Origin of the sequence: Roseovarius tolerans (genome assembly GCF_028885395.1) — a bacterium.
In the GTDB taxonomy this organism is placed as follows: domain Bacteria; phylum Pseudomonadota; class Alphaproteobacteria; order Rhodobacterales; family Rhodobacteraceae; genus Roseovarius; species Roseovarius tolerans.
The window spans coordinates 1797865-1854957 of the sequence record NZ_CP118494.1 but is presented as its reverse complement, the minus strand read 5'-3'; the positions used below and the strand labels follow the sequence as shown (position 1 = coordinate 1854957).

At 64.6% G+C, this 57093-nt stretch carries 51 protein-coding genes, 1 tRNA gene, 1 other RNA gene and 1 pseudogene (2 of these 54 cut by a window edge); 17 read left to right on the top strand and 37 right to left on the bottom strand.

The features are described 5' to 3' along the window. Positions 1-186, bottom strand: partial view of a metallophosphoesterase family protein gene (locus PVU19_RS09160; protein WP_050663279.1) — the 5' end (the start) only. 633 nt of this gene lie to the left of the window's left edge; 186 of the gene's 819 nt are visible here — the first part of the coding sequence; its start codon is at positions 184-186; its stop codon lies beyond the left edge, outside the window. Between the two features lie 70 nt (positions 187-256). Between PVU19_RS09160 and PVU19_RS09155 the strand changes: the two genes are divergently transcribed. Further along, positions 257-1567 carry an HlyC/CorC family transporter gene (locus PVU19_RS09155; RefSeq protein WP_050663280.1) on the top strand — a complete coding sequence of 437 codons (1311 nt, stop codon included), beginning with the start codon at positions 257-259 and terminating at the stop codon, positions 1565-1567. Between the two features lie 11 nt (positions 1568-1578). Here PVU19_RS09155 and PVU19_RS09150 read toward each other — a convergent pair whose 3' ends face one another. The 9 genes from PVU19_RS09150 to PVU19_RS09110 form a co-directional block, all read right to left on the bottom strand. Continuing rightward, the gene (locus PVU19_RS09150) at positions 1579-2739 is read right to left on the bottom strand and encodes an alpha-hydroxy acid oxidase (RefSeq protein WP_050663298.1); all 1161 of its coding nucleotides are present in this window, start codon (positions 2737-2739) and stop codon (positions 1579-1581) included. After that, positions 2726-3130, bottom strand: coding sequence for a universal stress protein (locus PVU19_RS09145; protein ID WP_050663281.1), 405 nt, complete (start codon positions 3128-3130; stop codon positions 2726-2728). The genes PVU19_RS09150 and PVU19_RS09145 overlap by 14 nt, the downstream gene beginning before the upstream one ends. A gap of 30 nt (positions 3131-3160) precedes the next feature. Then, entirely contained in the window at positions 3161-4141 is a 981-nt protein-coding gene (locus PVU19_RS09140) for a zinc-dependent alcohol dehydrogenase (RefSeq protein ID WP_050663282.1), read from the bottom strand. Continuing rightward, on the bottom strand, positions 4138-4893 hold the full coding sequence (locus tag PVU19_RS09135) for an SDR family NAD(P)-dependent oxidoreductase (protein ID WP_050663283.1): 756 nt from the start codon (positions 4891-4893) through the stop codon (positions 4138-4140). Before PVU19_RS09135 ends, PVU19_RS09140 begins: the two co-directional genes overlap by 4 nt. Beyond that, positions 4886-6193, bottom strand: coding sequence for a histidinol dehydrogenase (gene hisD, locus PVU19_RS09130; RefSeq protein ID WP_050663284.1), 1308 nt, complete (start codon positions 6191-6193; stop codon positions 4886-4888). Before hisD ends, PVU19_RS09135 begins: the two co-directional genes overlap by 8 nt. A gap of 12 nt (positions 6194-6205) precedes the next feature. Further along, positions 6206-7534 (bottom strand): TRAP transporter large permease, encoded by a 1329-nt coding sequence (locus PVU19_RS09125; RefSeq protein WP_050663285.1) that lies wholly within the window; start codon positions 7532-7534, stop codon positions 6206-6208. A gap of 9 nt (positions 7535-7543) precedes the next feature. Next, positions 7544-8056 (bottom strand): TRAP transporter small permease, encoded by a 513-nt coding sequence (locus PVU19_RS09120; RefSeq protein WP_050663286.1) that lies wholly within the window; start codon positions 8054-8056, stop codon positions 7544-7546. Positions 8057-8159: 103 nt separating this feature from the next. After that, positions 8160-9311: a TRAP transporter substrate-binding protein gene (locus tag PVU19_RS09115; protein WP_152911656.1), complete on the bottom strand. Its 1152-nt coding sequence runs from the start codon at positions 9309-9311 to the stop codon at positions 8160-8162. 18 nt (positions 9312-9329) lie between these two features. Then, positions 9330-9515 (bottom strand): hypothetical protein, encoded by a 186-nt coding sequence (locus PVU19_RS09110; RefSeq protein ID WP_050663287.1) that lies wholly within the window; start codon positions 9513-9515, stop codon positions 9330-9332. 149 nt (positions 9516-9664) lie between these two features. Here PVU19_RS09110 and PVU19_RS09105 point away from each other — a divergent pair, with 149 nt between their 5' ends. Further along, complete coding sequence (locus tag PVU19_RS09105; protein ID WP_050663288.1) at positions 9665-10696, top strand: LacI family DNA-binding transcriptional regulator; 1032 nt, start codon at positions 9665-9667, stop codon at positions 10694-10696. 259 nt (positions 10697-10955) lie between these two features. Here the strand turns inward: PVU19_RS09105 and PVU19_RS09100 are convergent, their stop codons facing one another. The 3 genes from PVU19_RS09100 to PVU19_RS09090 are packed head-to-tail and all read right to left on the bottom strand — an operon-like array spanning position 10956 to position 16177. Next, positions 10956-12191, bottom strand: coding sequence for an FAD-binding domain-containing protein (locus PVU19_RS09100; protein WP_050663289.1), 1236 nt, complete (start codon positions 12189-12191; stop codon positions 10956-10958). 50 nt (positions 12192-12241) lie between these two features. Continuing rightward, positions 12242-14605 (bottom strand): YbcC family protein, encoded by a 2364-nt coding sequence (locus tag PVU19_RS09095; protein ID WP_050663290.1) that lies wholly within the window; start codon positions 14603-14605, stop codon positions 12242-12244. 15 nt (positions 14606-14620) lie between these two features. Further along, positions 14621-16177 carry a proton-conducting transporter transmembrane domain-containing protein gene (locus PVU19_RS09090; protein ID WP_050663291.1) on the bottom strand — a complete coding sequence of 519 codons (1557 nt, stop codon included), beginning with the start codon at positions 16175-16177 and terminating at the stop codon, positions 14621-14623. A 99-nt stretch (positions 16178-16276) separates the two neighbouring features. Here PVU19_RS09090 and PVU19_RS09085 point away from each other — a divergent pair, with 99 nt between their 5' ends. Then, complete coding sequence (locus PVU19_RS09085; protein ID WP_050663292.1) at positions 16277-17146, top strand: LysR family transcriptional regulator; 870 nt, start codon at positions 16277-16279, stop codon at positions 17144-17146. Between the two features lie 45 nt (positions 17147-17191). On the opposite strand, the gene PVU19_RS09080 is transcribed toward PVU19_RS09085, so the two are convergent. Further along, on the bottom strand, positions 17192-18982 hold the full coding sequence (locus PVU19_RS09080) for a 5'-nucleotidase C-terminal domain-containing protein (protein ID WP_235575855.1): 1791 nt from the start codon (positions 18980-18982) through the stop codon (positions 17192-17194). Positions 18983-19333: 351 nt separating this feature from the next. Here PVU19_RS09080 and PVU19_RS09075 point away from each other — a divergent pair. Together PVU19_RS09075 and PVU19_RS09070 are read left to right on the top strand one after the other, a co-directional pair. Continuing rightward, positions 19334-20437 (top strand): annotated as a pseudogene (locus PVU19_RS09075) (type I secretion system permease/ATPase); the annotation flags it as partial. Further along, a complete protein-coding gene (locus PVU19_RS09070; protein WP_050663293.1) occupies positions 20434-21744 on the top strand; it encodes an HlyD family type I secretion periplasmic adaptor subunit in 1311 nt (436 codons plus the stop codon). The pseudogene PVU19_RS09075 and the gene PVU19_RS09070, both read left to right, overlap by 4 nt. Positions 21745-21977: 233 nt before the next feature. On the opposite strand, the gene PVU19_RS09065 is transcribed toward PVU19_RS09070, so the two are convergent. Next, a tRNA-Ser gene (locus PVU19_RS09065) sits at positions 21978-22067 on the bottom strand. A gap of 215 nt (positions 22068-22282) precedes the next feature. On the opposite strand from PVU19_RS09065, the gene PVU19_RS09060 reads away from it, so the two are divergent. Beyond that, entirely contained in the window at positions 22283-23353 is a 1071-nt protein-coding gene (locus PVU19_RS09060) for an AI-2E family transporter (protein WP_050663300.1), read from the top strand. 139 nt (positions 23354-23492) lie between these two features. Here the strand turns inward: PVU19_RS09060 and PVU19_RS09055 are convergent, their stop codons facing one another. The 18 genes from PVU19_RS09055 to PVU19_RS08970 all read right to left on the bottom strand — a co-directional run bounded on the left by PVU19_RS09055 (position 23493) and on the right by PVU19_RS08970 (position 42957). Next, on the bottom strand, positions 23493-24212 hold the full coding sequence (locus PVU19_RS09055; protein ID WP_050663294.1) for an alanyl-tRNA editing protein: 720 nt from the start codon (positions 24210-24212) through the stop codon (positions 23493-23495). Next, the gene (locus tag PVU19_RS09050; protein WP_050663295.1) at positions 24209-26659 is read right to left on the bottom strand and encodes a DUF3772 domain-containing protein; all 2451 of its coding nucleotides are present in this window, start codon (positions 26657-26659) and stop codon (positions 24209-24211) included. The genes PVU19_RS09055 and PVU19_RS09050 overlap by 4 nt, the downstream gene beginning before the upstream one ends. Further along, positions 26656-27687: a cysteine synthase A gene (locus PVU19_RS09045; protein ID WP_050663296.1), complete on the bottom strand. Its 1032-nt coding sequence runs from the start codon at positions 27685-27687 to the stop codon at positions 26656-26658. The genes PVU19_RS09050 and PVU19_RS09045 overlap by 4 nt, the downstream gene beginning before the upstream one ends. A gap of 58 nt (positions 27688-27745) precedes the next feature. Beyond that, entirely contained in the window at positions 27746-28828 is a 1083-nt protein-coding gene (locus PVU19_RS09040) for an NUDIX domain-containing protein (RefSeq protein WP_274789916.1), read from the bottom strand. 26 nt (positions 28829-28854) lie between these two features. Further along, on the bottom strand, positions 28855-29313 hold the full coding sequence (locus tag PVU19_RS09035; protein ID WP_050662396.1) for a TrgA family protein: 459 nt from the start codon (positions 29311-29313) through the stop codon (positions 28855-28857). Then, positions 29314-30519: an SAM-dependent methyltransferase gene (locus tag PVU19_RS09030; RefSeq protein ID WP_050662397.1), complete on the bottom strand. Its 1206-nt coding sequence runs from the start codon at positions 30517-30519 to the stop codon at positions 29314-29316. An 84-nt stretch (positions 30520-30603) separates the two neighbouring features. Beyond that, entirely contained in the window at positions 30604-32025 is a 1422-nt protein-coding gene (locus PVU19_RS09025; RefSeq protein WP_050662398.1) for a cryptochrome/photolyase family protein, read from the bottom strand. 48 nt (positions 32026-32073) lie between these two features. Further along, positions 32074-33294: an aminotransferase class V-fold PLP-dependent enzyme gene (locus tag PVU19_RS09020; RefSeq protein WP_050662451.1), complete on the bottom strand. Its 1221-nt coding sequence runs from the start codon at positions 33292-33294 to the stop codon at positions 32074-32076. Between the two features lie 100 nt (positions 33295-33394). After that, the gene (locus PVU19_RS09015; RefSeq protein ID WP_050662399.1) at positions 33395-35098 is read right to left on the bottom strand and encodes a BCCT family transporter; all 1704 of its coding nucleotides are present in this window, start codon (positions 35096-35098) and stop codon (positions 33395-33397) included. A 289-nt stretch (positions 35099-35387) separates the two neighbouring features. Further along, entirely contained in the window at positions 35388-35615 is a 228-nt protein-coding gene (locus PVU19_RS09010; protein WP_050662400.1) for a ribbon-helix-helix domain-containing protein, read from the bottom strand. An 82-nt stretch (positions 35616-35697) separates the two neighbouring features. After that, entirely contained in the window at positions 35698-35880 is a 183-nt protein-coding gene (locus PVU19_RS09005) for a DUF4169 family protein (protein ID WP_050662401.1), read from the bottom strand. Beyond that, positions 35877-37268, bottom strand: coding sequence for a class II fumarate hydratase (fumC, locus tag PVU19_RS09000; protein WP_050662402.1), 1392 nt, complete (start codon positions 37266-37268; stop codon positions 35877-35879). The genes PVU19_RS09005 and fumC overlap by 4 nt, the downstream gene beginning before the upstream one ends. Before the next feature lie 101 nt (positions 37269-37369). After that, positions 37370-37825 (bottom strand): SspB family protein, encoded by a 456-nt coding sequence (locus PVU19_RS08995; protein WP_050662403.1) that lies wholly within the window; start codon positions 37823-37825, stop codon positions 37370-37372. 73 nt (positions 37826-37898) lie between these two features. Further along, positions 37899-39146 (bottom strand): chromate efflux transporter, encoded by a 1248-nt coding sequence (chrA, locus tag PVU19_RS08990; protein WP_050662404.1) that lies wholly within the window; start codon positions 39144-39146, stop codon positions 37899-37901. Positions 39147-39222: 76 nt separating this feature from the next. Next, positions 39223-39577, bottom strand: a transfer-messenger RNA (tmRNA) gene (gene ssrA, locus PVU19_RS08985). Further along, complete coding sequence (locus PVU19_RS08980; RefSeq protein WP_050662405.1) at positions 39578-40939, bottom strand: cytochrome P450; 1362 nt, start codon at positions 40937-40939, stop codon at positions 39578-39580. Continuing rightward, on the bottom strand, positions 40936-42150 hold the full coding sequence (locus PVU19_RS08975; protein WP_050662406.1) for a hypothetical protein: 1215 nt from the start codon (positions 42148-42150) through the stop codon (positions 40936-40938). Before PVU19_RS08975 ends, PVU19_RS08980 begins: the two co-directional genes overlap by 4 nt. Before the next feature lie 54 nt (positions 42151-42204). Further along, the gene (locus PVU19_RS08970; protein WP_050662407.1) at positions 42205-42957 is read right to left on the bottom strand and encodes a cytochrome c biogenesis CcdA family protein; all 753 of its coding nucleotides are present in this window, start codon (positions 42955-42957) and stop codon (positions 42205-42207) included. A 94-nt stretch (positions 42958-43051) separates the two neighbouring features. On the opposite strand from PVU19_RS08970, the gene PVU19_RS08965 reads away from it, so the two are divergent. After that, entirely contained in the window at positions 43052-43282 is a 231-nt protein-coding gene (locus tag PVU19_RS08965; RefSeq protein ID WP_050662408.1) for a sulfurtransferase TusA family protein, read from the top strand. A gap of 92 nt (positions 43283-43374) precedes the next feature. Here PVU19_RS08965 and PVU19_RS08960 read toward each other — a convergent pair whose 3' ends face one another. Beyond that, positions 43375-46074: an Rne/Rng family ribonuclease gene (locus tag PVU19_RS08960; RefSeq protein WP_050662452.1), complete on the bottom strand. Its 2700-nt coding sequence runs from the start codon at positions 46072-46074 to the stop codon at positions 43375-43377. Between the two features lie 539 nt (positions 46075-46613). Between PVU19_RS08960 and PVU19_RS08955 the strand changes: the two genes are divergently transcribed. Together PVU19_RS08955 and PVU19_RS08950 are read left to right on the top strand one after the other, a co-directional pair. Then, complete coding sequence (locus PVU19_RS08955) at positions 46614-47777, top strand: alpha-hydroxy acid oxidase (RefSeq protein WP_050662409.1); 1164 nt, start codon at positions 46614-46616, stop codon at positions 47775-47777. A 161-nt stretch (positions 47778-47938) separates the two neighbouring features. Further along, positions 47939-48589: a 50S ribosomal protein L25/general stress protein Ctc gene (locus PVU19_RS08950; protein WP_050662410.1), complete on the top strand. Its 651-nt coding sequence runs from the start codon at positions 47939-47941 to the stop codon at positions 48587-48589. Between the two features lie 73 nt (positions 48590-48662). Here PVU19_RS08950 and PVU19_RS08945 read toward each other — a convergent pair whose 3' ends face one another. Next, positions 48663-49343: an FkbM family methyltransferase gene (locus tag PVU19_RS08945; RefSeq protein WP_050662411.1), complete on the bottom strand. Its 681-nt coding sequence runs from the start codon at positions 49341-49343 to the stop codon at positions 48663-48665. Between the two features lie 75 nt (positions 49344-49418). Between PVU19_RS08945 and pth the strand changes: the two genes are divergently transcribed. After that, the gene (gene pth / locus PVU19_RS08940; RefSeq protein ID WP_050662412.1) at positions 49419-50099 is read left to right on the top strand and encodes an aminoacyl-tRNA hydrolase; all 681 of its coding nucleotides are present in this window, start codon (positions 49419-49421) and stop codon (positions 50097-50099) included. A gap of 18 nt (positions 50100-50117) precedes the next feature. Here pth and tgt read toward each other — a convergent pair whose 3' ends face one another. After that, positions 50118-51248 (bottom strand): tRNA guanosine(34) transglycosylase Tgt, encoded by a 1131-nt coding sequence (tgt, locus tag PVU19_RS08935; protein ID WP_050662413.1) that lies wholly within the window; start codon positions 51246-51248, stop codon positions 50118-50120. 67 nt (positions 51249-51315) lie between these two features. Between tgt and rimK the strand changes: the two genes are divergently transcribed. The 4 genes from rimK to tpiA all read left to right on the top strand — a co-directional run bounded on the left by rimK (position 51316) and on the right by tpiA (position 54375). Then, complete coding sequence (gene rimK, locus PVU19_RS08930; RefSeq protein ID WP_050662414.1) at positions 51316-52734, top strand: 30S ribosomal protein S6--L-glutamate ligase; 1419 nt, start codon at positions 51316-51318, stop codon at positions 52732-52734. 84 nt (positions 52735-52818) lie between these two features. Beyond that, the gene (locus PVU19_RS08925; RefSeq protein WP_050662415.1) at positions 52819-53181 is read left to right on the top strand and encodes an SUF system Fe-S cluster assembly protein; all 363 of its coding nucleotides are present in this window, start codon (positions 52819-52821) and stop codon (positions 53179-53181) included. A gap of 29 nt (positions 53182-53210) precedes the next feature. Continuing rightward, positions 53211-53561, top strand: coding sequence for a HesB/IscA family protein (locus tag PVU19_RS08920; RefSeq protein ID WP_050662416.1), 351 nt, complete (start codon positions 53211-53213; stop codon positions 53559-53561). Positions 53562-53613: 52 nt separating this feature from the next. Beyond that, on the top strand, positions 53614-54375 hold the full coding sequence (tpiA, locus tag PVU19_RS08915; RefSeq protein ID WP_050662417.1) for a triose-phosphate isomerase: 762 nt from the start codon (positions 53614-53616) through the stop codon (positions 54373-54375). 2 nt (positions 54376-54377) lie between these two features. On the opposite strand, the gene PVU19_RS08910 is transcribed toward tpiA, so the two are convergent. After that, positions 54378-54839 carry an Lrp/AsnC family transcriptional regulator gene (locus PVU19_RS08910; protein ID WP_050662418.1) on the bottom strand — a complete coding sequence of 154 codons (462 nt, stop codon included), beginning with the start codon at positions 54837-54839 and terminating at the stop codon, positions 54378-54380. 146 nt (positions 54840-54985) lie between these two features. Between PVU19_RS08910 and cobA the strand changes: the two genes are divergently transcribed. The 3 genes in view from cobA to PVU19_RS08895 are tightly spaced (at most 27 nt apart) and all read left to right on the top strand, a layout consistent with a single transcriptional unit that may run on beyond the window. Further along, entirely contained in the window at positions 54986-55756 is a 771-nt protein-coding gene (cobA, locus tag PVU19_RS08905) for a uroporphyrinogen-III C-methyltransferase (RefSeq protein WP_050662419.1), read from the top strand. Between the two features lies 1 nt (position 55757). Continuing rightward, positions 55758-56069 (top strand): DUF2849 domain-containing protein, encoded by a 312-nt coding sequence (locus tag PVU19_RS08900; protein WP_050662420.1) that lies wholly within the window; start codon positions 55758-55760, stop codon positions 56067-56069. Between the two features lie 27 nt (positions 56070-56096). Beyond that, positions 56097-57093, top strand: the 5' portion of a protein-coding gene (locus PVU19_RS08895) for a nitrite/sulfite reductase (RefSeq protein ID WP_050662421.1). The gene runs 674 nt beyond the window's last position; 997 of the gene's 1671 nt are visible here — the first part of the coding sequence; the start codon lies at positions 56097-56099; the stop codon falls past the right edge of the window.

The window sequence follows — 57093 nt, the reverse complement described above, 5'->3', positions numbered from 1 at the left end:
GGCGGCCACCGTCTCCGCAGGCTGCGCGCAATAGGCCACGATATCTCCGGTGCAGATCATCCGCTCCGGCGCAATACCGCGCCGCTCTGCCTCGACCATCACCGCCTGCGTGGCCTGCAGATTCGAATATGGCCCACCAAAAATCAACAGCGGGCCGTCCAATTCGCCCAAATCCCGCACCTGCATTGCGCCTGCTCCCTTGATTGCGGGCCGATCAGCCCCCATAACCCGGTCAAGCATAAGGAATATCACGCAAATGGAAGCGACGCATCCCGTTCTCGACCTGACCTTCTGGATCACGGCAGGGTCCATCCTCTGCCTGCTGGTCCTGTCGGGGTTTTTCTCGGGCAGTGAGACGGCACTGACCGCTGCCTCACGCGGCAAGCTGCGTGCGCAGGCCGAAAAGGGCTCTCGCGGGGCGGATACCGCGCTCAAGATCACCGAGGACAACGAACGCCTGATCGGCTCGGTGCTTCTGGGCAACAACCTCGTCAACATCCTCGCCGCATCGCTCGCCACGGCGCTCTTCACCCGGCTTTTCGGGGAAAGCGGCGTGGCGCTGGCGACGTTGGTGATGACGCTGCTTGTGCTGATCTTCGCCGAGGTTCTGCCCAAGACCTACGCCATCACCAATGCCGAGGTTGCCGCCTCGCGCACCGCACCGATCATCGTCTGGGTGGTCAAGGTGTTCTCGCCCGTCGTCTCGGCGGTGCGCTGGCTCGTGCGGCTGATCCTGCGCGGCTTTGGCGTGCAGACCGACCCCGACAGCCATATCCTCGCGGTACGCGATGAAATCGCGGGCGCGCTCTATCTCGGGCAATCCGAGGGCGTGGTCGAGAAAGAAGACCGCGACCGTATCCTCGGTGCGCTCGACCTGGGCGAGCGCGCGGTCGAGGAAATCATGCTTCACCGTTCGCGGATCGAGATGATCAATGCCGAGGCCGATCCCGAAGCGATCCTCGATCAATGTCTCAAGAGCAACCACACCCGCCTGCCGCTCTATCGCGACGATCCCGACAACATCGTCGGCGTGGTCCATGCCAAGGATCTCTTGCGCGCGATGCACAGCCTCGTCACCTCGTCCGAGGAAGGCGCCGCCGAGGCGCTGCGCGCCTTCGACGTCCAGAGCATCGCGCGCGAGCCCTATTTCGTGCCCGAGACCACCACGCTTGACGATCAGATGCGGCAATTCCTGCGCATGCGCAGCCATTTCGCGCTGGTGGTGGATGAATACGGCACGCTGCAAGGTCTGATCACGCTGGAGGATATTCTGGAGGAGATCGTCGGCGAAATCACCGATGAATTCGATCCTGATGCCGAACATCCCATCCGCAAGACCGAGGACAACCAGTTCCTGATCGACGGGGCGATGACGATCCGCGACCTCAACCGCGCGACCGACTGGACCCTGCCGGACGATGCCGCGAATACCGTGGCGGGGCTGGTGATCCACGAGGCGCAGATGATCCCGGCGATTGATCAGACCTTCATCTTTCACGGCTTCCGCTTTCAGGTGGTGGCGCGCAAGGACAACCGGATCACCAAGCTGAAGATCCGCAAGCTCTGAGCGTATTTGCGTCACGCGCCCCGCGCGCTGGAGCGGACGGGTACTGGCGCAATTGGTACCCCCTCCGAGAGCGAACAGCGCCCGGTTTGCGCCATCGCCGCGCTCAACTCGGTGCTCAGCACGTCCCACAGACGCTGAAGCCCCTCCTCTCCCGCCGCCGCTATGGCGAATTGCAGGATGCGGCCCAGAAAGGTGAAATCAGCCCCCTGGCTCAGCGCCTTGAGTACATCCTCGCCCGAGCGCAGCCCGCTGTCGTAGAAAACCGCCATCTCCGGTCCGACCGCGGCGCGGATGCGCGCCAGCGCCTCGATGGGCGGCGGCGCGCTCTCCAGTTGTCGCGCCCCGTGGCTGGACACCTGAATAGCATCGACCCCCGAGGCCGCCAGCCGCACGGCATCCTCGACATCCAATACTCCCTTGACCACCAGCTTGCCCGGCCACATCTCGCGCAGCCGTGCCAGAGTATCCCAGGTTGCGCGCGCGCGGCTTTCGGTGCGATCAAACGCATAGCCTGGCATCTGGAAATTCGCCATCTCCGGGCGGCCATGCAAAAGCGTGCGCAGCGACCAAGTGGGATGCAGCGCGAAATCGAGAAATTGCCGAGGGCCGAGTCGAAACGGCATCGTGAACCCATGGCGCAATTCGCGCGGGCGGCGGCCCAGTTCCGGCACGTCCACGGTGAGGATCAGCACCTCGTACCCCGCATCGCGCGCCCGCTCGGCCAGACGAAACGTGCCGCTGCCATCGCCGCTGAAATAGAGCTGAAACCACGCCTGCCCCTCGGCCACTTCAATAAGTTTTTCCAATGGGGTAGAGGCCACTGTTGACACGCCCAAAGGCACCTTTTCGCGCGCTGCCAAACGCGCCAGCATCAGATCAGAACCGGGGCCAGACAGGTTGCACATCCCCATCGGTGCAATGCCAAACGGCCGCCCGGCCTGCCCGGCAAACAGGGGCACACTCAGGTCACGCACGCTGACATCGCGGAGGATGCGCGGGATCAGCGGGATCGCGTCCAATGCCGCGCGATTACGCGCCGCGCCTGTCTCGCGCCCCGCCGCGCCGTCAATATAATCAAATACCATCCACGGCAGGCGGCGGCGGGCCAGACGGCGCGCATCCTCGGCGCTGTGGATATGCGCGGCGCGTCCCACAGGATCAGCGCGCCACATGCACCGCGCAAGGCGCATGCCGCACGACCCGCGCGGCGGTGGAGCCGAGAAAGTAATCCCGCAGCCCCGGCTTGTGCGAGCCGATGACGATGCAATCGGCCTTTATCTCGGTGGAATAGTCCACGATGGTCCGATAGCTGTGGCCCTTCTTGAGCACCGGCTTGACCTCCGGATGCTCGGCCAGTTTTTCAGCCATGCGCGTGCGCGCCATCTCGAACCCGGCGCGCACCATCTCTTCGTCGAGATAGGCCCCGACCGCGCCGCTCGGCGTCTCGTAGACATGCAGCGCGACGATCTCGCCGCCGTCGTGTAGCAGCGCACGGGCGATTTCCAGCGTTTCCGGCGAAAGCCCGTGATCAAGCGCCATCGGGACAAGAATACGTTTATACATGCTGTCAGCTCCTTTTGCAGATGCCCCGCGCTATCCGGCGGGGTCGAGAACGATCTTGGGCGCGGCCACCCGGCCCGCGCGCAGGTCGGCAAAGGCGGTGGCCCCCTCCGACAACCCGCGCGCCTCGGTCCAATCGAGGGGGCCAAGCCGCCCGTCGAAGATCGCCTGCGCGGTGTCGCGGAAATCGTGCGCCGTATAGGTATAGGTGCCGATGAAGGTGATCTCCTGCAAGGTCATGCGCCGGATATCGAGCCCGTCCGCATCCTCGCCCAGCCCGACATGCGCGATCACGCCGCCCGGTGCCGCACAGGCCGAGGCGATGGCACGGGTTGCGGCATAGCCCACGGCGTCGATCACCAGACCGAACTGCCCTGCCGCCTCTTCCACCACATGCAGCCCGCAGCGCTCGGCCAGATACGCCCGCCGCGCCGGGTTCGGCTCGGACAGGGTGACATCCTCCACCCCCTGCGCCGCCAGCGCCAGCGCCGCCGCCAGACCGATGGCCCCACCGCCGATCACCAATGCCGCCCCCGGCACGCCCTGCTTGCGCGCCTCGACCGCCAGCCGCACCGCGTGCCAGCTCACCGCCAGCGGTTCGGCCAGCGCGGCCTTGGCCAGCGCCACATCGGAGGGCACCGACACAAGGTTGCGCACGGGCATCGCGACATATTCGGCGAACGCCCCTTCGCGCGGCGGCATCGAGATGATCTGCCGCGCCGCGCACAGGTTTTCGCGCCCCGCGCGGCAGGCCTCGCAGGCCCCACAGGTCACCAGCGGATTGATCGTCACCCGCTCGCCTTCGCGCGGTCCGCCCACGATCACTCCCGCCGGCTCATGCCCGAGGATAAGCGGCGCAGGGCGGCGCGCGTCATGGCCCAGATAGGCGTGCATGTCCGACCCGCAAATGCCCACGGCCAAGACCCGGACCAACTCCTCGCCCGCGCGCGGTTCGGCATCCGGCACCTCGCGCAGCAAGAGGGTTTCGGGGCCTTCATAGATCAACGCCTTCATTTCGCGGTGAACCCTCCATCGACCATCAGAACCTGCCCGGTCACATAACGCGACGCCTCGGAGCACAGGAACAGAAGCGGGCCGTCCATGTCCGACAGATCGCCATTGCGCCCGATGCAGGTCTGCGCCGCATTGCGCGCCGCGCGGTCCGCGTCGCCAAAGACCGCCTGCGTCAGTTCAGTGGGGAAAAAGCCCGGCCCTATGGCGTTTGCGGTAATCCCGTCACGCGACCATGCCTCGGCCATGGCGCGGGTCAGCTGCGCGATACCCGCCTTGCTCGCCCCATAGGCAATTCCACCGGGAAAGGCGCGCGTGGTCTGGAGCGAGGCGAAATTGACCACCCGCCCCCAGCCATCGGCGCGCATGCCAGGCACCAGCGCCTGCGTGAGAAAGAACGGCGCCGTGAGGTTGAGCGCGAGCGTGGCGTCCCAGCCTTCGGGCGTCACCTCATCAGCGGCCTGCCGTGTGTTCACCCCCGCCGCATGCACCACGATCTGCGGCGCACCAAAGGACGCGCGGATCGCCGCCACCGTCTCGGGTAGCGCGTCGCGGTCGGCCACATCGGCCACGACATAGGCCGCATGGTCACCCACCTCAGCCGCCCAGTCCCGCAAAGCCGCCTCGCGCCGCGCCACACCGACGACGCGGGCACCCGCGCGGGCCAGCACCAGCGCCGCGTGCCGCCCCAGACCGGAACTCGCCCCGGTGACGCAGGCTATCCGGCCCTTCACGCTGAAGAGGTCGTCAGCCATTGGCGGTCAGATCGAAGGTCTCATCGGGGAAATACTTGGCCAGCCGCACATCTGCGGCGCGGGCATGTCCCTCCATACCCTCAAGGCGAGAGATGCGCGCCGTCGCCTCGGCGATGGATTTCGCACCCTCGCGCGTGGCTCGCTGCCAGGTGACGATCTTCATGTACTTATGCACGCTCAGCCCGCCGGTATAGCGCGCCGCGCCAGAGGTGGGCAGCACATGATTGGTGCCCGCCGCCTTGTCGCCATAGGCCACCGTCGTTTCCTCACCCAGAAACAGCGAGCCATAACAGGTCAGCCGACCCAACCACCAATCGAGATCAGCCGCCTGCACCGTCAGGTGCTCGGGGGCGTATGCGTCGGAGGTCGCCGCCATCTCCTCGCGGTCGGCACAGAGGATCACCTCGGCATAATCGCGCCACGCGGCGGCGGCGTTCTCGGCATTCACCTCCGGCAGATCGGCGATCAGGCCGGGCACGCGCGCCATCACGTCCTCGGCCAGCGCGCGATCATCGGTCACCAGCCAGACGGGCGAGTTGTAGCCATGCTCGGCCTGGCTCACCAAATCCGTCGCCACGATATGCGGATCGGCACTGCTATCGGCCAGGATGAGGCTGTCAGTTGGCCCTGCGATCATGTCGATCCCAACCCGGCCAAAGAGAATGCGCTTGGCCTCGGCCACGAACTGATTGCCGGGACCGACGAGGATATTGGCGCGTGGCAGGCCGAAAAGGCCAAAGGTCATCGCCGCCACCCCCTGCACCCCGCCCATGGCAAGAATCTGATCCGCCCCGCAGATATGCGCGGCATAGACGATCGCCGGGTTCACGCCCACATCCGGGCGCGGCGGTGAACAGGCGGTGATATGGCGACAGCCCGCAACCTTGGCGGTGGTCACCGTCATAATGGCGCTCGCGATATGGCTATAGCGCCCGCCCGGCACGTAGCAGCCCGCCGCATCCACCGGGATCGCCTTTTGCCCCGCGATCATGCCCGGCACGACCTCATGTTCGACATTGGCGACGGTGGATTTCTGCATCTCGGCAAAGCGGCGCACGTTGTCATGGGCAAAGCGGATATCGGCCTTGAGCTTTTCGGGGACCAAGGCACAGGCGGCCTCGATCTCGGCTGACGTCAGCAGGACATTGCCCTCGTATCTGTCGAACTTGGCGGCATATTCCAGCGCCGCCGTGTCACCGCCCGCCTCGATATCGTTGAGGATGGCGATGACCGTGTCATGCACGTCGCCCGCGTTCGAGGTCGAGGTGAGGCTAGCTTTCTTGAGGTATTCCAGAGCCATGTCGCAGAGGTCCTATTTGTAGATGTCAGGCAGAAGCGTGGTTGAGACGGCGGGCACATAGGCGATCAGCAGAACGACCACGAACATGCCCAGAACGAAGGGCACCGCACGCCACGCGATCCGCAGGATCGACTCGCCGGTGATGCCCGAGACGACGAAAAGGTTGAGCCCCAGAGGCGGCGTGATGAACCCCACGCCGAGCGCGGTGATCATCATGATGCAGAACTGGATCTCGTTCATGCCGATATTGTCGGCGAGCGGTTTCAGGATCGGCGCGAGGATCACGATATTAGGCGTGGTTTCCATGACACAGCCCGCCGCGACCAGGATGCCGATCATCAAGAGGATCAGCAGCCACGGCTCATCGGTCAGGCCGGTGACGGCGGTGACAAAGCCCTGCGGCACGCCCATGATCGCCAGCGCCTCGGCCAAAGGGGCCGAAAAGGCGATGATCGGCAGGATCACCCCGTTGACCTTGGCCGAACTCACCAGCATCGCCGGGAAATCCGCAAGGCTCAGCGTGCGCAGGATGAACCCCATGAGGATCGTCACCACGACCGCCGTCGCGCCCGCCTCGGTGGGCGTGAGCCGCCCCGAGAAAATGCCATAAAAGATGATCCCCGGCACGATGAACGCATACCACCCCGAGGCGAGCGCCCGCCCCAGATTGCCGAGCCATTCGCCAAAGGACAGCCTGCCGCCGCCCTCGTAATCGTAGATCCGGTTGACGATGATATTGGTCACCAGGATCGACACGAGGATCGCAAGCCCGGGAATGAGCGCCGCCATGAACAGCGTCGACGCGGAAATACCCAGCACAAGACCAATGATGATATAGGCGATCGAGGGCGGAATGAGGATGCCGGTGCAGGCCCCCGCCGCCACCAGCGCGCAGGCATAGGGGCGCGGATAGCCCGATTCCACCAGCCGGTCGATGGTCATCCGCCCGACCGCCGCCGCCCCCGCAGCATCCGAGCCAGAAATCGCGGCGAACATCCCGCAGACCAGCACTGTGGCCGAGCCGAATCCCCCCTTGGCAAAGCAGGTGAGCGCCTCGGCCACATCGAGAAACTTGCGGCTGAGCCCGGTGCGCACCAGAACGTCACCGGTCAGGATGAAGAGCGGCACGGCCGTCAGCGCAAAGGCGTCGATGCCGGTGAACAGGCTCTCGCCCACTAGGCTGAGCGGCAGATCGCCCGACATCACCAGCATGATGATCGCCGCCGACCCGATGGCGGCCCAGACCGGCACTGCCAGCGCGATCAAGCCGATGAAGATCAGAACTGGAAGGTAGAAATCCCACCCCAGTTCGACGGTTTGCTGCGTGGCACCCCAAAGCATCGCGCGCCCTCAATCAAAGAGTTTGTCGCCCTCGAAGACGGGCGTACCGTCCCGGAGCGATTTGAAATCCCGCAGCAGAGACTGCACGAGACGAAAGAGCATTAGCGAAAACCCCACCGGCACGGCCATCAGGAACCACACCTTGGAGATGCGCAGCCCATCGGTGACCGAGCCGAACTTGGCCGAGACATGCACCGTCTCCAATGACCAGTAGAGCGCCACCACCGCCACCGCGACCATCACCAGATCGCCGAAGATATAAAGCAGCGCCTTGAGCCGTGGCCCGAGGTAATGCATCATCACGTCGATCCGGATATGCGCGCGTTCCTTGACCGCTGCGGCGGCCCCGATCCAGGCCAGATAGATGAAGGAGTAGCGCACGATCTCTTCGCCCCAGATCGAGGAATAGGCAAAGATCTCGCGCCGGAGCACCTCGATCGCCATCGTGGCGACGAGCATCACGTAGAACACAAGCAGCAGCCAGCGTTCGGCGTCCCGGTCGATACGGCGCAATACAGACATGGGGGCATCCCTTCTCTTGGGTCAGAGCACCGGTGCCGTGCGATGCGCGGCTGCGGTCCTTGTCCTGACGGAGTGACGGGGGCGCGCGGCCCCCGCGCAGGGCTCAGGCGTCGTGGACGTAGTATTTACCTTGCGTCCCGGCGGCCTCTTCCATCTTGGCGAAAGTTTCCATGGACCCGGCCAGCTCGACCTTGAACTCGTCCCATTCCGAGCGCTGATAGCCGCCCGCGTCCTGCCACTCGGCCAGTTGATCGTCGCTCAGCGAATGGAACTGCACCCCCGCCTTGACCAGTTCGGCCATGGCATAGGCGCGCGCCGACGGCACCTTGGCGAGGTTTTGATGCGCGGTCATCTCAGAGCCCCACATGATCCCCTCCTGCACGTCGCCGGGCATCGAGTTGAACCATTCAAGGTTGCACGAATAGACTTGGCTGTCAGGCACCGCCTGCGTGAACGTCACATGGCTGAGGATGTCCTTGAAGCCAAAGACAAAGAGCGCGCCAACCGACGGATCGAGCGCATCGGCCACGCCCTGCTTGATCGCCGAGGGGGTCTCGCCCCACGCCACGGGCGTCGGGTTCGCCCCGACCATGCGGTAATATTGCTGCAACATCTTGGAGCCGGGCACGCGGAACTTGATCCCCGACATGTCGGCCGGCGTCATCACCGCGTTGCCGCCCTGGCGCACCGCAACGACGCGCGGGTCGATATTGACATAGAACAGCGCCTTGAACCCGGCCGCCTCGACCTTGGGATGCACTTCGGCATTCCAGAAATCGGAGTTGACGAGATTGGTAAAACGTTGGTTGGAGCCGCACAGGTACGGCATATTGATCAGGTCAACCGCGCTTGCGAAGGGCGCGAAATTCGACAGTGAATGCTGTGCGGCCTGAATCGTGCCGCCCTGCACCTTTTGCACAAGACTGCCGCCCGCGCCCAGCTGACCGCCCGGGGCCAGCTTGACATAGACCTTGCCATTGGTGGCATTCTGGACGTTCTCCTTGAGATCCAGCTGCATGATCGGGTAGCTGCGCGATGCGCCCAGCACATAGGCAGTGGCCACGGTCATCACGTGATCTGCGGCCTTCTCGCGTTCGTTTTCCTCACGCGCGGTCTGTGCCACGGCCTCGGTCGACCACAACGTACCCGCCGCCCCTGCGACAAGGGCCGCGGTAAAGCCGCCGGTGCTGGCCAGTTTTAGGAAATTCCGGCGCGTGGCCGACTCGAGTTCCTTGCGTTCGTTATCCAAGATCATCTCCTCCCGTTTTGACGATCAGCCGTCTGACTTGTTCCGCCTGTCGGCTTCTTTTTTCAGGATCGCTACGACGAAAAACGTCGAGGCGGTCAGCAGAACCAGCATCTCTCCGACATCACTCAGCGGCGCGCCCACCCCCGATGCGCCAAGCGCGACATTCGCGGTAAAGGCGGCAAAACACAGGATCGCAAGCACGAGTGCCATGGATGTTCCTCCCGGACGGAATCGGTTCTTGCCTTGATGTAAGCGCTTGCATTACGATATTGCAAGCGCTTTCATTTGATTTTCGCGTGAACCGGGGCTAGAGCCTGTTTGTTCATGAACTCCGGATGAGGACTTTGGAAAAGCCGAACATGGCCCCGATCAGCGCCCCCCGCCCTGCCCCGACACTCGAGGATGTCGCCCGCGCCGCCGAGGTCTCGACGGCCACGGTCTCGCGCTGCCTCAACACGCCCGGCAAGGTCTCCGACGACACCCGCCTGCGCGTGATGGCGGCGGTGGCAGCGCTTGGCTATGCACCGAATTTCGGCGCGCGTGCCATGGTCTCACGGCGCACTCGTACGATCGGCGCGGTGATCCCGACGATGGAGAACGCCATTTTCGCACGCGGGCTTCAGGCTTTTCAGGAAGAGTTGCGCACACTTGGCTATCAGTTGCTCGTCGCCTCGTCGTCCTACCGACAGGACGTCGAAGAGGAACAGATCCGCTCGCTGGTGGCGCGCGGGGCCGACGGGCTCTTGCTGATCGGCCATGACCGCGCGCCGCAGGTGACCGAGTTCCTGCAACAGCGCGGCCTGCCGGTGCTGGTGACATGGGCCTATGATCCGGCGCAGACGGGCGTCTCGGTCGGCTTTGACAATCGCCGCGCAATGCGGACGCTTGCAGAAAAGACCCTCGATCTTGGCCATCGCGACATCGCGGTGATCACGGCCCCGCTGGCCGATAACGACCGCGCCCGCGCACGGGTCGACGGCATCCGCGACGCCATCGCCGCGCGCGGCTTGTCCATCGAAGGGTTGCGGCTGATCGAGACCGATTACGGCATCACGACCGGCGGCGATGCCTTCGCGGCGCTGATGCAGACCAGCCCGCGCCCCACAGTGGTGATGTGCGGCAATGACGTTCTGGCAGTGGGCGCGGTGAAACGTGCCCGCGCTCTCGGCCTGTCGGTGCCGGGGGATGTGTCGATCACGGGCTTTGACGATATAGACATCGCCTCGGTGGTCGAACCCGCGCTGACAACGGTGCATGTGCCGCACCGCGCGATGGGGGCGGCGGCAGCGCGGTGTCTGATCCGGATGATCGAGGAAAACGGGGCCGTCGCACCACAGGAACTGGACGCGCATGTGACGTGGCGCGACTCGCTCGGGCGGCCACCGCGATAGGCGTCGTGTCGCGACGTGTGGAGGTGGCCTGAACCCGACATACGCACCACCCGCGCGAAACGCACCGAAGGTGCCGCGCGATCGCCGGGCCGTCCCGCGGCCTGGCGATTTTATAGGGTGCGCAACGTGTTTAGGTTACAATGACTTGGCTGGCATAAAGTGGGGCTAACAACGGTTGCATCGCCAGTCCCCGGCCCTGCGATCACGCAGCACCTTCTGGCGGGGTGCCATGTCCGCTCCAGGCCATAATCCACCCCGCTCAGAAAAGGCCAACCTCGGATAGAACCCCCGGAATCCGCTTCTTCACCTTGAAGAACCCCGCCGTCGCATGCGGCCAGATCGCGCGATCCCAATCGCGCTGCCATTCCGCCAGCACGATGCCACGCGCCACCTGCCCCGCCTGCGCCTCAATCAGCCAATCGCGCAGCGGACCGACCGGCACATAGGGCGTCACGATCTGCCGGGCCCCGCACCGTTCGGCCCATGTCGCCAGATCCCCCGGCACGCCCGCGCGCATCTCCTCGGCCTGCCAGCCGCCCCGCGCCGCCGTATCCGCAAGCGCCGCCGTCTCGAACCGTGCCACATGCTCCGCCACGGGGCGTACCGAGCGCAGGTGACTGCCAGCAAGCATCGCGACCCCGCGCAGATCGAACCTGTCGGGCGCAAAATCCTCCGGACAACAGTCCTCCTCGGTCAGCAAGAGAACCGATGGCACGCCGGTATCAGGCGCGCGCGGCACCCGCAGCGGCATCACCGGCGGCAACCCCTCGGGCTCCTCACCCTCCAGCCCGGTCACATCCTGCGCCAACTCAATCGGACGCGGCGTGAACCGTCCGTCGGTATAGGTCGCGATATTGCCCGCCCGCGCCACATAGGGCTTGCCGCGCGTGTGCAGCCCCGCCACCCACCGCCAGCCAAGCGTATTGGAGGCCGGATCACCATCAAGCAGATGACGCAGGAAGAAATCCGCACCCAAGCGCCACGGCAGCCCAAAGGTGAATATCCAGATCGAGGCGAACCACATGCGGGCGTGATTGTGCAGATACCCGGTCTCCACCAGTTCCCGCGCCCAGGCGTCGAAACACGCGAGCCCCGTCTCTCCGGCCTCCGCCGAAGCGACCTCCCGGCGCAGGCGGCGGTCGTCCTCCATCCGCTCCAGATCACGGCAAAGCCCATCACGATAGCTCTGCCAGATGCCGGGGCGATGCTCCAGCCAGCCCTTGAAATAGCCGCGCCAGATGACCTCCTGAATGAACTTCTCGGCCCCCGCATGGCCATGCGCGCCAAGCGCCGTGGCAACCGCCTCCCGCTCCAGCACCAAACGGCGCCGCAAATAGGGCGAAAGGGTCGAGACATCGCGATGCGCCCCCGCGCCACGGTCGAAATTGCGCCCCTTGGCATAGCGCCGCCCCATGCGCGGGGCAAAGCCCTGCATGATCTCCAATCCATGCGCGCGTTTCGCATCCTGCACCGCCGGTCCCCCTGCTCTGCCCATCGTCAGGCAGCACAGATGGACCGGTGGCGCAGAATTTCAAACGCGGGGCATCAGTCGGGCAGCACCTCCCACTCCAGACCGGGCCGGTAGCGCGCCGCGATCCGCCCCTCCTCCAGCGCCAGCAGGTGCAGCCAACCATTGTCGAACAGCGCGCGCACCCCGTCGTGACGCCGCAAGACATCCCCGATCGCCTCTGTCGGGGCCTCGATCATCACCGTCAGCCGCAGCGGCTCGTGCCGCAGCGCCGCACCATCATGCACCGCCTGCCACGGCAGACCGGGGCGCAACAGCCCCCCGTTGCCCTGCACCACGCCGATCCCGCCAGTGACATTGTGGATCAGCTTGTTGCCCCCGCCAAACGCCGCCGGGGCCACGCTCGATCCGTAATATTGCAGGCTGATCCAGCTTGCCACGACCACCGGCGCGGTGAGGATCAATTCCAGCGTGCCAAAGCCCGTATCCGCCCGCCAATCATAACTGTGCAGGAAGGTGCGCCCTGCAAGATCCACCCCCGAGGTCACCGCACGCGGGGCCGCGATGAATGACGCACAGCCCGCCAGCCCCCATTCCGGGCGCAGTTCCGCCCAGTCCGAGGACCGCGCCGCCACGGTTCGCGCCACAGCCCCCGGCAGGCTCAGCGCACGCTCACCCCGCGCCAGCGCCCCGGCCCGCGCCAGCCATGCGCCGGCCCTGCTAATGTCATCGGCATGCTCCGGCGCGGCGCTGTCGGGGTAAAGCGTCACGGCGTCGCGCGTGGTGTCATGCAGCCCGGCCATGAAATGCGTGTCCTCGGGTAGGTCGACCCCAAGTGCAGGCAGCCCTGCCCGCGTCTCGGGATCGTTCAGCAACTGCGCCAGCAGCCGCGCCGACACCTCGCCGGTATGCCCGCCGCAGGCCCCACAGTGATAGGCGCTTTCATGCGGATTATTGGTCACCTGCGCGCCATGACCCAGCAAGAGAACCAGCCGCGCATGCCCCGTGGTAAGGCTCATCGCGCGCAGCACCTTGGCCGCTGTCTCGGCCTTTGCCTCAGCATCAAGCGCCGGGTTGAGCCGGGGCGCAGGCCCCTCGGCGGGTGCGGCGCCTTTCAGCCCGAGCGCGTCCTTGACCAGCTTCGCGCCATAGAACGGCCCCGCCGCCTCGACAAAGGCGAAGGACGACACCGCCGCCTGCCGGAACCGGCCCCAGGCGCGGGTCGCCCGGGCGCTGATCCGGGTCGATTGCTCGACCTCGGGCGCGGCGTAGCTCGTCGCCGTCATCGCCGGCTGCAACAGCACCGGAAGATGCGCCTCGACCACGTCCGAGCCATGCGCGCAATGCGCCACCGGCAGGCCGAAGAACCCGGCAAAGCCAATGGTTTCCACGCCGGGATCGAGGCTTTCGAGCGCGCGGCGGAACACCTCGGAGCGCACGTCGATACAGAACGCCGCCTGCAGCGCGGGCCGTCCCGCCACCGGCGCGGGGCTGCGCAGATCGACCGCCAGCCGCCGCTGATAGGCGCGCTCGGCGGCCTCCTGAAGGATCGCGTCGATCACCTGATCGGGCGAGGGCGCGACAGGTGCTTCATGCGCCGCCACCGTCCCGGCCCAGGGCCCGGCCACGCCCGGCACCTGCGCAAAAATCGCCTCTTCCCAGATCAGCCGGATCGCCAGCAGATCGGTCAGCGTGTGATCGCTTTCCCCCTCCGCCTCGGCCTGCCACAAGAGCCACCGGGCATGCTGCGCCCAGCCGGCCATATCCATGTAGAGCCGGTGAAAGGCAGTCTCGGCCGCCGTCTCGGTGATCCCCAGCCGTTCACAGGCGCGCAGGATGGCACGGTCGGCGGTGTCGGGGGCCTCGGTCACATGCGCGCAAAAGCCCGTCAGCCCCGCAATTTCGGGTGTCAGATCATGCATCGCCCATTCGCGCCAGGCGGCAAAGGCCCCACGCCCCGGCGCAGGCGTCCAGAGCGCCTGCCCCCGGTCGAAATGCCCCCCGGCCCAGAGCCCGAAACTGCGCCCGATGATCGACGGCCAGTCGGTGCCGTCCACCCGCGCGGCCAAATCGGCCACGGTGGGCAGCGCCTGCGGTGCCTCACTCGGCCCGGTGATCCGCGCCTTGAGATAGGCCAGGTCGACCGGCTTGACCGGCGATTGACAGGCATAAAGCGCGGCGGCGAGATCGTCCTCGCTCATCGCGCCACGCGCCAGCATAGCGGCATAGTCCGCGCGCGCCCGCGTCAGCCGCACGCCCCCCACCCGCGCCAGCCGGGCCGAGGCCGTGGCCAGATCCTCGCTGACCTGTCCCAGGAACGGATTGACCGCGACCGTGGCCTCCAGCGGAAAGGCCGGTGGCAGGGCAAGCGCCGCCGCCTCTGCCGCACTCAAAAGGTCCGCGACGCGATCCGGGGCGATTTCAGTGTGCTTGAGAAACATGGCTCGGGCTCCTGCTCAGGTCCGGTTGGAGGTGTGGGTGACGCGCAGCCCGCCGATCAGGCGATCCAGTAGCGTGTTGAGGTAGAGGCCGTTGGCCAGATGCACGCGCCAGCCTGCGGTGGCCGGATGATGCGCCCAGAGCGGGAAAAGCGCCTGCGCCACCGCGACAAGGCCGAAGGACATCAGCGCCAGCACGATCAGCGCCCATTCCAGCGCACCGGGCACCGGCGGCGCGGGCAGGTTTGCGCCCCAGAGCGCGCCCGCGATGATCTGGAAGGTGAAATAGGCCAGCGTCGCGGCGACCGAGGCCCGCGCCGTGCGCTTGGTCAGTTCCGCAGGGGCGGCATCGGCCAGACCCTGCGCCACCAGATAGGCCACCCCGAAGATCAGGATCGTGCCAAGCGCCAGCGCCTGTGCTGATTTCGGGCCAATGAGCAAGGCAAAGCCCGCCGCCACCGCGCCGTAGAGCAAGAGCGCCAGGGCAAAGGCCCGCGCCACCGCCTTGAGGTCGGGCACCGCGACCGGGCCGGGCCGCCGGATCTCGGCCACCGCGCGCACCGCCCCGCCCGAGGCCAGAAAGCCATGCGCCTTGTAGAGCGAATGCGCCACGATATGCAGCAGCGCCAGCGGCCACAGACCGAGCCCGCATTGCAGCAGCAAAAAGCCCATCTGCGCCACCGTCGACCACGCCAGCGCGGTCTTGATCGCGCTCTGCGTCAGCATCACCACCGCGCCGAAGATCGCCGTCAGCCCGCCCAGCATCACCAGGGCCGCCATCGCGCCGGGGCTGGCCTGCACCGCCTCGGCCAGCCGGATCAGGATCAGCCCGCCGGAATTGACGATCCCGGCATGCAACAGCGCCGAAACCGGCGTCGGGGCTTCCATCACCTCGGTCAGCCAGCCGTGCAGCGGAAAGGCCGCGGTCTTGAGCGCCGCCGCGATGACCAGCAGCGCCACCGCCCCCTGCCCCGCCAGCGGCAGGCCGGATTGTGCCGCCGTACCGATGCCGCCCAGATCGAGCGTGCCGAAGGCCAGCCAAAAGAGCCCCGCGGCCCCGATCAGCGCCAGATCGCCCGCGCCCCAGACCAGTGTGAACTTTGCCGCCGCCCGCCGCGCCTCGGGCCGCTCAGGATAAAACAGCAGCAGGTGCCGCAGCCCCAGACCGACCGCGCCGAAGGCAAGGATCATCAAGGTCAGCCCGCCCGACAGTACCACCATCAGCACCGCCGCCAAGGTGGCCAGCATCAACGCGTGAAACAGCGCCTCGCGCGGCTCTCCGTCAAGATAGCTGCGCGCATAGCGCATCACGATCCAGCCGACGAAACTCACCAGCAGGCCCATCGTCACGCTGACCGCATCAAGCCGCAGCGACAGCCCCGCCGCCTCGGACCCAAGCGCCAGCGCGCCCGGCCCCGCCACCAGCAAATGCACCAGCACCACGCCCATCAGCACCAGCACCGCCAGCGCCGCCCCTTCCGGCAGGCGCGGGCGGCGCACGGGCCGCATCAGCGTATGGACGGCCACGCCCAGCAACAGGACGGGTGGCAGCAGCAGCAGCGAGAGCAGGGACATGGTGGTTCTCCTTCGAATCCGGTTTCGAGAGGAGATACCTTCGGCGTTCAGTTAAATAAATTACATATTATATCCATATTCATTCTATAAAATAGAACAATGGCATATCTGAACCTGCATCACCTCCGCCTCTTTCGCGCGGTCGCCCATGATGGCACGCTGACCGGCGCGGCCCGCGCGCTCAACCTGTCGCAATCGGCATTGTCCACGCAAATCAAGGCGTTGGAGTCCGCTCTTGCGCAGGACCTCTTTGAACGGCGTGGCCGCCGTCTGATCCTAACCGAGGCCGGGCGCATCGCGCTCGACCATGCCGAATCGATTTTCCGCACCGCCGAGGATCTCAGCGCCACCCTGCGCGAGCGCGGCGGCGGACGGCGGGCCTTGCGCGTCGGCGCGCTCGCCACGCTGTCGCGCAATTTCCAGATGCAGTTCCTGCGCCCGCTGATCGGGCGGCGCGATGTCGAGGTGGTGCTGCGCTCCGGCTCTCAGCCCGAATTGCTGCGTGGGCTGGAATCGATGGCGCTCGACGTGGTGCTGACCAATCTCGCCCCCGCCCGCGACGCCGCCAGCCGCTACCTGATCCAGCGGATCGACGAACAGCCGGTCAGCCTGATCGGCACGCCCGAACGCCTTGGCCCGACACCACGCCCCTTGCCCGCCCTGCTGTCAGAGATGCCGCTCATCCTGCCGACGCCGGAAACGGCGCTGCGCGCAGGCTTTGACGCGCTCATCGCGCGGCTCGGGATCAGCCCGCAGATCGCCGGCGAGGCCGACGACATGGCAATGCTGCGCCTGCTCGTGCGTGAGGATGCAGGGCTCGCCGTAATCCCGCCCATCGTCGTGCGCGACGAGTTGCAAACCGGACGGCTGACCGAGGCCGCGCGCCTCGACGGGATCACCGAGACATTTCTTGCGGTCACGCTGGAACGGCGCTTTCCCAATCCGTTGCTGGTCGACCTGCTCGCCTAGCAACGGCGGCATGCGGACAGTCTGGCCAGCCTGCCCGGCCCATCCTCACCCCATACGACTGCCGGAGTTACTTTCCCGCGCCAGCATGTGAAACGTGTTGAAAGCGGGATGCTTCGACGCGCGGTTCTTCTCACGCCATGTGCCAAAATTCTCCTGAAAATACCGCACCGCGTAGTAATCCGCCGAAAGCCGCCCAAAACCGTCACATTCTGATAGATTGAGAGACTCCGGAAACCGCCCAAGATCATGTCCGTCCACGAATATCGGGACAGATTTTTCCTCGCGGCTCCGTCCGCTCCAGCGAATCCTGGTTCCGTTCGACGCCATGTTCCCCGATAGCCAGATATCATCCACCGACCACAGAACGGCGGGAATGGAAAATACCATGTCGGTGAAGAATGACGGCCTCACCAACACCCCGCCAAAACCCTGCGCGATATCGGCGTCCTTCCACTTGTCGGTATGGTAGGGTCGGAACTTGCCGAGCGACAAAGCCTTCTTCATCTTGTAGCGCAGGTCTTTGCGGGGATAGTGATACCGATACAAGATCGAGTTGATCGACACGCATTCATCGCAAATCGCACGATCGGGGGTGCGACCCGATGCAGTTACGAGATTGTGGACCCAATTCTTGTCGTAGACCCTGTCATCGTCGCAATAGATGATCCGAGTATCACTGTCGGCATATCTCTTCAGCGTCGGCAGTACTTTCGTGGCAGGCCCGAAATCCTCGCACTCATATACATCGAAGTCACTGGGTATCTGTGACCTGTCGAGCGTAACCATGTTGATCGTGTCAGGCGCATCGGCGGTGAAGGCTCCGTCGCGGAAGATCACCATGTCATCGCCGGTTTCGGGGTCGATCACTGCCACGGTCTTGATCCGGTCCCCTGCGACAGCAACCTCCGGCATGTCCGTGGCCGGATCGACCACGTAATCGCCGGTCTCGTCGGTCACCAGTTCCTGCGCGCTGCCCGCTTCGTCAAAGGTGACGCGGAAGCAGCCGATCTGGAAGAAGCGGCCCGGCGTGTTGCCGGCCTCGGTGTCGGTATCGGCCACACCATGCTCGAGCAGCATGAGAAAGCCTTCCTTGCTGACCGAGGCGGTCACCAGACCGTTGTTGAACCGCAGCGAATTCTGCACGTCGAGTTGCGACAGGATACCGTCACCCTCATCGGTGCCCTCGTTGGTCGCCGAACCGATTTCGACGCGGATACCGCCACCGTTCTTGAACGACACCATTACCGCCGCGTCGGCACCGCGCGCGGCATCGAGATTGGCATCCGCCGTCAGGTTGCCAAGATTGCTTTCCTCGGTGCGCACGGTTTCGCGGCGCCCGTCAAGGAACACGTCGTGATTGCCAAAGGCGATAGCATCGGCGGCATCGACGATGGTTTGCACGGCACTGGTCAGATCTTCGACGATATCGGCCTTGAGCGAGCCGTTGATCGCCTCGTCCAGCGTGGCGGCACCGGTCACGTCGAGCACGCCCTGCTCATCGGTGGCGAAGGTGCCCGAGACGGTCTCGTCAATCGATTCGGCGATCAGGTTGCCATCTTCGTCAAACTCCACCACGAGGCGACCCAGATAGCTGTACTCTCCGTCGGTCGAGACGATGGCGACGTCATTGCCACCCGCATCCGTGGTCAGGAACGGATAGCCCTCGGCGGCCTCGTCACCATCGCGCAGGCGGTCCTGCGCGTCGGCCTGAAGCGTGTTCGAGCCACCGGCGATTATGATGTCCACCCCGTTCAGCAACCCGGCCAGTTCCTTTTCCAGGGCGATCTGCTGGAGATGCGAGGTCAGGATGATCTTGTTCGCCCCTGCCGCGACCATTGCGTCGATCTGCGGCTGGATCACGGCGGCAAGGGCCGCCATGTTGTTCGCCCCACCGGTGATCTCGTCGGTGCCGCCAGTGGAAGAAATCGTCTCGATGATCTGCGTGGTGGCCCCCACGATGCCGATCAGCTCGCCGTTTTCCTCGATGATGGTGGCCGGTGCAATCGAAGGTGTGTTCACCAGCGCCGCCAGATCGGCGAGGATGTCGCCGGTCGCACCCGCGGTGATCTCGTCGAGCCGCAGCAGGTCCGCGCTCGCCAGACCCGACAGGTTGCCGTCGCCGGAAAAGTCGATATTGCTTGTCAGATAGGGGAAGGTCGCGCCCAGCCACTCGATCAGCGCGCCATCCTCGGTCACCGAGATCTCGCGGCCTTCGACCGATGGCAGAAAAGCCGCGAGAGCGCGCTGCGCGACCACCTGCACGCCGCCGATCTCGGCGGCAGTTTCACCAGCGCCACAAAGGCCATTCGCCTGCTTCTGCAATCGGCGATGCTGGGCCTAGGCGCGCTGCTGGTGCTGCGCAACGAATTGACACCCGGCGCGATGATCGCAGGCTCGATCCTGCTGGGCCGCGCGCTCGCGCCGCTGGAACAGGTGATCGGCCAATGGGGCGCGGTGCAGCGCGCCAAGCGCGGCTGGGACAATATCGCCAGCCTGCTGGGCGAGGTTCCGCCAGAACAGCCGCGCACCGCCCTGCCCCGCCCCAAGGCGCGGCTTTCGGTCGAAAAGCTGGTCATTGTGCCGCCGGGCGACAGCCAGGCCGCGCTCAAGAATGTCAGTTTCACCATCACCCCCGGTCAGGCGCTTGGTGTGATCGGGCCCTCGGGGGCCGGGAAATCCACCCTCGCCCGCGCCCTCACCGGGGTCTGGCGTCCCGCGCAGGGCAAGGTGCGGCTCGACGGGGCCGCTCTCGACCAGTATGGCCCCGGTGTCCTGGGGCAATTGATCGGCTACCTGCCGCAAAAGGTGCAGCTCTTCGACGGCACCATCGCCGAGAACATCGCCCGGCTGGCGGCAAGCCCCGACGCCCGCGCGATTGTCGAGGCCGCCAAGCGTGCCGACGCGCATGAGATGATCCTCAAGCTGCCCGACGGCTACGAGACCCGCGTGACCGCCAGCGGCGGGCGCCTCTCGGGCGGGCAGATTCAGCGCATCGGGCTGGCGCGTGCTATGTATGGCGATCCCGTCGTGCTTATTCTGGACGAGCCCAATGCCAATCTCGACAACGCCGGCAGCGAGGCCGTCAATTCCGCGATCCGCCGTTTCAAATCCGAGGACAAGGCGGTCATCGTGATCGCGCATCGCCCCGCCGTGATCAAGGAATGCGACATGCTGCTGATGCTCGAACATGGAACCACGCGCGCCTTCGGTCCGCGCGACAAGGTGCTCCAGGATGTGGTGCAGAACCAACAGAAACTGGCCGAGGCCCAGACCGCCGGAGGCGTGCGATGAGCGACAAGACGACAAGCACGGTCTCGACGGTGCGGGGCCCGATGCTGGTCGGGATTCTGGGTCTTGTCCTGCTGCTGGGCGGCTTTGGCACCTGGGCGGCGACGACCACAATCTCGGGCGCGATCATCGCGCCGGGACGCATCGAAGTCGATCAGAACCGCCAGGTCGTGCAGCACCCCGATGGCGGCGTCGTCGCCCAGATCGACGTCAAGGAAGGCGACCGCGTGTCCGCCGGGGACGTGCTCTTGCGGCTCGACCCGACCGATTTGCAATCGCAACTCATGATCACCGAGAACCAGCTGGTCGAACTGATGGCCCGCCGCGCCCGGCTCGAGGCAGAGCGTGATCAGCGCAAGGAACTCGATTTCGACCCGCTTCTGGTGCAGATGGTCGCCGACATGTCCGATGCCGCGGCCCTCATGCAGGGTCAGACCACATTGCTGATGGCCCGCGCCGAAACCGCTGAACAGCGCATCGCCCAATTGCACAAGCGTCGCGATCAGACCCGCGACCAGATCAGCGGCATCGACGCGCAAAGCACGGCACTCGCACAGCAGCTAGACCTGATTGCGCAGGAACTCGAAAGCCAGCAATCGCTGCTCGACCGCGGCCTTGCCCAGGCAGCGCGCGTGCTCAGCCTGCAACGCGAAGAGGCCCGCCTCAGCGGTCGCATGGGCGAACTGGCGGCACAGCGCGCACAGGCCGAAGGCCGCATCACCGAGATCGAGATCGAGATCCTGCAACTGGGCACCGACCGCCGCGAAGAGGCGATCACCACCCTGCGCGACCTGCAATTCCGCGAGCTGGAACTGCGCGAACAGCGCCGTGCCCTCAAAGAGCGGATGTCTCGGCTGGAGATCACCGCGCCCCTGCCCGGCATCGTCTACGATCTTCAGGTGTTTGCCCTGCGCTCGGTCATCCGTCCCGCCGATCCGCTGCCCTTCCTGATCCCGCAGGATCGCCCTTTGGTGATCAATGCCCGGGTGGAGGCCATCCATGTCGACAAGCTGCATGTCGGTCAGCAGGTGACGCTGCGCTTTTCGGCCCTCGATCAGCGCACCACGCCGGAATTGCGTGGTCATGTCACCCAGGTCTCCGCCGACGCCTTCGAGGACGAGGCGACGCGCGCCAGCTATTACCGCGCCGAGGTGGTGCTCGAGCCGGGCGAGGCCGACCGCCTGCCAACGGACGTGACCCTGATCCCCGGCATGCCGGTCGAAACCTTCATCCGCACCGCCGACCGCACCCCGATCGCCTATCTGGTCAAACCCTTCACCGATTACCTGACCAAGGCCTTCCGCGAATAGCGCAGGCACTCGGTTGTCAGGGCTCTGGACCGAAACATTGCCCGAAACGGCCCGGCACGTGCGCGGTTCCTTCCGTGACCGCGATGGCCGAGACGACCCGGTTCACGATCCTCAAATCGCGCGCTCCCGATTCAGGCAGCCAATCAAGCGGCCCAAGCGCCGGCAAGATGCACGCAAGCACCGCAATTCGCGCTCGCCTCACTCCATTTGCGGAGGTCGCCATGAAATTGATGTGGCGGAGAGAGAGGGATTCGAACCCTCGAGACGGTTTCCCGCCTACACACTTTCCAGGCGTGCGCCTTCGACCACTCGGCCACCTCTCCGTTGCGCGGTTTCTAGACGCAGGACCGGGGGATTTGCAAGAGGCTGTCTTTCGCGATGCGGTGATGATTGTATCTTTCCCGCAATTTCCTGATACTCAGGCTGAATAATCCGTCCCGCACGCAAAAATGACAGCGACGAGCCCCAAGTGACAGCCCAAAGCCCGACACCGCGCACCGACCACCCGCCCGCCTCCGAATTGCAGCGCATTCGCACCGTGGCGCAGATCATCATCGCCTTCGCGGTGGTGCTGTTCCTGCTGGTGCAGGCGCGGTTCCTGCTGATCTCGCTGGCCACCGCGATCATCCTGTTCAGCCTGACCTCGGACGCGATCAATTCCATCGCGCGGATGCGGGTCGGGCCGGTGCGGGTGCCCAACTGGCTGGCGAGCATCGTGGCCCTGCTGATGATCTCGACTGCCCTGCTCAGCCTGACGGCGATCATATTGTCACAGGCCAACACCGTGCTCTCGACCACGCTGGCCTATACCGACCGCGCGCCGCAGGCGATTTCGGCGATGTTCAAATGGCTCGGGCCCGATGCCGAAGCGGCGGTATTCAACTCGGTGGCGACGCTCGACGTGGCGGGCTATCTGCGCACCATCGCCGGACAGGCGGGCGGCCTGATGCAGGGCACGGTGCTGGTCATTCTCTTCGTGGGCTTTCTCTTTGCCGAACGGGTCTGGTTCGGCACCAAGCTCCAAAGCCTGTTCGGCGATGCCGTGCAGGCCGAGAAAGTGAGCCGCATCATCGGCTCCATCATCCACCGTGTGAACTACTACCTGCTGGTCAAGACACTGGTGAGCGGCGTCACCGGGCTTCTGGTCTACGGCATCGCGCGGTTCTTCGAGCTCGATCTGGCTGCGGCCCTCGGGATTCTGACCTTTGTGCTGAATTACATCCCCTCGATCGGCTCCATCGTGGCGACGGTGCTGGTGGCGCTGGTGGCCTTCGTGCAGCTGGCGGATGGCACACTGACGCTGGCGATCTTCCTTTTGGTGGGGGCGATCCAGTTCTTCTTCGGCAATATCATCGACCCGATGCTGATGGGCCGCGCGCTGCGGGTGTCGTCCTTCGGGATCATCATCAGCCTTGCCTTCTGGGCGGCAGTCTGGGGAATACCGGGGATGTTTCTGGCGGTGCCGATCATGGTGGCCCTGATGATTGTATGCAGTCACGTGCCGGGCCTGCGCGCCGTGGCGGTGCTCTTGTCGCGCGAAGGCTTGCCGGAAACCGACTCCGATCTCGACATCGCGCTGCCCAAGGCCCAGCGGCGGCGGGCGGGTTGAGCGGGGCTGTCGTTGCAAAACGCTGGGATTGAGGGGCTTAAGCGGGCATTGCACTTTGCCAGAAGGTGCCGCGCGGGCAGGCTTCAAAGACGGCTCAACGCCATTCCTCACCCCTCCTAAAAGCGGCCGCACCGCGCCCCTACCCGTCCAGATGCAGATAGACACGGCGGTTCTGGCGACCCTTCTTCTCGATCTTCCCCAGGCGCAGCGCCCCGATCTCGCCGGTGCGCGCCACATGGGTGCCGCCGCAGGGTTGCAGATCGACCTCGCGCTCGCCCTGCCCGATCCGGATGAGCCGGACCCGGCCTGCCCCCTTGGGCGGGCGCACCGACATGGTCTTGACCAGCCCCGGATTGGCGTCGAGATCGGCATCGGTGATCCAGTCTTCGGTCACCGCCAGATCACGGTCCACCAGAAGATTGAGATACTCTTCCAGCGTGTCGCGGTCCTCGGGGGCCTCGGCCATGTCGAAATCCAGCCGCGACCGCGTCTCGCCGATCGCACCGCCGGTGACCGGCAGCGGAATGACCACCGACAGAAGATGCAGCGCGGTGTGCATCCGCATATGCCGATGACGCCGCTCCCAGTCGAGATGCTGGCGCAGGTCCGTCCCGACCGGCGGCAAGACCTGCGGCTCGGCGGGGACCAGCGCGATCTGCGCGCCCTCGCCCTTGACGCTGGTCGCCACGGTCAGACAGCCCTGCCCCCAATCGAGCCGTCCGCTATCGCCCGGCTGACCGCCCCCGTTAGGGTAAAAGAGCGTCCGGTCAAGCACGACGCCACCCTCGGGCGTGTGCGCCACGACACGCGCATCGGTCTCGGCCAGATAGGGATCATCAAGAAACAACCGATCCGTCATCGCCCGTCGCCCTCGCCGCCTGCCGCATCCGCGTCGAAATCGGCCTCGGTCTTCTGCACCGGGGCAGCGCTCGCAGGTGTCGCCCGCGCCGAAGGGGTGGCGGGCGCGCCCGTCTCTCCGGCCATGGCGGCGGGCATGGCATTGCGGAACCACACATCCTGTTGCGGAAAGGGAATCTCGATGCCCGCCTCGCCAAAGCGGCGGGCGATTTCGTGGTTCATGTCGGAATGCACCGTCATCACCCAGTTCACATCACGCAGGATCGCCCGGATCTCGAAATCGAGCGAACTGGCGCCAAAGCCGCGAAACACGATATTGGGCGGCGGGTTCATCAGAACCATCGGATGCTCCTCGGCCACCTCCTTGAGGATCTGCTCGACCTTGCGGGTGTCGGTGCCATAGGCCACGCCAACCGGCACGATCACCCGGCCGACCGTGTTGCCGCGCGTATAGTTGGTCACCGTGCCACTCACGAAATCGGCATTCGGCACGATCACGTCGGTGCGGTCGAAGGTCTCGATCCGGGTCGAGCGCACCGAGATCGACTTCACATAGCCGTGCTGGCCCCCCACCTCGATCCAATCACCCTCGGAAATCGGCCGCTCGATCAGCAAGATGATGCCCGCGACGAAATTCGACACGATGTTCTGCAGGCCGAAACCGATACCGACGGAAAGCGCACCGGCAACGATGGCGAGCGAACTGAGATCAATGCCCGCACTGGTAATCGCGATCAGCGCAGCGAGGAAAATCCCGACATAGCCAATGCCCGACACAATGGCGTTGCGCCCGCCGGTATCGAGCTTGGTCTTGGGCAGGATCGTGTTCCTGAGCGCACCCTGCAACAGCCGCGTTGCCAGATAGCCAAGTGTGAAGACCAGCGCAAAGGTCAGAAAGATCGCCGGAGAAATCTGTGTACCGCCGAGGGAAACACCCTCGGTGAAGCGTGTCCAGAACTCCAACAGCTGCGCCGGGCGCGCGCCCCAGATCAGCGCGAAAACCGGCAGCGACAGCAGCACAAGCACAAAGCCCGCGAGAACCGGAAGCAGAGATTCCCGCGCCTTCTCGCGATTGCCGGTGATCATCACGTAAAGCTCTGTCAGCAGGCGTTGCAGAACCAGAAGCGACGCCAGCAACATGAGCGACAGCGCGGCGGGCAGCATCATCGCCTGCGCGGCCTTCACATATCCGACGGCGGCCAGAACCGGCGCCAGCAGCGCCAGCGCGGTCAACACGCGTGACAGCAAACGCGCAATGCGGTCCCGAAATCCGGCTTCAGCGTCGGCAACGCTTTCGCTCGCGCGGCTGTGCAGGTTCAGCAGGCTGGCCAATCGCCACAGCAACAGCCCGGTCAGCGCCAGCACCGGGAACACCACGACATTGGTCGCCTCTTCGCTCCAGTTTGCGCCCTCGGCCACCGCTTGAATGAAATAGAAGGCCGCGACCACAAGCCCCATGAGCGCCCCGTAAAGGCGGCCCGAATAGCGGCAGCGGTCGTCGAGGTTGAGCACCGGACCACGCGGCTCATGCCTCGGGAAAACCCGCTGCGCCAGCCAGCGTGCCAGAAGAAAGATGAACGCGGCAGGCAACAGGTTGGACAACAGAAGATCGGCATGCGTCCCGGTCAGGCCCGTGGCCTGCACCGCGCGCACCAGCGCATAAATCCCGGCATAGGGCAGGAACCATTCACCAAGCGAAATCAAAAAGGTGCTGATCCAGCGACCGGCGCTCGGCTCTTCCTGGCTCAGTTGCCGCATCAGGCGGGTCGACCAATGCCGCCCCCGCGCCAGCAGGATCAGCCCCAGCAGCAGCCAGGCCAGGACCGCCGGAAGGCTGTCATTCAGCACCGAACGCCCGACCGGACTGTTCCATTCAAGCACGATCTCGGAGCGCACCGACTCGGCCAACCCATAAGTCGCGCGCAGCGCTTCCGGCCAATGCAGCGGATTGACCGGCATCGGCCCCAGCCGCAGCAACTCGGCCGTTTGCCGGTCACGGATCAGCTGGTCGATCCCCTGAATGAGGCCATCGGCCCGGCTGCGGGCAAGATCCGCCGTGCGCACCGGTGCCTCCAGCCGGGTCAGGCGGCGATTCAGCTCCTCGCGCTGCGCGGCCACCTCGTCTGCTTCATTGCCATCCTCGGGCACAGGCCCAAGTGCAGCAAGCTGGTCACGCACGGTCTTTATCGGGGTTGCGTTGACGCTTTGCGCGTCGATGAACTTCTGTCGGAAATCGACGAGCAGACTGCGCAAATCCTCAAGGATCTTGGTATCGACCCGACCGCTTTCCAACGCATTCTCGACCCGGTCGGCCAGCGCTTCCCAGGCCTCGTAATCAGGTCCGCCCAGCGATTGCTGCGCCTGAGCCATCGGCGCAAAGGACACCGCCCCGATGCCGCCACAGGCCAGGGCCAGAACCAGCGAGAGGAGGCGCAGAAACCGTATCACTCCGCAAACACTCCGGGAATAGAGCGCGGCGCCTGATCGAGCCAGGCAGGCGTCGGCAGCCCCTTTTCGCGCAGGAATTCCGGGTTGAACAGTTTCGACTGATAGCGCGTGCCATAGTCGCACAGGATGGTGACGATGGTATGTCCCGGCCCCATATCGCGCGCCATGCGCATCGCACCCGCCACGTTGACGCCGGTCGAGGCGCCCATGCACAGCCCCTCATGCTCCAGCAGATCAAAGACGATGGGCAGCGCCTCTTCGTCGGGGACCTGGCAGGCGAAATCGGGCGTGAACCCGTCGAGATTGGCGGTGATCCGCACCTGACCGATGCCTTCGGCGATGGACGAGCCTTCGCTCTCCAATTCGCCGCTGGTGTAATACGAATAGAGCTTGGCCCCCATCGGATCGGCAATGCCGACCTTCACACCCTTGGGCTGCAATGCCATGCCGACACCGGCCAGCGTGCCCCCCGAGCCCACGGCACAGACGAACCCGTCGACCTTGCCACCGGTCTGCTCCCAGATCTCGGGACCGGTGGTTTCGACATGCGCCTGACGGTTCGCCACATTGTCGAATTGATTGGCCCAGATCGCGCCATGCAGTTCGGTTTTGGCAAGTTCATTCGCCAATCTCTCCGAATAACGGACAAAATTGTTCGGATTTGAATAGGGCGCGGCGGGCACCTGCACCAGGTCCGCCCCCGCCAGACGCAGCATGTCCTTCTTTTCCTGGCTCTGCGTTTCGGGGATGACGATCACCGTCTTGAAGCCAAGCGAGGCCCCCACCAGCGCCAGCCCGATCCCGGTATTGCCCGCCGTGCCCTCGACAATGGTGCCACCCGGCTCCAACTCACCACGCGCAATGGCGTCGCGGATGATAAAGAGCGCGGCGCGATCCTTGACCGATTGGCCGGGGTTCAGAAACTCGCATTTCCCGAAGATCTCGCAGCCGGTTTCCTCACTCGCGCGGCGCAGCCGGAGTAGCGGGGTGTTCCCGACGGCGGCGGCCAGATCCTGTGCAATGCGCATTCCCGTTGCTCCTGTGCTCGGCATGTTCCCTCGGGTTTAGGCCCTCAGTTGACGGAACTCAAGCCGATGCGCGCAGCCGTGCGCGTTCCCGCTCCAGCCAGATCAGGCTCAGCACCAGCGGCCCGTTATTGGCCTCGCCACTGTGCAAGAGGGCCATCGCCCGATGGAAATCAATCACATGGCTGCGGATGTCTTCGTTCTCGGTCTCCAGACCGCCCTGCCCCTGCGCGACATCCGGCAGATCACACAGCCCCAGGAAGAGATGAAACACTTCCGTGGAATAACCCGGCGTGCAGTAATGCGTCGAAATCTTCTCCAGCCCGCGCAGGTCGAGCCGCGCCTCCTCGCGACATTCGCGCAGGGCGGTCTCTTCCGGCGTTTCGCCCGCGTCGATACGGCCCGCCACAGGCTCCAGCATCCATGGACGCGGATCGCCGCGCCCATAGGGACCCATCCTGAACTGCTCGATCAGCAACAGCCGGTCGCGCAGCGGATCATAGGGCAGAACAAGCGCCGCGTCGGTCGCCACGAACACCTCGCGATGCAGGACGGGGCTGGTCGTGCCGTCAAAACGCGGATGGCGCAGGTGATAGCCCCGCGTGCGAAAGAACCCGGCATGGGGCGTCTCGACTTGCAGTGCCTCGACGCTGTCCGCGCCGGTGGCGCTGCGCAACTCGGCAGGCACCGCGTCGCAGGCGGCGACCCGTGCGGCGGCGCGCGACAGGATCATCGCCCGCGTGGCCGCCAGATCGGCCGCCGGACGGTGCGCCATATCCTCCACGATCTCGCGGATCGCCTCGCACAGCGTCATCCGCGACGACCCCGACCAGGAATCAGCCTGCCAGGCCAGCGTGCCGGGCCGTCCGGCGAATGCGCGTGCAGGGATATCCTGCCCCTCGTAAGACAGCCGCACCTGCTGCACCGGGCCGAGTCCCAGCACCTCACCGATATACAGCAACCGCGCGACCGCCTCCGCATCGCTGACGATCCGCCCCCGGACGGCCCCGACCCCACCGCCGAGGCCCGGAAGGGGCAGCGATGCGGGCGCAGCGCTCAGGTCGTGATCGGGCAGCACCGCCTCCGGCGCAAGGCCGGGGCGGTCAGCCCCTAAAGCCGCCTCGAGAAAATCATGCTCAGCCATCGGCCCGTAAAGGAAAAGCGGGACGGTCATGGCCAGCGGCGCGCCACCCATTCCGAGATCACGCCGACCAGCACAGCGCCTGCCAGCAAGGCACCGATCAGCGTCCCGTCGAGCATGGTCAACGCGTATTCCGTCGCCAATTCAAACATCGAGGTGATGCCCTCGACCGCGCCGTCATAGCGATTGTCGAGCGCCCGCTTGAGCATTTCGTTCAGGCTCTGCAAGAAGATCGCCCAGAACACCAGCGCGCCCAATCCGGTCAGCCCCGCGCTGAAGCCTTCGGCATAGCCGCGCCCCAACCGCGTTCCGGTGACCCGCCAGCCGCAGACCACCCCAAGAACCACATTGACGTAATTGAACCAGCCGAAATTCGTGTCCTCGGGCATCAGAGGGCGAAACAATTCGGACCCGACCCAGCCCACGATGCCGAGCCCGATCGCGGCAGCCAGCTTGCCCATGGTGGGCATACGGTCGGTTACGGGCATCTATCCGGGCCTTGCGATGGTGATCTGTGTCACATCGCAACTACCCCCTTTGAAGGCTCCCGCGCAAGAGGTGAGATAGAAATTCCACATCCGGCGGAACCGCTCGTCAAAGCCCATATCGGCGATCTCGCCCCATTTCTCGTTGAAGCTCTGGTGCCAGCGGCGCAACGTCTGGCTATAGCTTTCCCCGAATTCGATAGAGCCTGCGACGGTCAGCCCGGCGCGCTCGATCTGCTGGCGCAGAACCGCCGGGCTGGGCAGCATGCCCCCCGGAAAGATGTATTTCTGAATGAAATCAACATCGTTTCGGTAGCTGTCCCACCGGCTGTCCTCAACCGTGATGATCTGCAAGGTCGCCTGCGCCCCGGGGCTGAGCCGGTCGCGCAGGCTCTCGAAAAACACCGGCCAGTAGCGCTCGCCCACGGCCTCGAACATCTCGATACTGGCAATGCCGTCATAGGTGCCGCGCTCGTCGCGGTAATCCTGCAATTTCAGCGTCACCCTGTCCGACAGCCCGGCCCGGGCGATGCGTTCGCGGGCATATTTCAGTTGTTCCTCGCTGATCGTGAGGCCGGTCACGCGCAGCCCGCGCTCTCCCGCCGCATATTCCGCAAAGCCGCCCCAGCCACAGCCGATCTCCAGCACATGATCGCCGGGCTTCACCGCCATCTGATCGACCATGCTGGCATATTTCGCGATCTGCGCCTGCTCCAGACTGTTGCGGCCCTCGTCAAAAATGGCGCTGGAATAGGTCATCGTGTCATCCAGCCACAGCCGGTAGAAATCATTGCCCAGATCGTAGTGATAGCTGATGTTGCGCCGCGCCTGTGCCTTGGAGTTGCGCTTGAACCAAAAGCGGATGCGCTCATAAAGCTGCGCGATCTTCTGGCCGGGATAGCCGTTGTAGATCCCGTCATCATCATTCAGCAGGTCCATGAAGGATTGCAGGTCCGGCGTGGACCAGTCACCGTCGAGATAGGCCTCGCAAAATCCCAGATAGCCCTCGCGCACCAGCCGCGCAAACACCTCCGGGTCGTGGATCTCCAGCACCGCCACCGGGCCAGGGCGCGGCCCTTCGGCGCGAAAGGTGCGGCCATCGGGCAGCACGATATCAAGCCGCCCGGCGCTGATCTGGCGGGCCACGGCGAAAGAGCGGGCGAAATAGCGTGGCAGGTCGGTCTGGCCGGTGGTGTCGGTCAGGATCATGCGGTCGGTTCCTCGTGTGTCATCGTCAAGGCTAGGGGTTTCAGCCCCGGTGGAGCAAGATTTTTCAACTGTGGCGATGCCCATTCAAAACCCCCGTGCTTGATAGGCGGCCAGCGCACGTTCGCGCCCCTCTTTCAGACCCACCACAGGCGCCGGGTAACGATCCTGCGGCGAGAGGCCCCAGGCGCGCGGGATGGCGTCGAAATAGGATAGCGCCGTCTCGCTCGGGCTGCGCGTGCCTTCCGCGATCCAGCGGCGGATATAGACGCCTTCGGGGTCAAACTTATGCAGCTGCGTTTCGGGGTTGAAGACCCTGAAATAGGGGGCCGCATCCGGCCCGCAGCCCGCCGCCCATTGCCACCCCATGGCGTTCGAGGCCGGGTCCCAATCGGTCAGGCAATCCGCGAACCACTCAAGGCCGATCTTCCAATGTGTCATCAGATGCTTGGTCAGGTACGACGCCACGATCATCCGGGCGCGGTTATGCATGGTGCCGGTCACATACATCTCGCGCATCGCGGCATCGACAAAGGGCACGCCGGTGCGCCCCTGTTTCCAGGCGATCACCTCGGGGCGCGCCGCATCCTCGTTCCACGGAAACGCATCCCATTCCTCGCGCCAGTTGCCAGACGCGATGCGGGGCGTGTGATAGATCAGGTGATAGGCAAACTCGCGCCACACGAACTCCTTCAGCCATGTCTCAGCCCCGCCCCTGCCCTCATGCAGCGCGTGCAGCCCGGCATGCCAGCACTGGCGCGCCGATATCTCGCCATAGGTCAGGTTCTCGGACAGGCCCGAGGTGCCGGGCTTGGCAGGCAGATCGCGGGCCGTGGCATAATCGGCAATCGTTCCGCCAACAAAGGCCCCAAGCCGCCCCTGCGCTGCCGCCTCGCCCACGCATTGATGCGGCAGGCAAACCTCGGCCCCGCGCTGCATGGCGGCCCCAAGCCTCCAATCCTCCAGACGCTCACTTTCAGGCCATGCCTCGGGTGCGGGAATGCGCTGTGGCGTGCTCTCGGGCGCGGGCACATCGCGATCCTTCACCGCGCGCCACATCGGGGTATAGACCTTGTAGAACCCACCCTGCTGCGTCTCGACCGTCCAGGGCTCGAACAGCAGATGCGCGTTGTGGCTCTCGACCTCGACACCACGCTCTTTCAGCGCGGATTTAATCGCACTGTCACGGGCAATCGCTTCCGGGTCGTATAGCCGGGACCAATGCACCGCCTCCGCGCCGGTCTCCTCGATCAGGTCGAGCAACACATCGCACGCGTCGCCGCTGCGCAGGATCAAACGGCTGCCTTTCGCCGTCAGCGAGTCCGCGAGGTCACCAAGGGAAAGCCCAAGCCGCCATTTCGGCGCGGCACCAAGCTGCGCGACGCTGTCATCATGAATGAAAACGACAATGACCAGCCCGCCCCGCGCGCAGGCCGCCGTCAAGGCAGGGTTGTCGCTCAGCCGCAAATCACGGCGGAGCCATACGATACTCGGTGTTATGTCGGTCATCCCCTGCCCCGGTGTTTCAGTGTCTTACGCAAGGCCGCCGGGGCCGGATCAAAGAATATCGTCGAGCGCGGTCAGAAGCTTATCCACCTCCGCGCGCGACGTGTAATGCACGAAGCTGAGCCGCAGCACGCCCTTCTCGGTATCCACGCCCATGGACTGCAGCGGCCGCACCGCGTAGAAATCGCCACCCCCCGCCATGATGCCACGCGCGGCCAGATCCGCCGCCGCCTCGGCCCCCGGCCGATTGAGGGCAACGGCCACGGTCGGGGCCTTGGCCACCGCATCGGTCGGCCCGATCAGGCGCACGGAATTGCGGTCCTTCAGATAATCGAGCAGCGGCTGCAACAGCGCCGTTTCATGCGCGCGCATCAGGTCATGCACCCCCGCATTACGCGCATCCGCCTCGCCCTCGATCCCATGATGCGCCGCAAGCGCGTCGATGTAATCGGCCATACCGGCACTTGCCGCGATCTGCGCGTGATCGGGGCCTGCCGGGGTGAACCGCTTGTAGAGCGCATCGGCGTTGAAATAATGCGCCTGATTGGGCAGCAGGTTGCCCAACTCGCGGCGCATCACCATGATCCCCTGATGCGGCCCGTAGGTCTTGTAGGCCGAAAAGAGATAGATATCAGGGCCCATGCCGCCCACATCGGGCAGACCGTGCGGCGCATAACTCACCCCATCGACGCAGACAAACGCCCCCGCCGCATGCGCGAGCGCGGTGATTTCCACCACCGGGTTGATCGCACCCACCACGTTGGAGCAATGCGGAAAACACACCAGCCGCACACGCTCATCCAGCAGGCTTTCCAGATCGGCGGGATCGAGCAATCCGCTATCCGGGTCGATCCGCCACTCGCGCAGCTCGAACCCCTCATCGGCCAGCCGCCGCCACGGCCCGGAATTGGCCTCGTGATCCTGATTGGTCACGATGATCGCATCGCCCGGTTCCATCCATTGCCGGAACGCCTGCGCCAGAACATAGGTGTTCTGCGTGGTCGAGGGGCCAAAGCTGACCTCGTCGGTGGCCACCCCCATCATCGCCGCAAGCCGTTGCCGCGCCTCGTCCATCTCTTCACCGGCCAGACGGCTGGCCTCGTATGGGCCATAGGGCTGCACTTTGCGCTGCCGGTAATACCGCTCCAGCCTGGCAATCACCGGCGCACAGGTATAAGACCCGCCCGCATTCTCGAAAAACGCCTGGCCCGTCAGCGACGGCTCCGAAAATGCCGGAAACTGCGCGCGCACGAATTCATTGTCCAGTATCACGACCCCAAGTCCCCCCATCATGATGTCGGCATAGCAAATAGCAAAGCCCCCCGGGGTGCAACACCTGGGGGGCCTCTCATTGGGTTAGGTCAGGCTTGGGTCAGCGCTTCTCGGACGCCAGCCCCTTCCAGATCGCGTAGCACATCACCAGAAGCACCAGCGTGAACGGCAGACCCGTCGAGATCACCGCCGATTGCAGCGCCGCAAGGCCACCGCCGATCAGCAGCACAACCGCGACCGCGCCCTCGAAGATGCACCAGAACACACGCTGAGCGACCGGTGCGTCGACCTTGCCGCCCGCCGTGATCGTGTCGATCACGAGCGACCCAGAGTCCGACGAGGTGACGAAGAACACGATCACCAGGATGATCCCGATCACCGAGGTGATCGTCGCCAGAGGCAATTCCGCAAGCATCTTGAACAGCTTGAGTTCAAGCGCCGCATCCTGCGCCCCGGTATAGCCATCGGCCACCACCTGATTGAGCGCGGTGCCCCCAAAGACCGTCATCCAAAGGATGCAGACCGTCGTCGGGATGATCAGCACGCAGATGATGAACTCGCGCACGGTGCGACCGCGGCTGACGCGCGCGATGAACATGCCCACGAAGGGCGACCAGGAGATCCACCAAGCCCAGTAGAACGACGTCCAGCCCTGCATGAAGTTGGTATCTTCGCGCCCGAACGGGTTGCTCAGCGCAACGACATTCTGGAGATAGGCCCAGATGCTGTCGAAGAACAGCGTCAGCAGGAAGATCGGACCGCCGACGAAGAACACGAACAAGAGCAGGATCGCGGCCAGCCCCATGTTGATCTCCGAGAGCACCTTGACGCCACCGTCAAGGCCACGCACGACCGAAACCAGCGCGACAGCCGTGATCGCCGAAATCAGGATCACCAACAGAAGCGGGTTGTTGGCCACGCCCGACTCGTCGCTGTTGCCATAGGTGATGCCCATGAAGGACCGTGTGCCCTCTGCCGCGTCACCCGACCCGAAGAGGAAGGTCAGACCCGAGGCCGTCTGTTCCGCACCAAAGCCGAGCGAGGTCGCCAGACCGAAGAGCGTGGCAAACACCGCCAGCGTGTCGATGATGTGGCCCGACCAGCCCCAGACACGCTCGCCCAGAAGCGGGTAGAACGCCGAGCGCAGCGTCAGCGGCAGGCCTTTATTGTAGGAGAACAGCGCAAGTGCGAGGGCCACGACTGCATAGATCGCCCAAGGGTGCAGACCCCAGTGAAAGATCGTCGCCGCCATGCCAAGCCGCTGTGCCGCCGCCTCATCACCGCCTGCCGCACCCAGAGGTGCCCAGTCGGTGCGCGCGCCGTCTTCCATCGCGGTTCCGCCGAGAGACGACGAGAAGTGGCTCATCGGCTCCGAGACACCGAAGAACAACAGGCCGATGCCCATGCCCGCCGCAAACAGCATCGCGAACCAGCCGACATAGCTATAGTCAGGCGTGGCCTCCGTACCGCCCAGCCGGATCGAGCCATAGGGCGTCACGATCAGCAGCAGGCAGAAGATCACGAAGATATTCGCGGCCCCGAGAAAGAACCAGTCAAAGCCCTTGGTCACCGCCGAAAAGAGCCAGCTGAACACGCTCGACGCCTGCTCCGGCAAGGCCAGCGTGTAGAACACGAAGGCCACGACCGCGAGGCCCGAGATCATGAAGACGGGGTTGTGAATGTCGAGGCCGAACGGCCCGATCCTGGTCGTGATGTTGTCCTGACCGATTTCGTAATCGGTCTCGATGATATCCGAGTGGCCTTCCGGCTCCGGGATACCCTGGTTGGTTGTTTCGTCGGCCATTGAGACCCTCCCTTGTCCCCTTGCCATGTCGCGTAACACACCCCGAACACCCCTTTCACAGGCGGGCGCGGGCGCACGCGGCGCGCTGGCATTTTCAGCATTCAGAACCGGAAGGCACTCTTACCCGGGACGTCTTCAGGTGAAGGCCCCCGATCCCATTCGCCTGTTGAGGGTAACAAGCCCGGTTGCGTAAACGCAACCAATCAGCGGAGGATTGGGTGTGAAAAGCGACACTTTGAGAGGTGTCGATTACTAAGATCGACCCGGATTCTTTCGCTCAGGGCGAGTTTCAACCGGTATTTTTCGCGCGATAGTGGCGCAGGACATGCACCCGGATCGCCGAGGCAAGCCCCGCCTCGATGCCGCGCTCCGCGTCGATCCGCGCGGCCAGAGCGTTCAACGCGATGCCCTCCTCGGCCGCGATCTCGCGAAATGCGCGCCAGAACTCCTCCTCCAGCGAGACGCTGGTGCGATGGCCGCGCAGGGTCAGCGAATGCTTGACCGGGCGGGCGCTCATGGCTGGCCATGCCGGGGGGCGCTGCCCCCATCGCCGCAGGCGGCGATTCCCCCGGAATATTTATCGCAAGATGAACCCCGCATCAGTCTTTGTCCCGGCGGTGCAGGTCAAGGATGCTGCGCGCCTGTTCGGCTTGCGTCTCTTCAAGGGTCTTCTGCACCTTGGTCCGCCCGAAACGCGTGGCGTTCTCGTCGGCGCGGGCCTTGTCGGCAGCCCGCGCCTTTTGCTTGCGCACCCGGTTCAGATTGACCGGCCTGTCGCTCATTTCGGGCCGATCATGTCTTCGGGCCGTACCACGCGGTCAAAGGTCTCCGCATCCACAAAGCCGAGCGCGATCGCCTCTTCCTTCAGCGTGGTGCCGTTCTTGTGCGCGGTCTTGGCGACCTTGGTGGCGTTGTCATAGCCGATGGTGGGCGCGAGCGCCGTCACCAGCATCAGCGACTCCGTCATCAGCTTCTCAATGCGCGGCTCGTTGGCTTCGATGCCCATCAGCATCCGCTCGGTAAAACTGTCGGTCGCATCGCCCAGGAGCTGGATGGATTGCAACAGGTTATAGGCCATCATCGGGTTGTAGACGTTGAGCTCAAAATGACCCTGCGAGCCTGCGAACTTGATCGCCGCGTCATTGCCCATGACATGGGCGGCCACCTGTGTCAGAGCCTCGGCCTGTGTCGGGTTGACCTTGCCGGGCATGATCGAACTGCCCGGCTCGTTCTCGGGCAGGATCAATTCGCCCAGACCCGAGCGCGGCCCGCTCCCCAGAAACCGGATATCATTGGCGATCTTGTAGCAAGAGCCCGCCACCGTGGCGAGCGCCCCCGACAGGAACACCATCGCGTCATGCGCCGCGAGCGCCTCGAACTTGTTAGGGGCTGTCACGAAGGGCAAGCCAGTGATCTCGGCCATGTTGGCCGCGACCGTCTCGTCCCAGCCATGCGCGGTGTTGAGCCCGGTGCCCACGGCGGTGCCGCCCTGCGCCAACTCGTAAATGCCGGGCATGCAGGCCTGCACCCGCGCGATCCCCTGCCGGACCTGATGCGCGTAGCCCGAGAATTCCTGCCCCAGCGTCAGCGGCGTGGCGTCCTGCGTATGGGTGCGGCCGATCTTGATGATGTCCTTGAACTCGGCGGCCTTCGCCTCCAGCCCCGCCGCCAGCTTGTCCAGCCCCGGCAGCAGCACATCGCGCACGCTCATCGCGGTGGCGATATGCATCGCCGTGGGGAAGGTGTCGTTCGAGGACTGCCCCATGTTGCAATGATCGTTGGGATGCACCGGGTCCTTGGATCCGATCTCGCTGCCGAGGATCTCGATGGCGCGGTTGGCGATCACCTCGTTGGAATTCATGTTGGACTGCGTGCCAGACCCCGTCTGCCAGACCACCAGCGGGAAATTGTCGTCGAACTTGCCCTCGATCACCTCGCCCGCCGCCTGAATGATCGCATCGGCCAGCCGCGCATCGAGCTTGCCGGACGCCTTGTTGGCCTGCGCGCAGGCCTTTTTGATCACACCAAGGGCGCGCACGATGGCCACCGGCTGCTTCTCCCAGCCGATCGGGAAATTCATGATCGAGCGCTGTGTCTGCGCGCCCCAATATTTATCGGCGGGCACTTCGAGAGGGCCGAAACTGTCGGATTCGGTGCGGGTGGCGGTCATTGCGGAATCTCCTTGACGGTTTGCCCCGTTCATAGCGAAGCCGGGCAAAAGATCAATACTGTATACAATGGAATACCGATAAGCGGAGCGACGACCCCGCCCTATTTCCGAAAGCTGTCGAGGCTAACCACATCCGCCTCGGTGGGCGTGTCGTCCTCGGCCTCCAGATCGTCGGCATCCTCCTCGTCGCCGTCGTCCTCGACCTCCTGCGTCTCGAAGCGCAGGCCGAATTCCACCGACGGATCGACAAAGGTCTGGATCGCGTCATAGGGCACATAGAGCCGCTCCGGCGCGTCCCCGAAATTCAGCGTGACGCTGAACCCGTCATCCGTCACCTCCAGCCCGTCATACCAATGCTGCATGACCACCGTCATCTCGGACGGGTAGCGGTCGCGCAACCAATCGGCGAGTTCCGCCTTGGGGTGGGTGGTATCGAACGTGATGAAGAAGTGATGCGCGCCGGGCAGCCCGTTCATCTGCACGTCGGTCAGAACCTCCTGAATGAGGCCACGCATGGCGCGATGCATCAGGTTTCCGTAATCGATCGAGCGCGACATTCTTTACCTCGGGAGAGTTACAAGGATCAGCATAGGGGATTCGGGACAAAACAAAAGACCCGCAATGTGCCCCTCAGATCAATAGATGCCACGCCCCCGCGAGCACCGCAAGCAGCCCCAGAACCCGGACCATCGACAGCCGCGCGCCCAGCAACAGCGCCGCCGCCAGCAGCACGAAACCAAGGCTGAGCGGGCTGAATGTCCCCCAATCCGGCACCGGGCCGAACGCCGTCTCGCGCACCCGGCCAAACAGCACATGCAGCGCGAACCAGACCGAAAGGTTCAGGATCACACCCACCACGGCCGCCGAAATCCCGGCCAAGGCCCCCTTGAGGCGGGGCCTTGCCAGGATCCGCTCGATATAGGGCGCACCGGTGAATATCCATAGAAAACAGGGCGTAAACGTGACCCACAGCGTCAGCAGCGCCGCCAGCACGGCCATGCCCACCCCGCCCTGCGCATAGCCCGCCAGCAGGCCCACAAACTCGGTCACCAGAATCAGCGGCCCCGGCGTCGTCTCCGCCAGCCCGAGCGCGTCGATCATCTGCGCCGTGCTCAACCAGCCCTTGGTCACCACCACCGTCTCGGTCATATAGGCCAGCACCGCATAGGCCCCGCCAAAGGTCACCACCGCCAGCTTGCTGAAAAAGAGCGCCAGATCGGTCAGGAACGTGGCCCCCGCCGACCACGCCACCAGCACCGGCGCGGCCCAGAGCGTGCCCCAGATGACAACGGTCATCAGCGTGCCGCGCAGGGGCACGGCGGGCATGGGGATGGCTGTCTCGGCCTCTCCGCGCGCGCTCAGATACCCCCAGAGCGCCGCCGCAGCGATGATGATGGGAAAGGGCACCGACAGCACGAACATCGCCACAAAGGCGAGCCCGGCCAGCACCCAGCTTGCCCGATCAGTCAGCGCCTTGCGCGCGAGATTCAACAGCGCCTGCAGCACAATCGCCACCACGGCCGCCTTGATCCCGACAAACAGCGCCTGCACCAGCGGCACCCCGCCATAGAGCGCATAGCCAAGCCCAAGCGCCAGGATCACCAGCGCGCCCGGCACCACGAACAACAGCCCGGCGATCAGCCCGCCCGGCACGCCCCGCAGCCGCCAGCCCGCATAGGTCGCCAGCTGCATCGCCTCGGGGCCCGGCAACAGCATGCAGAACGACAGCGCGCCAAGGAATTGCCGCTCCTCCAGCCAGCCCCGCCGCTCCACCAGTTCGGCATGCATCATCGAAATCTGCGCCGCCGGTCCGCCAAAGGACAAAAGGCCGATGCGCAGGAAACTGCGGAAAATCTCGGAGAGGGGCGGCGCGCTCATGCCGGTTTGTGACCCGCACGTCCGCCTTGCGCAAGTCAAAGTTCCATGACGCGCAGCACGATATGATAAGGGGGAAAGTGCAGGCTTCTGTTGCCAGGTGCCTGCGAACCCCGCCTTACGCGGCTAGGCGCAAGGGCTTAAGTTTCGGTCTCGTTACTGCTTACGCAGCAACGGCGACCGGAGCACGGTTGTCATTTGCAACTGTACGTTTCGGACCGATAACGGTGGTACCTCACCGGGACAAAGCATAACCCCTTTAGACGTTCGTCGATCCTGTTTCGGCCCCATGATCCCCAAATGAAGGATGATTGGTGGAGCCGCCGGGTACCGCCCCCGGGTCCGATCCGCTTATTACGAGCGCGTTTATGTCCATAGTCCCCGTTGCCGGGAACACCCCTTACATAGGAGCTTTGACCGGGCTTGCAAAGGGGTCAGCGCGGCGAAATCGACAGCCAGATACCGTCGCGCCCGCGCACCGTCAGATGCGCCACCGGCATCGCGGGACGCTCCGGCACCGCGTCAAAGCGATAGGCCCGCACCAGCATCGCCAAGAGGAGCGGCCCCTCGATCATCGCGAACCCCGCCCCGGTGCAGACCCGCTGCCCGGCGGAGAACGGGATATAGGCGGTACGCAGGCAGGCCTTGCCGTTCTCGGTGCCATAGCGCGCGGGATCAAAGCCGTCGGGGTCGTCCCACAACCGTTCATGCCGGTGCAAGTGCCACGGGCTGATCACCACCTGCGCGCCGGGTTTGACATCGCGATTACGAAAGCGTTCCGGGCACGTGCTCTCGCGCACCATCATCGGCACGGGCGGGTAAAGGCGCAGCGTCTCGCGAAACACATCCCGCGCCACGCGCAGCCGCGACATGTCGGAGAACTCGGGCGCGCGGTCGCCGAACACCGCCACGGCCTCCTCGGCAAGCCGGTCCTGCCACTCAGGGTAGAGCGCCAAAAGGTAAAGCGCCCAGGCCAATGCCGAGGCGCTCGTTTCATGCCCCGCGAGGAAGAAGATCGCCACCTGATCGACCATTTCCTGCGTGTCGAACCGCGCGCCGGTCTGCGGGTCGGCGGTGGTCATGATCTTGGTGGCCAGATCGTCAGGCGCGGTCCCGGCCTCGATTTCGCCCATGCGCTGCGCCGTCAACTGCGTGATCAGCGCGCGGATGCTGCGCGCGGTCTCTCGTGTTTTCCGGCTGTGAAAGCGCGGAAACCAGCGCGGCAGTGGCACAAAGGCCGCGAGGTTCAGCACCGGCTGCGTGCGCTGATGCGCCTTGAACTGCTCGAACACGGCGCTCGCAGTCTCGTTCTCGATCGGAATCGAGAACAGCGTGCGAAAGATCACGTCGGCGGCGGCATGGCTCGTCTGCGGCTCGATATCGCGCGGGGTGCCATCGGCCAAGGGCCCAAGCCGCGCCACCGCGCCCTGCCCGGCCCTGACCATCGCCGCAAACGTATCACGCAGCCGCCCGCCCTCAAAGGCCGGGTCGATGATCCGCCGCTGCCGCTTCCATGTCTCGCCATTGGTGACAAACACCGACTGCCCCAGCAGCGGCCGCAACCCTTCGGACACCCGCGCGGATTTCGGGAAATCGTCGGGCCGCGCGCGCAGCACCAGATCGACCAGTTCGGGCTGATTGCAGAGATAGGAGCGAAAGAACGGCGTGCGAAATTCGGCCATCCACGCGCGATAGAGCCGCGCAGGCTGCGCCGAGAGGATATCCGCCCGAAAGAGCCGCATGTAGCGCCACAATGACACGCGATCCGGTCGCGCGGGGGGCTTGGGCGGCGTCATGGCGCAAGGCTCGTGTAGCCCGAGGTGGCCCGCTCGATCCGGCTCTTGGACGGAGGCCGCCCGGCAAAGCGTTGCGCAAGGGTCTGCGGCCCGGCGGTGATCCGGAAATAGTCGTAATCCTTGGGCCGATCAAAGGCACAAAGATATTGAAAATGCAGCCGAAAAAACCGCCAGCGCAGGGCGCGCCACCGCTCGGCACTCAAGCTTTGCGTGAACGCCGCCGAGATCACCAGCGGCCAGCGTTTCCCCGCAGGGGCAACCCCGCTCACGCTGACCGGATCACACAGCGCAAAGGCGCAGCCGTCGCCCGGCGCGGTCACGTCAAGCCAGAAGAGTTCCTCGCGCGTGCTCAGATAGGCCAGATCGGCGCGCAACCGGTGCGCGCGCGGCAGAAACGACACCATCGGCACCACCTGCCCGAGACTGAGAAACGACAGCGCCGGATCGCCCGCAGGCACATGCCCGTCGCGGATCAGATCGGCGAGGATCGACACCCCCAGATGCGCGCCCGAAGAATGCCCGACGACCAGAACCTCGTCGCTACCGCCTTGTAAAGCCTGCGCAATCTCGGCGGAAAACTCGGCCATCCGCGCCTCCAACTCGGGCGGATTGGCCCCCATATGCCGCGCCGAATAGGCGTAGTCATGCATCAGGTAATAGGCAAAAAACCGGCCATCCATCCGCCGGAACCATTCAAGGATAAGCGGCACCACGACCAGCCCGCCCCAGGCCGCCAGCGGATGCAAGAGGGCCAGCCCCTGGCCCAAGATCCACGCCGCCAGCAGCGCCAGACCAAGCTGCGTCAGCAGAAAGCCCACCGGGTAGAGCGCTGCAATCACCGGACCTTTTCGCAAACGCATCAGCCGAAACAGCGCGCCGGTGCCGATATAGGCGGCGGCAGTGCGGGCCAGTTGCGCATAAGTGGCAAGAATGCCCTGATCCATACTGTCCTTGACGATGTCGGACCAGATCAGCACCTCGACCTGTGTGTCGACCTCGGCCCCGTCCATGTGCGCCTTTACGCCCCAGCCGAACCGCACCTTAGCTTCACTCGGCAAGATACTGATTTCATATCCGGAAATACCCGCCTGCGCGGCGCTTTCCTTGCGATAAAGCTCGCGGTAGCGGCGCGGCGGGATCGGATCATAGCCCGGAATATAGAACACACGTCTGCGTCGCACAGTCGCGTTAACGGGGGCGTTACTGCTCATGACCAACCTCTTGTCGGCCAGAGCCTAGCGCGAAAATCGGGCGAGCGTAAGGCGCTATCCAAGCACGGCGAGGGCCGGGAACGTCTCCAGCAGCCAGAAGGAAAACGCCGAGAACCCACCGGTCAGCATCAGCAATCCGATGGTCCACAGAAGCAGGCCCATCACCCGCTCGATCTGTTCCATATGCCGCTTCATCCAGCCCATAAGCCCCTGAAGGCGCGGCAGGAATGCAGCAACCAGAATGAACGGAACCCCCAGCCCGATGGCATAGACTGCCAGCAAAGAGGTGCCGCGCGCGACATTTGCCTCGGAGGCGGCAAGCGACAGGATCGCGCCCAGTTGCGGGCCGATGCAGGGCGTCCAGCCAAAGGCGAAGGCGAGGCCAAGGATATAGGCCCCGAAGGACGATCCCCCCCGGTCGCCCGCATCAAGCCGCGCCTCACGGTCGAGAAACTTGAACCGGTAGACGCCCACGAAATGCGCCCCGAAGGCCATGACAAGTATGCCCGCTACCGTATTGAAATAGCCTTGATATTGCAGGAACACTGTGCCGATCGCTGACGCGGTAAAACCCAGAAACAAAAACACCGTCGACAACCCCAGCACAAAGAACAACGCGGGCACCACTGCACGGGCGCGTTGGCTGCCGCTCTCGGTCAGGTCATTGAGGCTGACGCCGCTGATATAGGCGAGGTAAGGCGGAACGATGGGCAGCACGCAAGGGCTTAAAAACGAAATGATTCCAGCAACTAAGGCCACGAGCATGGCCGGGAGCAAAGCGGCGTCTATGATTTCGATTCCGAACATGGGGTCACACATAACCCGTCCACCCCGCCGCGTCACGCAGCAAAGGGTCACATCCTTGTGGACAGGCTGTAACAAGGCCGCTATCTGATCGGCCATGACCCCGAATGACACCCTCGACGCCTGTGGCCTTCTGTGCCCCCTGCCCGTTCTCAAGCTGCGTAAGCGCTTGAAATCATTGGAAGTTGGCGCGCTGGTCGCGCTCTACGCCGATGATCCGGCGGCGGTGATCGACGTGCCGCATTTCTGTGCCGAATCCGGCCATGAGCTGATCTCGTCCAGCGACGAGGCCGGGGTGCAGACCTATCTCATCCGCAAGACGGGCTGAGGCCCAAGACAAACGCCGCGCAACGAGGGTTGCACGGCGTTTGTCTATTTCAGCGTCCGACTGTCACATTCGGACCGTGACCGGGCGAGGCGTTAACCGCCCAGTGACCACCAGCCGCGCCGCTTGGGCTTGGCCGGGGCCGTGTCCTCGGTGACGGTTTCGGCTTCAGGCTCGGGCTCGGGGGCCCTGGCGGGCTCTTCCGCGACCGGCTCAGGGGTCGGCTCTGGCTCCGGCTGCGGTGCGGGCTCCGGTTGAGTCTGAACCTCTGCCGCTGGCTCGGGCGCGGGTGCCAGTTCCGGCTCGGGGATGGGATCAGCCGCCGCAGTGGCCTCTTCCACGACAGGGCTCGCCTCGGGCTCTTTCTTCTTGCGCGAGACAGAGCGCGAGCGCGGCTTGGGCTTGGGCTCCTCCTGAGCCACCTCTTCGGGCTTGGCCTCTGCTGTCGCCTCGGCGTCTGCCGGGGCCGCGTCACCGTCCGCCTTGGCCGGTGCCTTCTTGCGCGACCGGCTGGGGCGTTTGGGTTTCGGCTTGGGCGCCTCTGCCTCGGCCTCGGCCTGTTCGGCAACTGGCGCGGTCTCGGCGGCGGCAGGTTGTGCCGCGCTATCGCCACTGGCCTCGACCGGCGTCTCCTGCCCCTGATTTCCAGCCTCACCCGAGGGCTCGGTCTGGCCGTTCTCCTGCTGCCCCTCGCCACCATTCTTGGGCTTGCGGCGGCCACGGCTGCGCGAGCGGCGGCGCTTTTTCTTGGGCTTGTCGCCGTCATCGCCATTGGCTTCTGGAGTGGCCTCGGGCGTGGCTTCGACCTCGTCGGCGATCACGTCCTCCTCGGTCTCGTCGATCTCGACCATCAGCGCCGCCCCGGCAGAGACGAACTGAGCCGCATCGGGCTCAGGCACGGTGCGCGTCGCGGTCTTGAACTTCTCCATCGTGAAATCGGGGCTGACCAGCGTCGGATCGCCCTCAATCCGGACAGAAAGGCCATAGCGCGCCTCGATCTGGGCCACGTGGTCGCGTTTCTGGTTCATCAGGTAGTTGGCGATCCCCACCGGGCATTTCAGCAGAACCTCGCGCGAGCGGCGGCGCACGCCCTCTTCCTCGACCTGACGCAGGATCGACAGCGCAAGGTTGTCATCCGAGCGGATAAGGCCGGTGCCGTGGCAGGTCGGGCAAGGCTGCGTGGTCGCCTCGATCATGCCGGGACGCAGACGCTGGCGCGACATTTCCATCAGGCCAAAGCCCGAGATGCGCCCCACCTGGATGCGGGCACGATCAGTCTTGAGCCGCTCCTTCATGCGCTTTTCCACGGACGCGTTGTTGCGCCGTTCGTCCATGTCGATGAAGTCGATCACGATCAACCCGGCAAGGTCGCGCAGGCGCAACTGACGGGCAACCTCGTCGGCGGCCTCGAGATTGGTCTTGGTCGCGGTCTCCTCGATCGAGCCTTCCTTGGTGGCCCGGCCCGAGTTGACGTCGATGGCGACAAGCGCCTCGGTCACACCGATCACGATATAGCCGCCGGATTTGAGCTGCACCGTCGGATTGAACATGCCGCTCAGGTAGCTTTCGACCTGATGCCGCGCGAAGAGCGGCTGCTGATCGACATAGTGTTTCACGTTCTTCGCGTGGGACGGCATGATCATCTTCATGAAGTCCTTGGCGATCCGGTAGCCCATTTCTCCCTCGACCAGAACCTCGTCGATCTCGCGGTTATAAAGATCGCGGATCGAACGTTTGATCAGGTTGCCTTCCTCGTAGATCTTGGCAGGCGCGATGGATTTGAGCGTCAACTCGCGGATCTGCTCCCACAGCCGCTGGAGATATTCGTAATCGCGCTTGATCTCGGCCTTGGTGCGCTTGGCGCCTGCCGTGCGGATGATCAGGCCCGCGCCCTTGGGCACGTCGATCTCGGTGGCGATCTCCTTGAGCTTCTTGCGGTCGGCCGCCAGCGTGATCTTGCGGGAAATGCCGCCACCGCGCGCGGTGTTGGGCATAAGCACGCAGTAACGACCGGCGAGGCTGAGATACGTGGTCAGCGCCGCGCCCTTGTTGCCGCGCTCTTCCTTGACGACCTGCACGAGCATGATCTGGCGGACCTTGATCACCTCCTGGATCTTGTAGCGGCGCGCGCGCGGCTTGCGCACCGGGCGCAGGTCCTCGCTGTCGTCCTCATCGGCAACGGATTCGATGCTGTCATCGTGGCTGGCGTGATCGCGGGTATCGCTGTCATCCTCGTCGCCCTCAGGCGTCGCGGTGTCGGCACCCTGTTCTGCGGCGCTGTCGTCGGCGGGTTCCTCGACCGGGGTCTCGGCCACGCGCTCCATCGGCGACGTGCCTTCCTCCTCGGTCTCGTCCTCGTTGAGGTCGATGGTCTCCATCCCCGAGATGTCACCGCTGGTCACCGCGTCATCCGAGACGGTTTTTTCCGCCTTGGGTTTTGCGCGCGACCGCGACCGGGAGCGAGAGGAGCGCTTGGGCTTTTCCTCTTCTTCCTGCTGGGCCTGCGCAAGCGCCTCTTCCTCGGCCATCAGCGCCTCACGGTCGGCGACCGGGATCTGATAGTAATCGGGATGGATTTCCGAGAAGGCAAGAAAGCCGTGCCGGTTGCCGCCGTAATCGATGAACGCCGCCTGCAGCGACGGTTCGACCCGGGTTACCTTTGCGAGGTAGATGTTGCCAGCAAGCTGGCGTTTGTTCTCGGATTCGAAATCGAATTCCTCGACCTTGTTTCCGTCGACCACCACGACGCGGGTTTCCTCCGCGTGGGTGGCATCAATAAGCATTTTCTTGGCCATGTTTTCCGTATGCATCGCGGCGCGGCACACGCCCCCGGAGGAGCGGCGCGTTGCGGCTGATGTCTGATAGGGGCGATAGCGGGCGTGCGCATGGGCGGGACGCATGTGGTCCCTGCCTGTATGACGCTGTAAAGTCTCGCGCGCTTCATCGCGGTTCTTCTTCTCCGGCCCTTGCGGGCCAATTCAAGGCCTGAGGCACCTTGTCGGGGTTTCAGGCGTGTATGCAGCCCCGGTCCGGGGCCCAATCGGTCTGTTCGGCCCTCGCGGATTTGTCGGTCCGGCAGGAGGCTGAAACAGCGAATCTCTTGTGGTCGGGGCAAAAAATCGCACCCATCACCGCAATTTCACACTAATGCGTTGCGGGCGGCAATTACAATGGAGAAAATGCACAGCCGATGCAGCACCACCCGGCCGAGGACACGGCACCGACGCGCGTGGCACGGCCTCTCCCGACCCGGCATCCCCGTGCGGCACCGGCGACGATTGCGCAGATGCTGCTGGGTTGGTAAAGCATATTTACCAATTTCCGGAGTGCCCCCATGCCCGTCATCACCAATATCGACGATCTCAAGCGGATCTACCGCCGCCGCGTGCCCAAGATGTTCTACGACTACGCGGAGTCGGGCAGCTGGTCAGAACAGACCTTCCGCGAGAACACCTCCGATTTCGACCGCATCTATCTCAAACAGCGCGTTGCCATCGACATGACCGGGCGCAACCTCGCGACAAAGATGATCGGGCAGGACGTGGCGATGCCGGTGGGCCTCGCGCCGGTGGGCCTCACCGGCATGCAGCACGCCGATGGCGAGATCAAGGCGGCCCGCGCAGCCGAGAAATTCGGCGTGCCCTTCACGCTCTCGACCATGTCGATCTGCTCCATCGAAGATGTGGCCGAGAACACCGAAAAGCCGTTCTGGTTTCAGGTCTACACGCTCAAGGACGACGATTTCATGCAGCGGCTGTTCGATCGGGCGCGCGATGCCAAATGTTCGGCGGCGATGATCACGGTCGATCTGCAGATGCTGGGCCAGCGGCACAAGGACCTCAAGAACGGCCTTTCGGCCCCGCCCAAGCTGACGCCCGCCAGCGTCGCCAACATGATGACCAAGGTGCATTGGGGCCTTGGCATGCTGGGCACCAAGCGGCGCAGCTTCGGCAATATCGTGGGCCATGCCAAGGGCGTGACCGATCCCTCCTCGCTCTCGGCCTGGACATCAGAGGCGTTCGATCAGGCGCTTGACTGGGACCGCATCCGCGTGTTCCGCAAGATGTGGGACGGCCCGCTCATCATCAAGGGGATCATGGACCCGCGCGACGCGCTCGAGGCGCTGAACGTGGGGGCCGATGCGATCATCGTGTCGAACCACGGCGGGCGGCAGCTTGACGGCGCGCTCTCGGCCATCCGCGCTCTGCCCGCGATCATGGATGCGGTGGGCGACAAGATCGAGGTGCATCTCGACAGCGGCATCCGCTCGGGTCAGGACGTGCTCAAGGCCCTCGCCATGGGTGCGAAAGGCACCTATATCGGCCGCGCCTTCGTCTACGGGCTGGGGGCGATGGGCGAGGCTGGCGTCAGCAAGACGCTGGAGGTGATCTGCAAGGAACTCGATACCACCATGGGCCTCTGCGGGCGGCGCGACGTGCATGATCTCGACCGCGATATCCTGATGGTGCCCAAGGGGTTCTCGGGCGAGTGGGAGTAACGCCCCTTGGCCAGTGCCGGAATTTGAGTATTTTTGCCAAAAAGAAGCCGCAGGCCATGCCGTTTGGCCCTTTTCAAGCACGGCAGCGTGCTCTATAGGCGCAACTTCACGCGGGGCTACAGCCTTGGAGGAGCCCCGCTCTAACCTATGGAGAATTCAAAATGGCTGGAGAAATTCCTGATCTTCACGCCCAGGAACGCACGGGGACGGGCAAGGGCGCCGCTCGTGCGGTGCGCCGTGCGCATCTGGTTCCGGGTATCGTGTTCGGTGGCGACAAAGAGCCGCTGGCAATCCAACTGCCCTATAACGCGCTGATCAAGCGCCTGAAGGCGGGACGCTTCAAGTCCACGCTCTTCAACCTCAAGGTCGATGGCCACGAGGATGTGCGCGTGATCTGCCGCGACGTGCAGCGCGATATCGTCAAGGACCTGCCGACGCATGTCGATTTCATGCGCCTGCGCCGGACCACCAAGATCAACCTCTTCATTCATGTCGAATTCGAGGGCGAAGAAGAGTGCGCGGCGCTCCGCAAAGGCGGCGTTCTGACCTTGGTGCGCCCCGAGATCGAACTTGTGGTGACGGCGGGCGACATCCCCGAAAAGATCACCGTCGATCTGACCAAGATGGAAAACATCGGCGACACGCTGACGATTTCCATGGTCGATCTGCCCGAGGGCACCAAGCCGACCATCGACCGCGACTTCGTGATCTGCAACATCTCCGCCCCCTCTGCACTGCGCAGCCAGGAGGATGACGAGGATGAAGATCAGGCCGACGAGGTCGAAGCCGAAGAGGTCGCAGCGGAGGAGTGATCCGCCACCTCATCGCGACACGAATCGCGACACGAAACGACGCGGCCCCGGAAACGGCGGCCGCGTTTTTCGTTCACCGCCCGCGCACCCGGCGAAAGCACAGGATGCGCCTGCGCGAGGGCCCCGGATCGTAGGTCAGCCCCGAGGCCGACATGCAATCCACGATCCGCTGGATCACCGTGTCCGGATAACGCCCCGGATGCAGTTCCATCATCACCGAGTGAACATGATCCGGCCAGGGCGTATCGAACAGATATTCCTCGGCCCCTTCGATATCCATGATCACCAGATGCGGGCGCACAGTGTCCAGCAAGGCATCGAGCGCGAGCGCCGGCACCTCGACCAATCGCTCGGGCGCGCTCGTCTCATCGGCGATATGTCCGGCCCAGAATGTGCGCGCCCCGTCAAAGGCGATGGCGGCCTTGTCGCCCGCCCACCCCGTCACAGCGCCATGCAGCAGCGTCACCGCCCCTGCCCCGTTGCGGTCGAGATTGGCGCGGATCACCGGCAGCATCACCGGGTTAGCCTCGACCGTTGTGACATTGGCCGGTCCCGCCAGCCGCGCGCAAAGCGTCGCGATATAGCCGATCCCCGCCCCCAGTTCCAGCACCCGCTGCCCTTCGCGCAGGCGCATGCGGGCCGCGGCGGCCTCCTGCCCCTCGTATTTGCCCGAGGCCAGTTTTGCCGCGATCCGGTCATTGATCAGGCTGTCGGGCACGTCGAGCGTCAGGCCGTCGATCTCATACTCTGCCATGCCGCCCCGCCGCTTGGTTGATTCCGTCAGGCCAAGGCCCTAGACCATCCTAGAGTGACGCGGGAGAAATGGGCAATGCAGCTCTTTGTTGGCCTCGGCAATCCGGGGGCGAAATATGCGGGCAATCGCCACAATATCGGCTTCATGGCCGTCGACCGGATCGCCGGGGATCATGGGTTCGGCCCGTGGCGGGCCAAGTTTCAGGGCCATGTCACCGAGGGCGTGCTCGAGGGCGAGAAGGTGATCCTGCTCAAGCCCGGCACCTTCATGAATCTCAGCGGTCAGTCGGTGGGCGAGGCGATGCGCTTCTACAAGCTGACGCCCGGCGATGTGACGGTATTTCACGACGAGTTGGACCTTGCCCCCGGCAAGCTGCGCGTCAAGACCGGTGGCGGCCATGCCGGCCATAACGGTCTGCGCTCGATCCATGCCCATATCGGCGCCGAGTATGCCCGCGTGCGGCTCGGCATCGGGCATCCGGGACACAAGGACCGGGTGGCGGGCTATGTCTTGCAGGATTTCGCCAAGGCCGATCAGGACTGGCTCGACGACATGATGCGCGGAATTGCCGATGGCGCGCCGTGGCTGGCACAGGGCAAGCCCGACCGGTTTCAGAACGCGGTCGCGCAGCGCATGACCCCGCCCCGCCCCAAGCCCGAGCGCAAGGCTAAGCCGGTGCCGGACCCGGAGCCGCCCCAAGAGGCCCCCGAAGACACCCGCAGCGCGTTGCAGAAACTCGCGGACCGGTTTCGCTAGGCCGCCCGACCCAGCCTGTCACACCGGTTCGATATCGCCCTCCGCCCGCAGCGCATGAAACGCCGCCTCCCACGCCGCGAACTGTCTTGCGGCAATCGCCGCGCGCATGCCCGCCATGATCTCCTGGTAATAATGCAGGTTGTGCCAGGTCAGCAGCATACCCGAGATCATCTCCTGACTGCGGAACACGTGATGCAGATAGGCGCGGCTGTAATTCCGACAGGCCGGACAGCTGCACGCCTCATCGAGCGGCCTGGGATCATCCTGATGCCGGGCATTCTTGATATTGACCTGCCCGCGCCGCGTCCACGCCTGCCCGGTGCGCCCCGAGCGCGATGGCAGCACGCAATCCATCATGTCGATGCCGCGCTTCACCGCGCCTACGATATCGTCGGGCTTGCCCACCCCCATCAGGTAGCGCGGCTTGTCCTCGGGCAGAAACCCCGGCGCGTAATCCAGCACGCCGAACATCGCCTCCTGCCCCTCGCCCACGGCCAGACCGCCGACCGCATAACCATCGAACCCGATCCCGGTCAGCGCGGCGGCACTTTCCTCGCGCAACTCGGGCGCAACCCCGCCCTGCATGATCCCGAAAAGCGCATGGCCGGGCCGATCCCCGAACGCCTCCTTGGAGCGCGCCGCCCACCGCATGCTGAGCTGCATGCTCTCGGCCACAGCCTTGTCACTCGCAGGCAGCGCCGGGCATTCGTCGAAACACATCACGATATCCGACCCCAGCAGCCGCTGGATCTCCATCGACCGCTCCGGTGTCAACTCATGCTTTGATCCATCGATATGACTGCGAAACGTCACCCCCGCCTCGGTCAGCTTTCGCAGCCCGGCAAGGCTCATCACCTGAAAGCCGCCCGAATCCGTCAGGATCGGCTTCTGCCAGTTCATGAACCGGTGCAGACCGCCCAGGTTCGCCACCCGCTCCGCCCCGGGCCGCAGCATCAGGTGATAGGTGTTGCCCAGAAGGATATCCGCGCCGGTGGCGGCCACGCTCTCGGGCATCATCGCCTTCACCGTCGCCGCCGTGCCCACCGGCATGAAGGCCGGCGTCCGGATCTCGCCGCGCGGTGTGGAAATCACACCCGTGCGCGCCAATCCGTCAGTTCCCTTGAGTTTATAGTTGAATAATGCTGTCATCTTGGCCCCATAGCGCGAGACAGGTCATATCCGACGAATCCGCGCCCATGACAAGGAGCCATAGCCCATGAGCGATACGCCAGACACGCCCCAGCCCCTCCAATTCGGCTGGGAGGAATGGATTTCGCTCCCCGATCTGGGCGTGCCCGCATTGAAGGCCAAGGTCGATACCGGCGCGCGCACTTCCGCACTGCATGCCTTCGACATCGAAACCTTCGGGCCGTCCGCGAAACCCAAGGTGCGTTTCACCGTGCACCCGATTCCGGGCCGCGACGATCTGATCATCCCCTGCTCCGCGACGATCCTCGACCGGCGCGAGGTGGCCTCCTCGAATGGCGAGCGCGAATTGCGCTACGTGATTCAGAGCACCTTGTCGGTGAACGGCGACAGCTGGCCGATCGAGATCACCCTCACCAACCGCTCGACCATGGCCTCGCGCATGCTGCTCGGGCGGCAGGCGCTCAAGGATCACATTTCCATCGTCGCCACCGACCGCTTCCTGCAGCCCGAACTCAGCTATGACGTCTATCACACCTCAAAAATGCGCGCCGCACAGCCCAAACGCGCACTCCGCATTGCCGTACTCAGCCGCGAGAACAACTATTCCACCCGCCGCCTTGTCGAGGAAGGCGAATCCCGCGGCCACACCGTCGAAGTAATCGACACCACCCGCTGCTACATGGCGATCAACGCGCTTGCCCCCGAGGTGCATTACGACGGCAAACGCCTGCCGCGCTATGACGCGGTGGTGCCGCGCATCGGGGCATCGGTCACCGCCTACGGGGCCGCCGTCATTCGCCAGTTCGAAACCATCGGCACCTACAGCGTCAACACCTCGGCGGGCATCATCGCCAGCCGCGACAAGCTCTATGCCCATCAGCTGATGGCGCGCGCGCAAGTGGGCATGCCCAACACCGCCTTCGCCGCCTCCCCCAAGGACACCGCCAACCTCATGGGCCTCGTCGGCACGGCGCCTTTGATCGTCAAACTGCTCGAATCGACCCAAGGCAAGGGCGTGGTACTGGCCGAAACCAAGAAGGCCGCCGAATCGGTGATCGACGCCTTTCGCGGTCTCAAGGCCAATTTCCTCGTACAGGATTTCGTCAAGGAAGCGGCGGGAGAGGATATCCGTTGCCTCGTGATCGGCGGCAAAGTCGTGGCCTCGATGAAACGCACCGGCGCCGAGGGCGATTTCCGCTCCAACCTGCATCGCGGCGGCTCAGCCAAATCGGTGCGCATCACCAAGGCAGAACGCGACACGGCCATTCGCGCGGCGCGGGTGTTCGATCTCAACATGGCGGGCGTCGATCTCCTGCGTTCCGAAACCGGACCCAAGGTGCTGGAAGTGAATTCCTCGCCCGGCTTCGAGGGCATCGAGGGCTCCACCGGCAAGAACATCACCGGCGCGCTCTATGACATGATTGAAGCGCGAGTGCGCCCCGCCCCGGTCCGCCGCCGCAAGTCGGCTGGAAAATCTGACGGCTAGGCCCGGGTCGCATGCAACCGCCCCTCTGGACGTGAGGGTTTATAAAACTTATATGTTTGCTCAGGATAACCGCAGGACACGATCATGATGAATTCATCCGAGCCGCTTGAAGGGGCCCCGCTCATCGCCCCCTCCAGCACCGACCACCCGCTCTACGATCAGGTGGTCGAGGCCTGCCGTGGCGTCTACGACCCCGAGATCCCGGTCAACATTTACGACCTCGGCTTGATCTACACGATTGATATTGATGGTGAAAACGCGATCAACGTCACCATGACCCTGACCGCGCCGGGCTGCCCGGTCGCAGGCGAAATGCCCGGTTGGGTCGCCGAGGCGATCGAGCCGCTGGCGGGCGTCAAGCAAGTCGATGTGCACCTCGTCTGGGAGCCGCCCTGGGGCATGGACATGATGAGTGACGAAGCCCGGCTTGAACTGGGTTTCATGTAACGAAACCAAGCGACTGAAAGGCGAACCTCATGTTTGGCATCCCCGGAAAGCAGGCGGTCTCGATGACCCCTACCGCCGCCACGCAGATCGCGAAACTGATGGGCCGGGACGGCCATCAGGGCTTGCGCATCGGCGTCAAGAAGGGCGGCTGCGCGGGCATGGAATACACGATGGAGTATGTGACCGAAGTCGACCCCCATGACGAAGTGGTCGAACAGGACGGCGCGCGGGTGATGATCGCGCCAATGGCGCAGATGTTCCTCTTCGGCACCGAGATCGACTACCAGACCTCGCTGCTGGAATCCGGTTTCGTGTTCAACAACCCGAACGTGACCGAGGCCTGCGGCTGCGGCGAGTCGATCAAGTTCGAAGGCATGTGAGCTTCGGCTCGCAGCCCATTGTTTCAAAATACATAATCAGGGTCATGAGTGCATGAAACGCAAGCTCGCCGCAGGCAATTGGAAGATGAACGGCACCAATGCCAGCCTCGGCGAATTGCAATCCCTCACCACGGCGCATCCTGACCCGCGCGTCGATATCCTGATCTGCCCGCCTGCCACGCTGATCGTACAGGCCGCCGCCCTCACCGCCGACAGCCCGCTGATGATCGGCGGACAGGATTGCCACAGCGCCCCCTCCGGCGCGCATACCGGCGATATCTCGGCCCCGATGCTGGCCGATGCAGGGGCCACGGCGGTCCTTCTCGGGCATTCCGAGCGACGCGAAAATCACAATGAAACCAGCGATCTGGTGGCCGAAAAGGCGCTTGCCGCCTGGTCCGCGGGCCTCACCGCCGTGATCTGCCTCGGCGAGACCCTTGCGCAACGCGAGGCCGCGCAAACCCTCGACGTGATCGCCACCCAACTCGACACATCACTGCCCGACGGCGCAACCGGTACCAACACCGTCATCGCCTACGAGCCCGTCTGGGCCATCGGCACCGGCCTCACCCCCAGCACCGCCCAGATCGCCGAAGTGCACGATTTCCTGCGCGCCCGCCTCGCCGACCGTCTGGGCGCGGCTCAGGCCAACGCCATCCGCCTGCTCTATGGCGGCTCCGTCAAGCCCGCCAATGCCGACGAGATCTTCGCCACGTCAAATGTCGACGGCGCACTCGTCGGTGGCGCGAGCCTCAAATCCGCCGACTTCTCACCGATTATCTCGGCACTTGAGGAACACCCCACAACCGATTGATATCAAATCGGAAGCATCGTCGTGGATTTGATCTCTTCCATCGACAACAGCGCCGTGACGTTATGCACCTTCACCTCTGAAATTAGCGCCTGATAAAATACGTCATAGGCCCGCGCATTGGCCACCCGCACCTTGAGGATGTAATCGATATCCCCCGCCAGCCGATGCGCTTCCATCACCTCGGGCCGGGCATTCAGCGCCTTCAAAAACTGCCCCTGCCAGCCTGCATCATGCTCTGACGTGCGGATCAGGACAAAGAAACACGCCTCAAACCCAAGCGCTTCGGCATCCAGCAGATAGGTCTGCTGCCGGATCACCCCGCCCTCGCGCATCTTGCGAATCCGGTTCCACACGGGCGTCTTGGAACTGCCCACGGCCTTGGCGATATCGTCCAGCGATTGCCCCCCATCCTCCTGCAGCTGCACGAGGATTTTCCGATCCAGATCGTCGAGACGGACAGTCATTCCAAGTTTCCCTTTCCGATGGAATTTTCCACCCAACAGCCGCAACAGTCAGAACGTTCGTCCTTATTCACGCGGCCATATGGCGTTGAACCGGGAATATTTCCTATATTACGGGGGAAGTCAAACCGCTTGCAAAAGGCCGCGCCATGTCCCGCACTCCGCTCCAACCCGGCACTGTCGCCTTTGTCGGCGCAGGCCCCGGCGACCCCGACCTGCTCACCGTCAAGGCCCTGCGCGCCCTGCAACAGGCCGATGTGGTGATCCATGACCGGCTGGTTGCCCGCGACATCCTCGACCTGGCCAACCCTGCCGCGCAACTCCTCAACGCAGGCAAGGAAGGCTTCGGCCCCTCCATGTCGCAGGATGACATCAACGGCCTAATCGTCGCACAGGCCCTCACCGGTGCGCGCGTCGTCCGCCTCAAAGGTGGCGATCCCACCGTCTTTGGCCGCCTCGACGAGGAACTCGACGCGGTGAGCGCCGCTGGCATCGACTGGCATGTCGTGCCCGGCATCACCGCCGCCTCCGCCTCGGTCGCCGCCATCGGCCAAAGCCAGACCAAACGCGGCCGCAACGCCGCCGTGCGCTTTCTCACCGGCCACGACATGAAGGGCTTTGCCGATCACGACTGGCGCACGCTGGCTCGCCCCGGCGAGGTCGCCGCGATCTACATGGGCAAGAAGTCCGCGCGCTTCATCCAGGGCCGCCTGATCATGCACGGGGCCGACCGCGCCACCCCCGTCACCGTGATCGAGAACGCCTCGCGCCTCGATCAGCGCGTGCTCTCCACCACGCTGGAGCGGCTGCCCGCCGATCTGGCCGAAGCAGATCTCACCGGTCCCGCGCTCACCTTCCTCGGCCTCGCGCCCCGCGCCGCCGAGGCGGCGCTTGTCCAATCGAAACAGGAGCTTGCCTGACATGCCCCGAGACTTCACCCCCAAGGTTGTGACTGCCAATGCCCTCATTGAGGGCGATGTCGTCTACCTCACCGTCGATGACCAATGGACCCGGCACCTTTCGGAGGCCGAGGTGCTGACCGATGAGGCCGATGCCGACTACCGCCTTTTGCAGGCACAGGCCCGCGCCGATGAAATCGTCGGCGCCTATCTCGCCGATATGCGCCCCGGCCCCGACGGTCCCGAGCCCACCCATTTCCGCGAGGATTTCCGGCGCACCGGCCCTTCGAACCTTTTTCACGGTAAACAGGCCGACGGCCTCGGCCACGCCTGACCCACGCGACACGCGCAGGAGAAAACCATGTATCAATACAACGACTTCGACGCCGCTTTTATCGCAGAACGCAACCGACAGTTCCGCGCCCAGGTCGAGCGTCGGATCGACGGAAGCCTGACCGAGGACGAGTTCAAGCCGCTGCGCCTGATGAACGGGCTCTACCTGCAACTGCACGCCTACATGCTGCGCGTGGCGATCCCCTATGGCTCGCTCGACCCGGCGAAACTGCGTCAGCTGGCCTATCTGGCCGAGCGGTGGGACAAAGGCTACGGCCATTTCACCACCCGCACCAATATCCAGTATAACTGGCCGCAACTGCGCGATATTCCCGACATGCTCGACGCGCTGGCCGAGGTCGACATGCACGCCATCCAGACCTCGGGCAACACCATCCGCAACGTGACCTCAGACCACTTTGCAGGGGCGGCGGCGGATGAGCTGGAAGACCCCCGCCCGGTGGCCGAGCTGATCCGGCAATGGTCTACCGACCACCCGGAATTCCAGTTCCTGCCCAGAAAGTTCAAGATCGCCGTGATCGCCAGCGACTCTGACCGCGCGGTGATGAAAAGCCACGATATCGGCGTCAAGATCGTCGAACGGGACGGCACGCGCGGCTATGAGATCTGGGTCGGCGGCGGCATGGGCCGCACGCCCATGGTCGCCAAGCTGCTCAAGGATTTCGTGCCCCGCGCCGATCTCCTGCCCTATCTCGAATCGATCCTCGCCACCTACAACCGTCTCGGCCGCCGCGACAACAAGTACAAGGCGCGGATCAAGATCACCGTGCACGAAAACGGGCTGGATGAGATCCGCGATCTGGTCGAGGCCGAGTTCCCGCGCCGTCGCGCGGCCTTTTCGGGCGTCGATCAGGCGTGGCTCGACCGGATCAACGCCGCCTTCGTCACCCCCACCCTGCCCGAGCGTGACGCACATGCCTATTACGCCGCGCGTGATGCTGACCCGGTGTTCCGGGCATGGGCAGACACGAACATTGTCCCGCACAAGCACGCCGATCACGGCA

Bases quoted from the DNA above. Each gene is read 5' to 3' on its own strand.
- PVU19_RS09145 (WP_050663281.1), bottom strand. From the start codon at position 3,130: ATGTATAAACGTATTCTTGTCCCGATGGCGCTTGATCACGGGCTTTCG.
- PVU19_RS09110 (WP_050663287.1), bottom strand. From the start codon at position 9,515: ATGGCACTCGTGCTTGCGATCCTGTGTTTTGCCGCCTTTACCGCGAAT.
- PVU19_RS09155 (WP_050663280.1), top strand. From the start codon at position 257: ATGGAAGCGACGCATCCCGTTCTCGACCTGACCTTCTGGATCACGGCA.
- PVU19_RS09095 (WP_050663290.1), bottom strand. From the start codon at position 14,605: ATGTTTCTCAAGCACACTGAAATCGCCCCGGATCGCGTCGCGGACCTT.
- PVU19_RS08975 (WP_050662406.1), bottom strand. From the start codon at position 42,150: ATGAGCAGTAACGCCCCCGTTAACGCGACTGTGCGACGCAGACGTGTG.
- PVU19_RS09140 (WP_050663282.1), bottom strand. From the start codon at position 4,141: ATGAAGGCGTTGATCTATGAAGGCCCCGAAACCCTCTTGCTGCGCGAG.
- chrA (WP_050662404.1), bottom strand. From the start codon at position 39,146: ATGAGCGCGCCGCCCCTCTCCGAGATTTTCCGCAGTTTCCTGCGCATC.
- cobA (WP_050662419.1), top strand. From the start codon at position 54,986: ATGTCCCGCACTCCGCTCCAACCCGGCACTGTCGCCTTTGTCGGCGCA.
- PVU19_RS09045 (WP_050663296.1), bottom strand. From the start codon at position 27,687: ATGCGCATTGCACAGGATCTGGCCGCCGCCGTCGGGAACACCCCGCTA.
- PVU19_RS09025 (WP_050662398.1), bottom strand. From the start codon at position 32,025: ATGACCGACATAACACCGAGTATCGTATGGCTCCGCCGTGATTTGCGG.
- PVU19_RS09125 (WP_050663285.1), bottom strand. From the start codon at position 7,534: ATGCTTTGGGGTGCCACGCAGCAAACCGTCGAACTGGGGTGGGATTTC.
- PVU19_RS09030 (WP_050662397.1), bottom strand. From the start codon at position 30,519: ATGATCCTGACCGACACCACCGGCCAGACCGACCTGCCACGCTATTTC.
- PVU19_RS08925 (WP_050662415.1), top strand. From the start codon at position 52,819: ATGATGAATTCATCCGAGCCGCTTGAAGGGGCCCCGCTCATCGCCCCC.
- PVU19_RS09085 (WP_050663292.1), top strand. From the start codon at position 16,277: ATGGCATATCTGAACCTGCATCACCTCCGCCTCTTTCGCGCGGTCGCC.
- PVU19_RS09135 (WP_050663283.1), bottom strand. From the start codon at position 4,893: ATGGCTGACGACCTCTTCAGCGTGAAGGGCCGGATAGCCTGCGTCACC.
- tpiA (WP_050662417.1), top strand. From the start codon at position 53,614: ATGAAACGCAAGCTCGCCGCAGGCAATTGGAAGATGAACGGCACCAAT.
- PVU19_RS09080 (WP_235575855.1), bottom strand. From the start codon at position 18,982: ATGGTCGCGGCAGGGGCGAACAAGATCATCCTGACCTCGCATCTCCAG.
- PVU19_RS09070 (WP_050663293.1), top strand. From the start codon at position 20,434: ATGAGCGACAAGACGACAAGCACGGTCTCGACGGTGCGGGGCCCGATG.
- PVU19_RS08945 (WP_050662411.1), bottom strand. From the start codon at position 49,343: ATGGCAGAGTATGAGATCGACGGCCTGACGCTCGACGTGCCCGACAGC.
- fumC (WP_050662402.1), bottom strand. From the start codon at position 37,268: ATGACCGCCACCCGCACCGAATCCGACAGTTTCGGCCCTCTCGAAGTG.
- PVU19_RS09150 (WP_050663298.1), bottom strand. From the start codon at position 2,739: ATGTGGCGCGCTGATCCTGTGGGACGCGCCGCGCATATCCACAGCGCC.
- PVU19_RS08955 (WP_050662409.1), top strand. From the start codon at position 46,614: ATGCCCGTCATCACCAATATCGACGATCTCAAGCGGATCTACCGCCGC.
- PVU19_RS08980 (WP_050662405.1), bottom strand. From the start codon at position 40,939: ATGACGCCGCCCAAGCCCCCCGCGCGACCGGATCGCGTGTCATTGTGG.
- PVU19_RS09120 (WP_050663286.1), bottom strand. From the start codon at position 8,056: ATGTCTGTATTGCGCCGTATCGACCGGGACGCCGAACGCTGGCTGCTG.
- tgt (WP_050662413.1), bottom strand. From the start codon at position 51,248: ATGACAGCATTATTCAACTATAAACTCAAGGGAACTGACGGATTGGCG.
- PVU19_RS09010 (WP_050662400.1), bottom strand. From the start codon at position 35,615: ATGAGCGCCCGCCCGGTCAAGCATTCGCTGACCCTGCGCGGCCATCGC.
- PVU19_RS09040 (WP_274789916.1), bottom strand. From the start codon at position 28,828: ATGGCTGAGCATGATTTTCTCGAGGCGGCTTTAGGGGCTGACCGCCCC.
- PVU19_RS08965 (WP_050662408.1), top strand. From the start codon at position 43,052: ATGACCCCGAATGACACCCTCGACGCCTGTGGCCTTCTGTGCCCCCTG.
- PVU19_RS08995 (WP_050662403.1), bottom strand. From the start codon at position 37,825: ATGTCGCGCTCGATCGATTACGGAAACCTGATGCATCGCGCCATGCGT.
- PVU19_RS08960 (WP_050662452.1), bottom strand. From the start codon at position 46,074: ATGGCCAAGAAAATGCTTATTGATGCCACCCACGCGGAGGAAACCCGC.
- pth (WP_050662412.1), top strand. From the start codon at position 49,419: ATGCAGCTCTTTGTTGGCCTCGGCAATCCGGGGGCGAAATATGCGGGC.
- PVU19_RS08900 (WP_050662420.1), top strand. From the start codon at position 55,758: ATGCCCCGAGACTTCACCCCCAAGGTTGTGACTGCCAATGCCCTCATT.
- PVU19_RS09035 (WP_050662396.1), bottom strand. From the start codon at position 29,313: ATGCCCGTAACCGACCGTATGCCCACCATGGGCAAGCTGGCTGCCGCG.
- rimK (WP_050662414.1), top strand. From the start codon at position 51,316: ATGAGCGATACGCCAGACACGCCCCAGCCCCTCCAATTCGGCTGGGAG.
- PVU19_RS09015 (WP_050662399.1), bottom strand. From the start codon at position 35,098: ATGGCCGACGAAACAACCAACCAGGGTATCCCGGAGCCGGAAGGCCAC.
- PVU19_RS08970 (WP_050662407.1), bottom strand. From the start codon at position 42,957: ATGTTCGGAATCGAAATCATAGACGCCGCTTTGCTCCCGGCCATGCTC.
- PVU19_RS09115 (WP_152911656.1), bottom strand. From the start codon at position 9,311: ATGATCTTGGATAACGAACGCAAGGAACTCGAGTCGGCCACGCGCCGG.
- PVU19_RS08950 (WP_050662410.1), top strand. From the start codon at position 47,939: ATGGCTGGAGAAATTCCTGATCTTCACGCCCAGGAACGCACGGGGACG.
- PVU19_RS09100 (WP_050663289.1), bottom strand. From the start codon at position 12,191: ATGGGCAGAGCAGGGGGACCGGCGGTGCAGGATGCGAAACGCGCGCAT.
- PVU19_RS09055 (WP_050663294.1), bottom strand. From the start codon at position 24,212: ATGACGGATCGGTTGTTTCTTGATGATCCCTATCTGGCCGAGACCGAT.
- PVU19_RS08910 (WP_050662418.1), bottom strand. From the start codon at position 54,839: ATGACTGTCCGTCTCGACGATCTGGATCGGAAAATCCTCGTGCAGCTG.
- PVU19_RS09005 (WP_050662401.1), bottom strand. From the start codon at position 35,880: ATGAGCGACAGGCCGGTCAATCTGAACCGGGTGCGCAAGCAAAAGGCG.
- PVU19_RS09090 (WP_050663291.1), bottom strand. From the start codon at position 16,177: ATGTCCCTGCTCTCGCTGCTGCTGCTGCCACCCGTCCTGTTGCTGGGC.
- hisD (WP_050663284.1), bottom strand. From the start codon at position 6,193: ATGGCTCTGGAATACCTCAAGAAAGCTAGCCTCACCTCGACCTCGAAC.
- PVU19_RS09105 (WP_050663288.1), top strand. From the start codon at position 9,665: ATGGCCCCGATCAGCGCCCCCCGCCCTGCCCCGACACTCGAGGATGTC.
- PVU19_RS08920 (WP_050662416.1), top strand. From the start codon at position 53,211: ATGTTTGGCATCCCCGGAAAGCAGGCGGTCTCGATGACCCCTACCGCC.